The organism is Rhizobium sp. KNZ2-6A (assembly GCF_056755475.1).
Genome location: NZ_JBNDIC010000033.1, coordinates 1 through 57,671, shown reverse-complemented (window position 1 = coordinate 57,671; position 57,671 = coordinate 1). Strand labels below are relative to the sequence as shown.

Sequence of the window (57,671 nt, the reverse complement as noted above, 5' to 3'; positions counted from 1 at the left end):
ATCCTGACGGCAAGATCGGACGGCTTCTCGTTTCGCGTGGCGGCAAAGACGCCTGCCGGCATGCCGATGGCGAGCGCGATCACCATGGAGAGCAATGCAAGCTCGAGCGTCAGCGGAAAGCGCTCGAGGATGATATCGAGCACCGGCTTGCCGTAGGTGACCGAGATACCGAGATTGCCCTGGAATACGCCGAGCAGCCAATGCCAATACTGGATGGGCCAGGGCTGGTCGATACCGAAATAGGCGGCAAGCGCCTGCCGCTGCTCCGGCGTCAAAAGGCCGGCATTGGTCCCGAGCATCGCCGTGATCGCATCGCCCGGCACCAGCCGGATGGCGACGAAGACGAAGATGGACACGCCCAGCATGATCAGCGGGAATGTCATCAGCCGGCGCGTCAGATATGCCATTGCAATTCCTCTAGAACAGTTCCGGGAGATGCGACCAGCGCATCTGCGTCGCGAACTGCATGAAAGCACAGAGATGGAGCATTTCCGTCACTCCGTATGAAACAGAAATGCTCCAAAACTCGACCGTCATTACTTGATCGAGACCTTACTGAGGCCGAACAGCGAGCCGGTCGGCGTCGGCACGAAGCCCTCGACATTCTTCTGCTCTGCCGTGTAGCCGTAGGCCGTGTAGAGCCAGATCCACGGCGAGACCTCGGCGATATGCTTTTCGAATTCGGCGAAGATTTCCTTCCGCTTGGCCGGATCGGTCTCGACGCGGCCTTTCTGCATCAGGCCGTCGAGCGTGTCGTCGATATAGTTTGCGACCTTCTGCAGGTTGCCCGATTTCGTCCAGTAGCGGTTATACATCGAATAGGGGTCGGCACTGCCGCCGTTGAGCGCCACCGCCATGTCGAAATTGCCCTTCAGCCAGGTGTCGACATAGACGTTGAGCTCCATCACCTTGATATCGAGCTTGATGCCGATTTCAGCAAGCTGCGACTGGATGACCTGCGCTTCGGCCGTAGCCGTCGGCGGCTCGCCCGTTGCGGCGATCACGGTTGCCGAGAAGCCGTTGGCAAAGCCGGCGTCAGTCATCAGCTTCTTCGCCTTGGCGACATCGCGCGTATAGCAGAAGAGCTTGCCGGGATCGGTCGCATAAAGCGGCATGGTCAACGGCCCGGTCACCTTGCCTTCGCCGAGAGCGGCCGTGTCCATCACGTCCTTGCGGTCAATGGCGCAGGAGATCGCCTGACGCACGGCCAGCTGATCCATGGGTTTACGCGACGGATTGAGCTGCAGGACGTTATAGGAGAGCACCGGCGTGCGGGTGAGCTGCAGCTTCGGCTCCTTGGGCACCAGCGTTGCGACAAGCGGATCGTTCAAAAGCGCGAAATCGATCTGGCCGGTCCGCAGCGAGGCAAGGATTGCCGTTTCGTCCGGTAGCACGCTGATATTGATGCCGTCGACGCCGGTGGCGCCGCCTGCCCAATCCTTATTCGCGCTCAAGACTTCCTTGGAGTTCGGGACCCAGCTGTCGAGCTTGAAGGGGCCGGAACCGATCGCTTTGGTACCGATGGTGCCGGCGGTGATTTCGCTGGCTGGAACGACCGCCGCATTGAGGCTGGTCATGGCAGTCAGAAGGGGAACGTCGGGCTGCGACAGGTTGACGACGACGGTGTTGGCGTCGGGCGTGTCGATACTTGCGATCGACAGGAAATTGGCGCGGGCGACGGCGGCGGTCGCCTGATCGAGAATGCGCTGGAAGGATGCCTTGACGTCGGCAGAGGTTACCGGCGCGCCATTCTGGAACTTGGCCCTGGCGTTGAGCTTGAAGGTCAACTGCTTGCCATCGGGCGAGAACTGCCAGCTCTCGGCAACGCCGGGCACGATCTGCAGATTGCCGTCGAGGCGAACCAGCGGCTCGTAAATCAGCTCCAGCAGGCGGATGGAGGAGAAGGCTGTCTGCTTGTGCGGATCGAGACCGGTCGCGTCCTGCGACCATGCCATGCGCAGTGTTGCCGCCTCCACAGGCATCGCGACTGTCGCCAACCCAAGCCCGACGGCCAGCGCTGCTCCCGAAATCAGCGCCCTTCCAAAATTCGCTTTCATTCTCTGTCCTCCAAATTTTTTTAAATGTCCCCGGCCGATTTTGGCCCATTGATTGCCATCGCGGCGCGCCGCGATGGTTGTCTCAAGCAGTCCTGGCGTTGATGGCCTTGCGCAGGAATCCATCAGCGTTTTGCAATGCCGTGCGGGCTTCTTCAATGCCCATCCCGGTAATTTCCATGAGAATGGCAAGCTTGACGTCGTTACCGGTCAGATCGAGCGCGCGCCGCGCTTCCTGCTGGGTGCAGCCGGTCGCCTGCATGACGATGCGCGAAGCGCGCGCCACCAGCTTCTTGTTGCTGGCGCTAACGTCGACCATCAGGTTCTGATAGCTCTTGCCGATGCGGATCATGCTTGCCGTCGTCAGCATGTTGAGAATGAGCTTCTGCGCGGTACCGGACTTCAGCCGGGTCGAGCCGGTCAGGATTTCCGGACCGACCACCGGCGAGATCGCCAGATCGGCAATGCCGGCGATGATGGAGTTCGGGTTACAGGAGAGCGCAACCGTAAAGGCGCCGATGCTCTTGGCGTAGTTCAAGCCGCCGATCACATAGGGCGTGCGGCCGCTGACGGCGATGCCGACGACGACATCGTCCTTGGTCAGATTGATCTCTTCCAGCGCCTGGCGCCCCTGTACCGGATCGTCCTCGGCACCCTCAATCGAGCGCCGCAATGCGTCCGGTCCGCCGGCGATCAGGCCGATGACCATATCCGGCGGCACGCTGAAGGTCGGCGGGCATTCGGAGGCATCGAGAACGCCGAGCCGGCCGCTGGTGCCGGCACCCATATAGATCAGCCGCCCACCCTTCTGGAAGGCAACAACGATCTGATTGACGGCGGCGGCGATCGTCGGGATCACCTTTTCGACGGCGACCGGCACCGTCTGATCCTCATAGTTGATTTCACGCAGGATATCGAAGGTCGGCAGGAGATCGATATGCATCGTATTCGGGTTGCGCCCTTCGGAAACCAATTGCTCCAGTTCGGACATCAATTTCTGCTCTGTCATGGCCTGCTCGCGAAATAACGCTTCGATATCAATAAGTCAGCGTGGCAAGCCCGATCGCATGGATATCGGGCACGCCGCAGCAAGGATCGGTTTTCAGCAAGACGGACGACCAAAGTCAGCCGGGACTGAGGATGGCCTTTCCGGCTTCGTTCCCCGTCCATTCCCTGTTTACCTTGGTTAACACTATGTCCGTTTATTCCTTTCGTCAATCCATTAAGGAATAAAATATTCCATACCGGTCGAGCAAAAATCCAACACTCCGCAGATCCTTTATCAGCCTCGGATCGCAAATCGTCTGGCGAGAATGATCGCGCCGGATACCGCATCGCCATCGATGGGCTTCAAGCGGCGGCGCACATCGGGCGCAAGCCAGGGCTCGAGTGGGCTTGCGAGACCACCGAGCAGACAGACACGCGGCGCCCCCTTTTCGAATAGGGTGCGAACCAGCGTATCGATATGACCGGCCGCACTCTGCACGATCCGCCGTGCAACGGCATCGCCCTGATCCGCGTGGCGCAGGACCATCGGCGCAAACGTCGCATAATCGGTGGCAGATGCCCGATCCATCCAGGCAACCGCGTCCATCGGCTCGTTCTGGAAGCGCTGCATAATCTCGGCGAGCAGTGCCGTCTTCTGTTCGCGACCATCATGGGCACGCAACGCTAGCTGCACCGCCTTCAGTCCGAGATAGGCGCCGCTGCCCTCGTCGGAAATCGGGAACCCATAGCCACCGACCCGCAATTGCCGCCCTTCGACCAGACCGAGGCCGATTGAGCCTGTCCCGGCAATCACGATGGCGCCATCGCGACCGGAATGCGCGCCAAGGCAGGCCCCCTCGCCGTCGCTGACGAAATCGATGCTGGCAAAAGGGTGCTCTATCGCCTTGAGCGCGGCAAGCGCGCCCTTGCGGCCGATCCCCGCCAACCCGACGCCGGCATGGATACGCCCGATGTCGTAAGCGCTCAGTCCCGCCTCCTCAATGGCGGCGTCAAAGGCGCGGGAAATCGATGCCCATGCTTCGGCGATGCCAAGGCGGGTCGTCGCCGGCCCGGACAATCCCTGCCCTAGAACGGTACCGTCGGCATCCTCGATGCGCGCCCGGCAGCCGGTGCCACCGCCATCGATGCCGAGGAAATAAGGGGCGCCTTTCGATTCGGCAGTCATGACGTCAGCCGTTCGATATCGGCGCCGCAGAGGCGCAGTTTGCGATCCAGCTGCTCATAGCCGCGGTCGAGATGGTAAACGCGGTTGACGATGGTTTCGCCTTCCGACACGAGAGCGGCGAGAACCAGCGACACGGAGGCGCGCAGATCTGTCGCCATCACTTGCGCGCCCTTGAGCGGCGCCCCGCCGCGCACCAGTGCCGTCGTGCCCCGCAGAGTGACATTGGCGCCGAGGCGCATCAGCTCCGGCACATGCATGAAGCGATTTTCGAACACCGTCTCTCGGATCAGCGAGGCGCCTTCGGCACAGCAGGCCAGAGCCATGAATTGCGCCTGCAAGTCGGTCGGAAAGCCGGGATAGGGTTCGGTGGTGATATCGGCGCCCTTGAGCGGGCCGTCCCGGGAGACGACGAGACCGCGATCGCTCGGCCAGACGCTGACACCCATGGCTTCAAGCGCCTGCACGACCGAGGCGAGATTTTCCAACCGCGCGTGAATGAGCTCGAGCTGGCCGCCGGTGATCGCCGCCGCCACCGCATAGGTACCGGCCTCGATGCGATCGGGAATGCCGTGATGCTTGGCAGGCCGCCAGTCGGTGTCACCATCGATGAGGATGCGATGCGTGCCCGCGCCTTCGATCCGCGCGCCCATCGCGCTGAGGCAGGCCGCCAGATCGGCCACCTCCGGCTCGCGGGCGGCATTCAGGATTTCGGTTTCGCCCTTGGCCGCGCAGGCAGCCATCATGGCCGTTTCCGTCGCGCCGACGGATGGTGAACTCAGGACGATCCGCGCGCCCTTCAGCCCCTTTGGAGCCGAAGCGACGATCAGGCCGTTTTCGATCGCGATATCGGCACCCAGCGTCGCTAGAGCCTTGATGTGCATATCGACGGGCCGCGCCCCGATGGCGCAGCCGCCGGGAAGGGAAACACGCGCATTGCCGAAGCGGGCAAGCAGCGGTGCCAGCACCAGCACGGTCGCCCGCATGCGCCTGACGGTATCGTAGGATGTCTCCTTCGAGACGATGTTGCTCGCATCGATCGTCGTGCCATGCGGTCCACGCTCAACCCTGGCACCGTGCAGGGCAATGACATCGAGCATGTTTTCGACATCGCTGACAGAAGGCAGGTTCGTCAGTTCCAGCGGATGCGGGCTCAAAAGTGCCGCGGCGATCTGCGGCAGCGCGGCGTTCTTGGCGCCGGCGATGGTCACCGCGCCCTGCAGCCGTCTGCCGCCGGAGATGCGAAGTCTGTCCATGGTGAATATCCGTCGAGGAAATAGACAAGGGCACAAAGGTCCCTCGCTTGTTCCTCTCAAAGATTATTCGACCATTCCATACTGTCAACGGGAATTGGAATTTTTTATTCCAATTCGCTGTGATAATATCGGATTGCAGAAAGCAAGGTTGCCGACCTTAAGCCGGATGTTATTTTCGGCGTGCTCGTGTCGACGGGTGGAACTGCCTCGATGGCTCGAAGGGACAAATGTCGATCTTAAAGAAAATCAGCGCGCAGCTGGAAACCATGGCCCCCGCCGATCGCCAGATCGGGCAATTCATCATCGAAAATCCCGACCAGATGCTGCGCCTCTCCTCCGCCGCGCTTGCGGCAGAAACCGGCCGCAGTCAGTCGAGCGTCGTCAAGTTCAGCCAAAAGCTCGGCTTTGCCGGCTACCAGGAAATGAAGCTTGCCGTCAGCGAGGCCAAGGCACAGGAATGGCAGGCGCCCGCCGGCATGATCCACGGCACGATCGAAGTGGGCGATGGCTATCTCACGATCCTGCAAAAACTGCTCGGCAGCAAGATGCAGGCCATGCAGCAGACGATCTCGGTCAACAACGAAGCCGACATCGAAAAGGCGCTCGAGGCGCTTCACGATGCAAGGCGTATCCATCTCGCCGGTGTCGGCGCCTCGTCGCTGGTCGCGCGCGACTTTTCCTACAAGCTGATGAAGCTCGGACGCAACGTGCTACACGACAGCGACAGCCATGTGCAAATGGCCAACGCGTCGACATTGGGTCCGGACGACCTGCTTTTTGCGCTTTCCTATTCCGGCGCCAGCATCGAGACGCTGCGGATCGCCGAACTGGCAAGCCAGCGGCAGGCAACCGTCGTTGCCGTCACCGGGCTGCAGGACAATCCGCTCGCTCGCGTTGCCGATATATGCCTGCACACCGTCGGCGACGAGGATCGCGTCCGCTCTTCGGCGATCACCGCCCGCGACGCGCAGCTGATGTTGACCGACCTGCTGTTCATTCTGCTGGTGCAGCGTCAGCCTGATGCCAACGATTATGTCCATAATAGCGAGACGGCCGTTTCCGTGCTGAAGGCCAAGCGTCTTTCATAAACTCGCGCTCCGGTAACCAAGCTGTGACGACCACGACCCTGTACGGCGGTGATTTCGGGACGTAGCTTGGCGATCCCAAGCAAATCATACCGGAGACATTCCATGGACCTTGGCCTCAAGGATAAAGCCGTTCTGATTACGGGCGGCTCGAAGGGCATCGGCTATGCCTGTGCCGAACTCTTCCTGCAGGAGGGAGCAAGGGTGGCGATCTGCTCGCGCTCGCAATCCAATATCGATGCCGCCCTTTCCAGGCTTCCCGGCGCGTATGGCTATGCCGCCGATCTGATCTCCGATGAGCAGGCGCTTGCCGTGGTAGATAAGGTGGAGGCCGACATCGGCCCGATCGATATCCTCGTCAACAGTGCGGGTGCCGCGGCCCGCACGCCGGCGGATGAGTTGAACCCTGCTATCTGGCGGGCTGCGATGGACGCGAAATACTTTTCCTACATCAATGTGATCGATCCCGTCATCAAGCGGATGGGCACGCGCGGATCGGGCGCCGTCATCAATATCATCGGCAATGGCGGCAAGATCGCCTCGCCGGTCCATCTGGCCGGCGGATCGGCCAATGCGGCGCTGATGCTCGCAAGCGTCGGCCTTGCCAATGCCTATGCCGGCAAGGGCGTGCGCGTCGTCGGCCTCAACCCCGGCCTCACCGAGACGGATCGCGTTGCCGAGGGCCTAAAGGCAGCCGCGAAGGCTTCCGGCTCGACCGAGAAGGAAGCGCTTGCCGATGCGCTGAAGCGTATCCCAATCGGCCGCATGGCCGATCCTGCCGACATCGCCAATGTCGTCGCTTTTCTGAGTTCGGCCAAAGCCGGCTACGTCACTGGCGTCGTGATCAGCATGGATGGCGCACAAGTGCCGGTGGTCGTTTGACCCGGGATCGGCGGCTCTAAGCCGCCGCCCTCCAGTCCAGCCCGATATCCAGCGTCGGTGCGCTGTGCGTCAGCCAGCCGACGGAGATGAGATCGACGCCGGATGCGGCGATCGCGGCAGCCGTTGCTGGCGTGATGCGGCCCGATGCTTCGGTGACGGCCCGGCCGCCGACGATATCGACCGCTTCGCGAAGTTGATCCGGCGTCATATTGTCGAGCAGCACGGCGTCGACCCCCTCCTGCATGGCTTCGCGAAGCTGCGCCAGCGTATCCACCTCGACTTCGATCTTGACCATGTGGCCAACGCCTGCCTTGGCGCGGCGGATGGATTCGGTGATCCCTCCGGCAATCGCGACGTGATTGTCCTTGATCAGCACGGCGTCATAGAGCGCGAAGCGATGATTCATGCCGCCGCCGGCGCGCACTGCGTATTTTTCCAGAGCCCTAAGACCCGGCGTCGTCTTGCGCGTGCAGACGATCGACGCCTTGGTGCCGGCGATCGCCTCGACGATGCCGCCGGTCACGGAGGCAATGCCTGAGAGATGGCCGAGGAAATTGAGCGCCGTGCGCTCCGCCGTCAACAAAGCGCGCGACGGTCCCTCGATCGTCGCGATGACGTCGCCCGCCTTGACCTTCGTACCATCGGGCATGTGACGCGTCATAACGATGGTGGGATCCACCAGCTGGAAGGCCAGCTCGGAGGCATCGAGACCCGCGACCACGCCCGGCTGGCGGGTCACCATATCAACGCGGGAGCGATGTTCCGCCGGGATGACGGCCGCGGATGTCACGTCGCCGGCAAGGCCGAGATCTTCGACAAGCGCATTGCGCACCAGCGGCTCCACGATCAGGCGCGGGAGGGGAGCAAGCGGCATATCAGGCACTCCTTGCCATGGAATAGGGGACGACGGATCTGGCGATATCGAGAGCATCGGAGACATGCATCATGCGGCGCTGCGCATGCTGCAGTTTCAGCGGAAAATCCGTGCGGGCATGCGCGCCGCGCGACTCCGCTCTGAGGCTTGCGAAGACGGCGATCAGCAAGGCCACCAGGGCGGAATCGGTTGCAGGTCCTTCACTCTCGCAAAGCGGCAGGAGTGCCGCGATCGCGCCATGGATAGCGCCTGCATTGCGCAGCACGCCGAGATGACGCGACACGATCGGCCGGACGAGCGTCAGGTCTGGGGCAAAAGTCTCGGGAAGGTGTTTCGGCAGCCTTGCGGGGCTTGCATCCGTGCCGGCGATATCGCGCGCCGCCCGCATGCCCATGACAGCAGCCTCCAGCAGGGAGTTGCTGGCAAGGCGGTTGGCGCCATGCAGGCCGGTGGAGGCCGCCTCGCCCACGACCCATAGGCCGGGAACCGAACTACGGCCATTCTCCTCGGTCGCCACGCCGCCCATGTGGTAGTGAACGGCCGGACGCACCGGGATGAGATCGCTCGCCGGATCGACCCCTGCCTCGTGGCAAAGGGCCTCGATGACCGGAAAACGCTTAGCGAAACGATAGCCGAGCACGCCTCGCGCATCGAGGAAGACCCGGCCGCCGCGGGCGATTTCCGCGCTGATGGCACGCGCGACCACATCGCGCGGCGCAAGCTCGGCACCCTCGATGCCCGCCATGAAGCGCTCGCCGCTTTCGTTGACGAGGAGCGCGCCCTCGCCGCGAACCGCCTCGCTGACAAGCGCCAGGGGTCGTCTGCGGCTATCGAGCGCCGTCGGATGGAATTGCACGAATTCCATATCGGCAAGCCGTGCCCCTGCCCTTGCCGCAAGCGCAATGCCTTGCCCAAAATTGCCGACAGGGTTGGTCGTGGCATCGAACAGGCCGCCGATACCGCCCGTGGCAAGGACGACACGGGAGGACGGCAAAACGACGCTGCCCTTGTCGGTCAGGCACAGAAGGCCGGCGACGCGATCCCCATCCAGCAACAGCCGCTGCGCCTGATAGCCCTCAAGCACCGTGATCGATGGCGTGTGGGCGACCGCCTCGGCAAGCGCGCGCACGATGGCCGCCCCCGAACCGTCGCCCCTCGAATGCACGATACGCCGAAGTGAATGCGCGGCTTCGAGCCCGAGGGACAGCTCGCCAGTATCATCGCGATCGAATTCCACACCCGCCCGCTCCAAAGCGGCGATCGCGGCCGGCGCTTCCGTAACGATCCTGGCCGCCACCTTGGCGTCGCAGAGCCCGTCGCCGGCGGCAAGCGTATCGGCGAGATGCAGGGCGGCGCTATCGCCCTTGCCGATGCTGGCCGCGATGCCGCCCTGCGCCCAGGCGCTCGAGGTCTCCGCGCCGATCAGGGCGCGGGTGACGATCACAACAGGTTCGGGCGCCAGCGTCAGCGCCGTCATCAATCCGGCAAGGCCGCTGCCGACGATGACGATGCGGCCGTTCAGGTCTTCGAGGATCTCGGTCATATCGCCAGCATCCTTTCCACCGCCCGACGGGCGTCGGCGGCAATCGCCGGGTCGACCGTCACCTCATGCCGCCCTTCTTCCAGGGCCTTGCGGATATTGCCGAGGGTAATGCGCTTCATGTGCGGGCAGAGATTGCAGGGCCGGATGAACTCGACGTCGGGATGATGCACGGCGACATTGTCGCTCATCGAACATTCGGTCAGGAGAACGACGCGCGACGGACGCTTGTTGCCGACATAATCGGACATGACCGCGGTCGAGCCGGCAAAGTCCGCCGCCGCAACGACGTCGGGCGGGCATTCCGGATGCGCCAGCACAGTCACGCCTGGATAATTCTCGCGAAGCTGACGGATATCGTCTGCCGTGAAGAGCTCGTGAACCTCACAGTGCCCATGCCAGGCGATGAGCTCGACATTGGTCTCGCGCGCGACGTTGCGCGCCAGATATTCGTCCGGAAGCATCAGCACCTTCGGCACCCCAAGCGATTCCACCACCTGCCGGGCATTGCCCGAGGTGCAGCAGATATCGGACGCTGCCTTCACGGCCGCCGAAGTGTTGACATAGGTGACGACCGGAACGCCGGGATGAGCCTGGCGCAAAAGGGCGATGTCCTCGGGCGTGATCGATTCCGCTAGGGAGCAGCCGGCCTCCATGTCGGGGATCAAAACCGTCTTTTCAGGGTTCAGCAACTTGGCGGTCTCGGCCATGAAATGCACGCCGGCAAGGACGATGATGTCGGCATCGACTTCGACCGCTTTGCGGGCAAGCGCCAGACTGTCGCCGACGATATCGGCAACGCCATGGAAGATTTCCGGGGTCTGGTAATTATGCGCGAGAATGACAGCGTTGCGGCGTCGCTTCAGTTCGAGGATCGCCTCGACATCATCCTGGAACGTCAGCCATTCGGCTTTCGGGATGACGCGGCTGACACGATCGTAAAGGGCGGATGCGGATACGGGAAGATTCATGACCGGCTCCTTATTATACTCACTTTGAGTATATCATGAGCAAATAGATATTCTCAGGCTGAGCATATGTCAATTGCGGGAGAGCGGTAATTTCGTTCCGGCGAATTCGCGCTCTTCAAGCACGGTGCGGCGGAAGCGGAAGAGCTTGGCGGGACGGCCGCCGGTCTCGCTTTCGGTGCCGCCGGTCTCCTCCACCAACTCCTGCTGCTCGATCAGCCGGCGGAAATTCTGCTTGTGCAGCGTCAGGCCCGCGAGCGCCTCCACGGTTTTCTGCAATTGCAGCAACGTAAAATTTTCGGGCATGAGTTCGAAGACGACGGGACGATACTTGATCTTGGCCCGCAGCCGCGCCATGCCGGTCGCAAGGATGCGGCGGTGATCGGCAAACATCGATCTGCCGAAATTATGCTTGAGGTCGCAGCCCGCCTCGGCAACGAGCCCTGCTTCGTAGAGCAGTTCATAGCGCTGCAGAACGAGATCCTCGTTCCATGCAGCCCCATTCAGTCCGAAGGTGAAATCGGCACGCCGGCGACGCTGGTCGCGCCGCATCTGATCCTCATCGATCCATGGCGCGAGGCGGGCGGCGACATCATCGAGGATCGGCGGTCGCCCGTTTCGATGGTCCTCCCACGGGAGATACTCGTACCAGCCATGCCAGCCCGGCATGCCGCCGCCGGGTGCCGCCTGCTCGCGCACGAGCCCCAGATAGCTGATGGAAATCGTCCGGCCGCCGAGAATTTCGTTGTTTCGATCGCGATCGGCAAACGTATAGAGCTGCTCCAAATAGCCGACGGGGTGGGCCGTCTGTTCCTGAACCCATTCGCGCAATCCGCTCTGCAGTGTGCGATGTCCAAGCTCGAACGGACCGGATGGCAAGGCACCGCCCGACCGCACCGTCATCACCCTTGGATCGCCGCCCGTGACGGCCGTCAGAACCGCGATCAGCTCGGCATGCGCAAGCCCGATGGTCAAGCGAACTCCATGATTTGTTAGCCTATGAACCTTGTCGCATGAAGTAAGGCGCAAGCCAATGCGGGCGCTTGCGCGCTCCACATCTACCGGCAATCCGAAAAGCCAGACCGTACTTACCGGCTCACATAATCCGGATATTGTTCACAGATCAGATCGATGATCGACAAGGTGCCGGAGAGATGCTTGCGCAGGGCGGCGACGGCGGCTTCCGCATCGGCGGAGCGAACGGCGTCGACGACTGCCTGATGGTCGACGACGATCTGCTCCAGCTTGCCAGGCATCGGCAGGTTCAGCATGCGCAGCCGGTCGATATGCACACCCTGGCGCCGGACGGTGGACCACAGGCCGAGGATGTCGGCCCTCTCGTAAAGCACCCGATGAAAATCCTTGTCGAGGGAATCGAAGAGATCATAGGTCTCGGGAGACATGACATGCTTCTGGCGAACCAGAACAGTCTCCAGAGCCGCGGCCGTTTCACTGGGTGAATCCAGCGTCAACCGTCGAACGGCTTCGAGCTCGATCGACAATCGCAGGAAATGCGCCTCGATGGCGTTGCGGACATCGATCCGCGAAACGACGGTCGCATATTGCGGATAGACCTCGACCAGCCCCTCCTCCTCGAGCCGGATCAGAGCATCGCGCACGGGCGTCTGGCTGACATTGAACTCGCTTTGCAGCGAGATGCGCGACAGGACCGTGGTCGGCGGCAGGCTCATGGAAAGAATGCGCGATCTCAGGATTTCCAGGATTTGCGGCGCCACCTGACGGGATCGATCAAGAGCGAATTCCTTCGGATTGAGCTTCACTGGCGGCCTTTCTGATCACGAGGGTCTGCTCATTAAACACAAAACAGGGCTTGATGCACTGATACATTAGTGCTTTAGTTAAATGAAGCCAACTTCGATTTCTCAAGAGTTGGAACAATGGGAGGAGCTAATGAGAGGATTTCTTCGCTGTCTGACTGCGGTCGGCATGGTGATCGCCGGCGGCCTTTCAGCCAATGCAGCCGAAAAGACTGACATTTCGATCACGCGCCAGCCCGGTATTCTCTATCTGGCGAGCCACGTCATGGAGACGCGGAAGCTGATCGAGAAGCACGCGGCCGCCGATGGCCTGGAGGGCGTCAAGGTCGAATGGCGCACCTTCAGCGGCGGCGGCGCGCAGACCGATGCCCTGCTTTCCGGCAATGTCGACATCGTCAATACCGGCACAGGCAACCTGCTGCTGCTTTGGGACCGCACGAAAGGCAAGGTCAAGGGCATCGTTACCAATTCGGCCCAGCCCGTCATCATGGTCTCGCGCGATCCGCGCATCCAGTCGCTGAAGGATATTCAACCGGGCGACAAGATCGCCGTGCCGACGGTCGGCGTCTCGACGCAGGCGATCCTTCTGCAGATGGCCGCCGCGCAAATGTATGGCGACGACCAGGTGCACAAATTCGACGCCAATACGGTGCAGCTTGGCCACCCCGACGCGATGGCGGCGCTCGCCAACCAGACCCATGAGGTCAAGAACCACTTCTCCGCGCCGCCCTTCCAGTATCTCGAGTTGAAGCAGCCGGGCGTTCATAAGGTCATCGATTCCCGCGACATCATCGGCGGTGAGTTGACCCAAGGCACCTTCTTCACCACGACGCAGTTCGCAACCGCCAACCCGACCATCGTCAAGGCGGTGCGCGAGGCGACGGCGGAAGCCATCGATCTCATCAAGAAGGACCCGAAATCGGCCGTGGAAGCCTACAAGACCGTCAGTGGCGACAAGACCAGTCTCGACGACCTCATGGCGATCCTCAACGAGCCGCATATGATGGAGTTCCGCATGGATCCGCAGGGAACGATGAAGTTCGCGGCCCATCTCCATAAGATCGGCACGCTCAAGACCATGCCGAAGGCCTGGACCGACTACTACCTGCCGGAAGCCGCCGATCTCAACGGCAATTGACGTGCCCCGGCGGCGCGAATGCCGCCTTCAAGCCGTACCTTGGAGGAGCCCTCATGCTTCAGGCAAATATTGCCGCCGACACATCGATGACGGAAAAGATGACTGCAAAACCGCTTCTGAATGTCGATAAGGTGACGCTGCGCTACAAGACGCCGAACCTGCTGATCACCGCGACGGAAAACGTCAGCTTCTCGGTTGCCCAGTCGGACCGTTTCGTCCTCCTCGGCCCCTCGGGCTGCGGAAAATCGACGCTGCTGAAGGCCATCGGCGGCTATATGACGCCGACGGCAGGCCGGATCGAAATCAAGGGGCAGCCGGTCAAAAAACCCGGCGCCGACCGCATGATGGTCTTCCAGGAATTCGACCAGCTGCTGCCCTGGAAGACGGTGCTGGAAAACGTCATGTTCCCGCTGACGGCAGCCCGCCGTCTGCCACGCAGCGAAGCCGAGGCCATCGCCCGCGACTATATCGACAAGGTGAAGCTCACCCGCGCGATCGACACCTATCCGCATATGCTGTCAGGTGGCATGAAGCAGCGTGTCGCGATTGCCCGCGGCATGGCGATGCAGCCCGATATTCTGTTGATGGACGAGCCCTTTGCCGCGCTCGACGCGCTGACGCGCCGGCAGATGCAGGACGAGCTCCTGCAGCTTTGGGAGGATACCCGCTTCACCGTCATCTTCGTCACCCATTCGATCGCCGAGGCGATCAAGATCTCCAATCGCATCCTGCTGCTGTCGCCGCATCCCGGCCGCGTCAAGGCCGAGGTGCGTGATGTGGAAACCGTCCGCGACGACCCCGCGGCCGCCGCCAAGCTGGAGCAGGAAATTCATCACATGCTGTTTGCCGAACAGGGGCACAGGGAGTAGGCCATGAGCGCACCGCAGATCATCCTAGCCCCCGCACCGAGCGAACCGGCGGGCCATATTGCCGCCGTAGAACAGAAGCTCGGCACGATCGAGCTCCTCTGGCAATCGAGCCTCTTTCGCAAGTCGTTGCTGATCATTATCCTTGCCGTCATCTGGGAGGCCTACGCACGGCATCTCGACAATCCGCTGCTGTTTCCGACGCTCAGCGACACGCTGGCCGCGCTTTACGACCGTTTCGCCGACGGTGTGCTGCCGGCGCGCATCTGGACCACGCTGAAGATATTGGTGACGGGCTACGTCTCGGGAACGGTGCTTGCAGCCGTATTGACGGTCGTTGCGATCAATACCCGCATCGGCACCGACTTCCTCGAGACCATGACGGCGATGTTCAATCCGCTGCCGGCGATCTCGCTGCTGCCGCTTGCCCTCATCTGGTTCGGGCTCGGCCCGGCAAGCCTTATTTTCGTGCTCATACATTCAGTGCTATGGGCGGTTGCGCTCAATACACATGCCGGCTTTCTCGGCGTCTCGCGCACCTTGCGCATGGTCGGCGCCAATTATGGGCTGACGGGACTTTCCTATGTCTTCCGCATCCTGATCCCCGCCGCATTCCCCTCGATCCTCACGGGGTTGAAGATCGGCTGGGCGTTTTCCTGGCGCACCTTGATCGCCGCCGAGCTCGTCTTCGGCGTCTCCTCTGGCCAGGGCGGGCTTGGATGGTTCATCTTCGAAAACCGCAATCTTCTCGACATCCCCGCCGTCTTTGCAGGCCTGCTGACAGTCATCGTCATCGGCCTTATTGTCGAAAACCTCGTCTTCCAAACGATCGAGCGCCGCACGCTGCTGAAATGGGGCATGAAGGAATGAGGCGGCGCGCGGATTTATCCCTTCGACCAACTTCGAATACAAGGCGCAAATACGATGAACAGCAGGAAGAAGCCCCAGGATTTACGCAGCGCCAGATGGTTCGCGCCTGATGACCTCAGAAGTTCGGGACATCGCTCACGGACCATGCAGATGGGCTATGCGCCCGAAGAATGGGCCGATAAGCCCGTCATCGCCATTCTCAACACCTGGTCCGACGCCAATCCCTGTCACGCGCATTTCAAGCATCGCGTCGAGGACGTGAAGCGCGGCATTTTGCAGGCCGGCGGCTTTCCGCTGGAGCTGCCGGCGCTGTCGCTGTCGGAAAGCTACGTCAAGCCGACGACCATGCTCTATCGCAACATGCTGGCGATGGAGGCCGAAGAGCTTTTGCGTTCGCACCCAGTCGATGGCGCCGTGTTGATGGGCGGCTGCGACAAGACCACACCTGGCCTCGTTATGGGCGCGCTCTCCATGGGGCTGCCGATGATCTACCTGCCGGCCGGTCCGATGCTGCGCGGCAATTATCGCGGCGAATATCTGGGCTCCGGCTCCGACGCCTGGAAGTTCTGGGACGAGCGCCGCGCCGGCACCATTTCGGAGAAGGAATGGGTCGATGTCGAGGCCGGCATCGCCCGTTCCTACGGTCACTGCATGACCATGGGCACGGCGAGCACGATGACGGCAATCGCCGAGGCGCTCGGCCTCACCCTGCCCGGCGCCAGCTCGATCCCCGCGCCGGACGCCAACCACATCCGCATGTCCTCGGCCGTCGGCCGGCGGATCGTCGAAATGGTTTGGGAGGACTTGCGGCCGGAGAAGATCGTCACGGCTGCCGCCGTCAACAATGCTGTCGCCGTCGCCATGGCGACGGGCTGTTCCACCAATGCTGTCGTCCATCTAATCGCCATGGCACGACGCGCCGGCGTCAACCTCTCGCTCGATGATCTCGATAAAGCAGGGCGCACAACGCCAGTGCTTGCCAATATCAGGCCGACCGGCAAGACCTATCTGATGGAGGATTTCTACTATGCCGGCGGCCTGCGCGCGCTGATGGCGAAGCTTTCTTCCAAGCTCGATCTTTCGGCGCTCACCGTCTCCGGCGTCACCCTCGGCGAAACGCTGGAGGGAGCGAAATGCTACAATGACGACGTCATCCGCTCGCTCGACAATCCAGTCTATCACGAAGGCTCGCTGGCGGTGCTGAAGGGCAACCTTGCGCCGACGGGAGCCGTCATCAAGCCCGCCGCCTGCGATCCGCGCTTTCACAAGCATCAGGGACCGGCGCTCGTCTTCGACAGCTATCCGGAGATGAAAGCGGCGGTCGACAATGAAGACCTCGACATCACGCCCGATCACGTCATGGTGCTGCGCGGTGCCGGCCCCCAGGGCGGCCCCGGCATGCCCGAATGGGGCATGCTGCCGATCCCGAAGGCGCTTCTCAAGAAGGGGCACAGGGACATGCTTCGCCTTTCAGACGCCCGCATGAGCGGCACGAGTTACGGCGCCTGCATCCTGCACGTCTCGCCGGAATCCCATGTCGGCGGACCACTGGCGCTGCTGCGCAACGGCGATATCATCCGCCTCGATCTCGAGGCACGGCGCATCGATATGCTTGTCGACGAGGACGAGCTGCAGCGTCGGCGCGACGCCTGGGTCAAGCCGGCGGAAAAATTCGGCCGCGGCTTTGGCTGGATGTTCTCGCGCCATGTCGCCCAAGCCGATACCGGCTGCGATTTCGATTTTCTGGAAACCAGCTTCGGCCCCACACCGGGCGAGCCCGACATCTATTGACCATAGAGGATATATCGCATGAGCAATTACGTTCTGAGCAGCGAGACGCGCGACAAGCTGACGGGCGTCGCAACGCCAACGATCGCCACGGCGCTTTTCAAGCGCGGCCTGCGCAACCAGTTCATTCAGGATGTGCGGCCGCTCTCGCCGAAAAAGGCGAACATGGTCGGCCAGGCCTTCACGCTTCGCTATATTCCGGCGCGCGAGGACCTGAACACGCTCGACGTCTTCCGCAATCCGGAACACCCGCAACGCGCCGCCGTCGAGCAATGCCCGTCCGGTTTCGTGCTGGTCATGGATAGCCGCAAGGATGCGCGCGCCGCTTCGGCCGGCTCGATCCTCGTCTCGCGCTTGCAGGTCCGAGGTGTGGCCGGCGTCGTCACCGATGGCGGCTTCCGCGACAGCCCAGAGATTGCCGCGCTCGATATCCCCTCCTATCATCATCGCCCGTCCGCCCCGACCAATCTGACACTGCATCAGGCGATCGAAATCAACGGCCCGATCGGCTGCGGCGATGTCGCGGTTTTCCCCGGCGATGTGCTTGTCGGCGACAATGAAGGCGTCATCGTCATCCCAGCGCATCTTGCCGATGAAATCGCCAATGAAACCGTGGAGATGACGGCCTATGAGGATTTCGTCACCGAAGAGGTCATGAACGGCGCCACCATCATCGGCCTCTATCCGGCGACCAGCGACGCGCCAAAACTCAAATTTGCCGAATGGCGGAAACAGAAGGGGCGTTAAAGCCTCCTCTATCACTTGCAGCCGGGGGAACGACCCGGCTGCGTCCTCGCAGCTATTCCCCGCGCACCAGCTTCAAAACAAGCTGCTGGAGATTGCCGCCGTCGCTGAATTCGACCTTGTCGAAGTCGCTGTTTTTCTGCCGCTCTTTGCTGGAAATCTCGCCGAGCCGCTTTGTGAGTTCGACGCGGATCTTGCTGCATTTCGGGTCATCGGGCACGGAAAAGCCGACGCTCATCGCTTCGATCTCCTTGACCATGTCCTTGATGAAGCCACCATGCACCCGCTCATGCGCCTCGACGCCAGCGATGAATTTCTGCCAGCTTTTGCGGGTCGATGCGGGCAGTTGCGCCGAGGGTTTCGGCAAGGTGTAGGTGATGATCAGCTTCGGTATGTTGACGGTGATCATGCAGGCGCCATCAGGCTGCGGCTCGTATTTCCGCGTCCAGGTCAGCTTGAAATCGGTATGGGCAATCGCCCTGACCTTGGGCCCGAGCAACGGGCCCCGCTCGCCGATCGAATCGTAAAGTTCCGCGCCGGATGTTCCCGCGATCGCGTAGGTCTTGACGATCTCGACCGGCTGCCAATCCGCCCGTGCTGCAAAAGGATAAAAAGCAATACCCACCGCCATCATACGCAATGCAATATCTGATTTCACGAACGTCCCCATGCCCGGCCACACGCAAGCGCGCAAACTAGCCGGCGCGATCAACCATGACAACGCGGACCATGTCAAATCGCAGAGGTCGAGTGCAACAGGTCTTCGGCGTCCCCACGCTCCATATCGAAAACCCTCTTGCCAATCGCGAAGCTGAAACCGTTGCGAGCGAAAGCGGATAGTTCCTTCGCCTTGCGCTTCTCGTCGAGATCGCCGCGCCGGAAGGGTCCGAAGCCACGCTTCCGGGCAAAGATGACGGCGGAATGGAGATCATCGACCTCCTCCACCGCCGCAACCACCGTTTCACTGCCTATGCCCTTGGATGCGAGCTTGAAGGCGATGGCTTTCTTCGACTTGCCGGAGCGAACTGCCGAACGCGTGCTGATCTCGGCATAGGCGACATCATCGAGCACCTTCAGCTCATAGGCGAATTTGACGGCGAAATCGGCAAGCGCCTTGACCTGTGTATCGCTGATATCCTCGAATTTCTGCCTCGCCTTCTTAGCGATCGCATCGAACAGCTGCTTTTCGGTCATCATCCGGCGTTCGAGGCGATAGATGGTGGAGTTGCGTGCCCAGGAGAGCATGCGGCTTGTCGGCGCTTCATCCATGAAGGGAGACATTCGAGAAGAGAGGAATCATCACGGAGAATTTTACGCGAGCAGGGCCAGCCAGGCAACGAATACGCTTGGTAATCATGGGATGATTGGCTATGGTGTCTCTGCGGCCACGGCATTGAAATGCCGAGCGTCGAACCCCCATCGACGGTGGAGGCCGTCTCAAGCATCACATTGCTATGGATCACGGAGCCTGCGGCTCTCCCGACCGCTTTGCCGATCGGGTACCAGCGCTCCGTTCAGAGGAGGCAGAAATGGATTATCGCAAGCTCGGCCCAAGCGGGGCCGTCGTCACGGCCTATTGCCTTGGCACCATGACGTTCGGCGCGGAAGCAGACGAGGCCGCGTCGCATAAACTTCTCGATGATTATTTCGCATGGGGCGGTAATTTCATCGACACCGCCGATGTTTACAGCGCCGGTAAATCGGAAGAGATCATCGGCCGTTGGCTGAAGGCGCGTCCGGCCGAAGCCCGCCAGGCCATCATCGCCACCAAGGGCCGTTTCCCGATGGGCAACGGACCGAACGACCTCGGTCTGTCGCGCCGTCATCTCGGCCAGGCGCTGGACGATTCCCTGCGCCGTCTCGGTATCGAGCATATCGATCTCTATCAGATGCATGCCTGGGATGCCCTGACGCCGATCGAGGAGACGCTGCGGTTTCTCGACGATGCCGTGCGCGCCGGCAAGATCGGCTATTACGGCTTCTCCAATTATGTCGGCTGGCATATCGCCAAGGCCGTCGAGATCGCCAAGGCGCGGGGCTATACGCGTCCGATCACGCTGCAGCCGCAATATAATCTGCTCGCGCGCGACATCGAGCTTGAGATTGTCGACGCCTGCCTGGATGCTGGCATGGGCCTGCTTCCCTGGTCGCCGCTCGGCGGCGGCTGGCTGACGGGCAAGTACAAGCGCGACGAGACGCCGACCGGCGCCACAAGGCTTGGCGAGAACCCCAATCGCGGCAGCGAATCCTTTGCCCCACGCAACGCGCAGGAGCGGACCTGGGCAATCATCGCTACCGTGGAGGAGATCGCCAAGGCGCGTGGTGTCAGCATGGCACAAGTGGCGCTTGCCTGGACGGCGGCCCGACCGGCCGTCACCTCCGTCATCCTCGGCGCCCGCACGCGTGAGCAGCTTGCCGACAATCTGGGCGCAGCCGAGCTGAAGCTGACGGATGCGGAAATGGACAGGCTGAACGAGATCAGCGCGCCTCAACCCGCTGCCTATCCTTACGGTGAAGGCGGGCGGAACCAGCGCCATCGCAAGATCGAGGGCGGCCGATAAAATGCATGTAGCGGCGGAGCATGAGCTTGCTCCGCCGCCATCGCCTCAAACAGGCAAGAATGCTGCCTGCCGCGTCAGACCAGCGGCGGATTGAGTCTCGCAAAGCCTTCCTGGCGCCGATACGGAAAATAGGGATAGGGAGCCGTCAGCGCGCTGACCTTGTCCAGCCTCTCGATCTGCTCTTTGGAAAGCGTCCAGCCGACCGCGCCAAGGTTCTGCCGCAACTGCTCTTCATTGCGCGCGCCGATGATGACGCTGGCAATCGTCGGCCGGGTCAGCAGCCAATTGATCGCGATCTGCGGCACGCTCTTTCCAGTCTCGCCAGCGATCTCATCCAGCACATCGACGATATCGAACAACTTTTCGTCATCGACGGGCGGACCGAAGGTCGCGGTCTCGTGCAGCCTGCTCTTTTCCGGCAATGGCTGTCCGCGGCGAATCTTGCCGGTCAACCTGCCCCATGCCAGCGGACTCCAGACCAAGGCGCCAACATTCTGATCCGCACCCAGCGGCATCAGCTCCCATTCGTAATCGCGGCCGGCGAGCGAATAATAGACCTGATGAGCGACATGGCGCACATAGGCGTGCCTGTCTGAGATGGCGAGCGACTTCATCAGCTCCCAGCCCGAGAAGTTGGACGCACCGATGTAGCGGAGCTTTCCCGCCTTTACGAGTTGATCAAGGGTGGAGAGCGTTTCCTCGATCGGCGTCGAGGCATCGAAGGCGTGCAGTTGCAAGAGGTCGATGTAATCGGTACCGAGGCGGCGCAAGGCAGCATCGACCGATCTGATCAATCGCGAACGCGAACTTCCCCAATCGGCCGGTCCCTCGCCCATCGGCAAAGCTGTCTTCGTCGAGATCAGCACAGCATCGCGCCTGCCCCGGATCGCCTGGCCAAGCACCTCCTCCGACGCGCCGGCCGAATAGACATCGGCCGTATCGAAAAGGTTGACGCCGGCCTCCAGGCAAATGTCGACCAGACGGCGCGCTTCCGTCGCATCCGTCGAGCCCCAGGCGCTGAAGAGGGGGCCGCTGCCGGCAAACGTGCCGGCGCCGAAACTGAGCACGGGAACGCGCAAGCCGGAAGCACCGAGATTTCTGTAGTCCATCGTCCGTCTCCTGTTGGTTCTTCAGATAGATAGACCGCCAAAGGAAGATGATATAGATTGCCGGTTAGAAACTCATTTGTGATTTGAATTCATCATGAGCCGCCAAGACATCAACCGTTCCGGCGAAATGGAAGTCTTCGTTCGGGCCGTGGAACTCGGCGGCTTCACCGCCGCCGCCACGGCCTGCCGCATGACGCCCTCGGCGGTGAGCAAACTTGTCACAAGGCTGGAAAAACGTCTAGGCGCCCGTCTCATCAACCGCTCGACACGGCGGCTGCAGCTGACCCCGGAAGGCTGCGCCTTCTTTGAGCGAAGCGTTGCCATCCTTGCCGATATTGCCGAGGCCGAACGTCATGCCTCGGCGGGAGAGCAGGTTGCCGGCCATATCCGCATCAATACCAGCGGCTCGTTCGGAAACCATGCGCTGGCGCCGCTTATGCCCGCTTTCATGGCGCTGCATCCGAATGTCTCGCTGGAAATCTTTCACACGGACCGGATCGTCGATCTGATGGAAGAGCGCGCCGATGTCGCAATCCGCGCCGGACCGTTGAAAAGCTCCAGCCTGACGGCCCGCAAGCTTGGAGCGACACGCAAGGTCATCGTCGCCTCGCCGGATTACCTGAAGCGGCACGGCACGCCCCGCTCAGCCACTGAGCTGGAGAAACATTGCTGCATCGGCTTTGCCTATTCCCGGGCAATCGAAGGCTGGCCGTTGCTGGTTGATGGCGAGATTGCGACGGTACCGACCCCTCGCAGTCTGCAGGTGGGCGATGGAGAGGCCATGCGCCATCTCGCGCTCGGTGGCGCCGGCCTGGCGCGGCTTGCCGCCTTCACCGTCAGATCGGATATCGCGGCGGGTCGTCTGCTGCCGGTCCTTGACGATCTAAATCCCGGCGATGTCGAGGAATTCCATGCCGTCTATATCGGCCAGGGCGGCCCGCTGCCGGCGCGCGTGCGGACGCTTCTGGAGTTTCTGCGTGAAAACGTCAGCCTTTGAAAAAAGCGATGCGACCTTTGGAGCCGCATCGCTTATTCAGCAAATTGCAACCGCTTGTCCCGATCAGGCGGACGGCTGGCGGGTCTTGCGCAGATAGGGCAATACCGTGTCGAACGAGCCGAAGCGGGTAATCGCATCTTCATTGGAGACGGCTGCCGTGATGATGACGTCTTCACCCTGCTGCCAGTTTGCCGGCGTCGCGACCTGATGCTTTGATGTCAGCTGGATCGAGTCGATCGCGCGCAGGATTTCGCCGAAGTTGCGGCCCGTCGTCATCGGATAGGTGAGGATCAGCTTGATCTTCTTGTCGGGGCCGATAACGAAGACGGAGCGCACGGTGGCATTGTCGGCCGGCGTGCGGCCTTCCGAGCTTTCGCCGGCACCGGCCGGCAGCATGTCATAGAGCTTGGCGACCTTGAGGTCCTTGTCGCCGATCAGCGGATAGTCGACATCGAAGCCAGTCGCCGTCTTGATGTCGTTCTTCCAGCGCCCATGGCTTTCGACGGGATCGACGGAAATGCCGATGATCTTGACGCCACGCTTGCGGAACTCTCCTTCAAGACCGGCCATCGCGCCGAGCTCCGTCGTGCAGACGGGTGTGAAGTTCTTCGGATGGGAGAACAGCACCGCCCAGCCATTGCCGATCCAGTCGTGGAACTGGATTTCGCCTTGCGTCGTGTCCGCCGTAAAATCCGGAGCAATATCGTTGATGCGCAAACTCATTGTCTTACCTCCAAAGTTCTGCCCCGTTGCACGCCTGAAATGCGCCGATGTGGAGCAGGATCAGAAAATCCGCCGCACAATGGCGCCGAACGTTCGATATGAAAAGCCTTCTTTTAAATGGGGACTGCGACAGCCGTCGAAAACCCTTGCGGCCGGCGATGTCTGTTGCGCGTCTTCAGTATTTCAAGGAAGCCATAACCGCTTGGCCAGCGCCCGAAGCCGCTGGCAATATTGATGTGCCCCGCAAGGCCGATATTGCGGACATCGGATTTCCAGAGCCGCCCGAACATGGTCAGCCGGTCGAGCCCCATATAGATATCGTTCAGGCTTCCGATCGTGATGCTGGGAAAAGGCAGGGCTTCCGTCGGCATCGTGCCGAAGGAAAGATGTCCGGCATGCAGGGCTTCGGTCACCGGAATATCGCAGGGTGCGACGAGCAGCGCTCCCTTGACCCTTCGCGCGGCGGGGCGGCCCGCCAATTTCGCCGTCAATACGCAGCCGAGGCTATGGGCGACGACATAGGCGTCGCCTGCCTCTTCCAGCGCTTCCTCCAGCTTCTCCATCCAGCTGCCGAGATGGGGCAAGTCCCAATCGTCCTGCGCGACCAGCCGGGCATCTTGATGATCCCGCAGCCAGTAACGCTGCCAATGCCCCTCACCCGAGCCGAAAAGACCCGGTACGATCAGCACTCTGGTCATGGAAGCCTCGCGACGAATAATGATGGGAAGCTTAACTGGCGACACGACATCGAAGGGGCATCCTTTCAATACCAGGGCGCCGGCGTGGAGCACCAATAATAGATCTCGTAGTCTCGGGCGGAGAGCTCTCGTTCCCGCTCGCTCGACTCGACCCAGTCAACGGACCGCGTGCGAACATCCACCTTGTGCAGCGTCGGACCGGCGAAAATCGTCTTCAGGCGGCTGATGACATTCCATCTCATGTAAGCCTCCATTCCGTTGACAAATCCGAGACGTCCGGGCGTGGCCGCCCGTCATTCCGCAGCGGCAAGCCTCGCCACCGGATGCGGGAAAAAGGCCGCAAGCTCGCCGACGACCTCGTCGATCCGGTTGGCCAGCGGCTCGGACGAGACCTTGTAATCGGTGAAATCGCGATCCGACGCATAGACCGCCGTCGGCAAGGTATGCGCCATGAAGAAGCCGAAGAGCGGCCGCAGCTGGTGTTCGACCATCAGCGCATGCCGGTCACCGCCGCCGGTCGCCGTGATGATGATCGGTTTGCCCCGCAGCTCATGCGGATCGATGAGGTCGATCAGATGCTTGAACAGGCCGGGATAGGATCCCTTGAAGGTCGGCGAACCGATGATGAGAGCATCGGCCGACACGATCTCGTCGATGACGCTTCTCGCCTGGTCGTCGAGTCCCTTGCGCCATTGCGCCAAGCCGAGGGAGGCGCCGACATCGTGCAGATCGTAGACCCTGCTGGTGAAGCCATATTGCTCGCTTGCCAGATCGGCAACCGTCTGGACCAGCGCGTGGGTCTTTGACGGCCTGTTGAAGCTGCCGGCGAAGCCGACGAGTTTGGGCACACTCATTCTCATCCCTTTCGCTCATCCCTTTCGGAAATCACATGCGTTTTCGATAATGCGAATATTGTCCACAAAAATAGTAGATTTAAAGAAACAGCCATCTCTTGGGCCGCCGGAAACGGAAAATCTCTTTCCCGCTCCGTGCCCTCCGGCGTTCCTGCTTAGTTTTGCCTGTCGACCCGGCTCGCGGGGCCTCAGCACTTACTCATCGGGCAGCGGCGGGCGCCGTCTTTGCCAAGCGAAGTGCATATGATGAAGCACGTGCCACAGATCGTGACACGTGCTCCTAGTCCTGACGCTGTCATCAATTGATCGGCTTTTTGGCAAAGGCTATCGAACTAGCAAGCGGGACTGAAAACGTCGTTTCAGCGCCCGCTGGCGGCAGCAATGGCAAAGATTGCGCTACCACCGATGCTGCAATGCTCAATGCTTGAGCACGACTTTGCCCTGCGCTCCCCTGGCGACTGCATCTTGGGCCAAGCCCAATTCCTCCAGGGCAAAAACCTGCGAAATCGGTATCACCAGCAATCCTCGCGCTGCCGCGTCGAGAACCGCATCAAGCGTTGAAGCATCGGTTCGATGATAGAGCTCGCGGATGGTCAGGCGGTTGCCTTGGTTGGCGTCCTCGGGCACTGGAACAACGCTTGCGACCTGGCCGCCATCAACCACATTTCCGATGAGATTTTGAGCCACCGGCGCAGCGGCGCTGATGGCATATTGAAAACTGGGACTCTTTGCCGGCACGGTAATGTCCACGCTTTCCCCGGCCAGTTCGCGCGCCTCGTCCATCCGCTCGGGCCGAACGCCTGCGACCGGCTGGGCACCTACTTGCTTGAGATATTGGATGGCGGCACGGCCGACGGAGCCGAGCGCGCCCGAGATCAATACCCGGGCACCTGCCTTGACACCCAAGGCATCCACAGTCTGTCTCCCGGTCAGGCCAGCCTTTACCAACGCCGCTCCCTGCTCGAAACTCAACGCAGCGGGCAGCTTGGCAACGGAGGTGGCTGGAACGAGCCCGAATTCGGCATGCGCCCCTTTGCCATTCGCGGAGAAATCGGCCACGACGCGATCGCCGACCGCCAACCCTTCGACACCTTCGCCAATGTCTGCAATCGTACCGGCGGCGTCCCCGCCCAGAACCGCCGGGAGCGGAAGCGGAATGTATTGGGACATGAAACCCTGACGCAAAATGAGATCGAACGGATTGACGGCCGATGCCTCGATCTTGATCAAAACCTCGCCGGCACCCGGCTTTGGCGCTGGAATGTCGCCGATCTCGAATTGATTGATGTCGCCATAGGATTTCAGAAGCACAGCCTTCATTGCTTGTCTCCATGGGTTCGTTATGGCCTTTACGGATTTCGGCTCCTGTGCGGAGCGTCGAGAAGGCCAAGGAATGGGCTATCGGATCGGCAAGAAACGCCGGCCGCTATTCAGATCGCGTGGATGACACGCTCCCGTCGAATGACGGGAGCGCATTGGCTTTATGCTCGTTCCGTGAGCGATACCTGCTTCGAAGAGCCGCGCAGGGAGTTGTCCAATGCCCAGCTGCCGGCGCCGGCAAAGGCGATATAGAGAAAGATGAAGCAGAACATGATGGCGACCTCACCCATGTTGAGTGCCGGCCAGAAGCCCTGGGGTGCATGCGCCATCCAATAGGCGGCCGCCATTTCGCCCGATGCGACAAAGGCGGCGATGCGCGTATAGAGACCGACGGTCATCAGCAGGCCGGTGACGATTTCAATGGCGCCGGCGGCGAGCATGATGGCCGGCAACGGATAGCTTACGCCGGGAATTGCCGCTGGGAACTGGAAGAATTTCATGGTCGCATGTTCAAGGAACAGCAGCGCGGTGACGATCCGCAAAATCCCGAGAACATGGGGCGTCCATTTGGTGGTGTTTAACATAGTGCTTCTCCTGAATGGCCGTTGAGTGCATCAAGCGGCGGTGGATTTGAGTTTGAGATTTTCCGTCCGGAGGGCCCGTCAGCAGCGTGAGTACGCTTCGACAGCTCGCTCATTTGGCTGATCCGTCGGCTGCCACCAATGCCGGTACATCGCCGAAGCGGAAGCTGGATGCCGTAAGCCCGCCTGCAAAATCGGTCTGGTGATAGGTGACGGCGCCGGGTTCATTCCTTGCCGCGCCGACAGCCACCATCAGCGGAATGAGATGATCCTCGCGTGGATGTGCCGCGCGGGCAGATGGTGCCTGTTCCCATTCGAGCAGCAGCTTTGCGCGCTCATAGGCGGACGAACGGACCAGGGTCTGCTGGAGCCAGGCGTCGAACTGCCGGGATGGTTCGTAGCCCTCCTTCCCGCGCATTGCGGGAAGATTATGGTAACTGAGGCCGCTTCCGATGATCAGAATGCCCTCGTCGCGCAGCGGGGCCAGTGCGCGCCCGACTTCAAGGTGCAGGGCGGGATCGTAGCCGGCATCGAGCGAAAGCTGAACGACCGGAACATCTTCTTCGGGATAGAGCGGCTTGAGAATGCTGAAGGTGCCATGGTCGAAGCCTCGGGTCGGATTGAGCCCTGCCTCGATGCCGCGCTCCTGCAGCAATGCTTGCACTCTCCTGGCAAGTTCCGGCAAGCCGGGTGCGCCATATTTGATGCTGTAAAGATATTCCGGAAAGCCGTGATAGTCGTAGACCATCCCCGGATGGGCACCTGACGATATGGCGAAACCCTGCTCTTCCCAGTGACCGGAAACGACCAGCACTGCTTGGACCGTATTGCCGAGCTCAAGACGCATATCGATCAAGGATTGCTCGAGCTTGTCGAAATTACTGCGGAAATCACCGGCCATATAGGGCCAGGGACCGCCGCCATGGCTGATGAAATAGGTTGGAAGGCGAAACTTATTCACGGTGTTGCATCCTTTTCGAGGCGACTGCCACCAGCCTGAAAACCAGAGAGGTGATGAGTTATGCAGCGTAGCGCAATGCAAACTAATCTTTCACTGTCATTGATCAATGCGACTTACATTGAAGGAACATTTCCTCTATGTTGATGATCCATGGATACGTTGATGAGCCTGCGGGTCTTTTGCACGGTGGCTGAGCTGAAGAGCTTTACCGCCGCGGCCGATCGCCTTGGTCTCTCGCCTGCAATGGCGAGCAAACATGTCATGCATTTGGAAAATCGGCTGGGCACTCGTTTGCTGAACCGAACCAGCCGCCATGTCAGCATGACGGAGAGCGGTACGCTCTACTTCAACCAGAGCCGACAAATGCTTGACGGCCTTGACGAAGTAGAAGCGGCCGTCAGCAACGTCACCGTCATGCCGCGCGGAACCTTGAGATTGAGCGCTCCGGTGTGGGTAGCAAATGCGCTTGTCGCTCGCGCGCTCGCCGAATATCACCAGCGCTATCCGGACGTGCGCTTCGACATGGATCTCAGCGGCCGGATCGTCAATCTGGTCGACGAAGGCTTCGATCTTGCCTTACGTGCGACAGCACCAGGACGGCTCGATCCCAGCCTTGTCGCACGTCCCTTGTTGCAGGTCCCTTTTCACCTCGTGGGATCACCCGCTTATATCGAGCGCACCGGGCGTCCGTCCGAGGTGAGCAATCTCAATGGTCATTCACTGCTGGCCTATAGCGGCATGAATGCGAGCGGCAGTTTCGCACTCGATGGGAGGAAAGGCCCTGAAACAGTGAGCTTCCGCACGGTCATGCAAAGCGAAAACGAAATCATGCTGCATCTGGCAGCATTGGAAGGCATGGGCCTGGTCTTTTTACCGGTATGGATGACACAGGCCGACATCGCCGATGGCCGCTTGGAAATGGTTCTGCCTGAGGATGTGACATTCAAGGCCACCCTGCATGCGGTCTATCCCACCAGAAAATATCTTTCCGCCAAAGTTCGCACCTTCATCGATTTCCTCGCCTCCCGAAAAAGCCTTTGCCCGATGTCGGCCGAAACTCAATTGGTGACATAGGCCTGCCTGATCTGCAAGTCACGTCAGGGCGGCACCGCAAGAAAGCGGAGCGGACGCAGGCGTTTCCCTTCATCGGCCCATAGCACTCCCATCCTTGGCAACGGCGAAAAAACTTGCCGCAGGGGCTGGGCAGAAAAACAATGCACGCTATCTGATGCATATGAGTGGGGAGAAATATTAGATCGGTTGAGGAGCTGGTCCGGCACCAAGGAAGAGGTTTCTCATGCCTAATTCAGTTTTGAATGCTCTTGGACAACCGCTTTACTATAGCGGTACGTCGACAGGTTTCTTTTCCGCCACCGGCTCGGGACCGACGCTCTACGGTACCGCCGGCAATGATTCCATATGGGGCGACAACACCGTCAACGTGACGCTGATGGGCGGCACAGGCGACGACATCTATTATATCTACTCGAGCAACAATCGGGTCTCTGAAGGCCCCAATGCCGGCGTCGATACCATCAAAACCTGGATGGATTACACGCTGCCCGCCAATGTCGAAAACCTCACCGTCACCGGCGACAACCGCCACGCCTATGGCAACGACGCCGACAATATCATCACCGGCGGCAGCGGCAGCCAGACCATCGACGGGCGCGGCGGCAACGATGTCCTTATTGGCGGCGGCGGGGCCGATACCTTCGTCATCTCCAAGGGCAACGGCAGCGATCTCATCACCGACTTCAGCGATGACGACAAGGTGCGGCTCAACCAGTATGGTCTGACGTCCTTCGATCAGGTCGTCAGCCATTCCACCCAGGAAGGAGCCAATGTTCGGCTAGACCTCGGCAATGGCGAAAGTCTGGTCTTCGCCAACAAGACCGTGTCCGACCTTCACCAAGACCAGTTCCAGCTGGGCCTCGACAGAGCGTCGCTGACGCAGACCTTTTCGGACAATTTCAATACGCTTTCGCTGCACGAGGGAACGCAGGGCACCTGGGATGCTAAATACCATTGGGCGCCGGACAAGGGCAGCAGCCTGAACGATGAGCTGCAATGGTATATCAATCCGTCCTACGCGCCGACGGCATCCGCAAACCCGTTTTCCGTCTCGGACGGCGTTCTGACGATCACGGCGAAACAAACGCCGGACGCATTGAAATCGATCGTCGAGAACCATGATTACACATCCGGCCTTCTGACCACCCATTCCACCTTCTCGCAGACCTATGGCTATTTCGAAATGCGAGCGGAGATGCCGCATAATCAAGGCGTCTGGCCCGCCTTCTGGCTGTTGCCGGAGGACGGCTCCTGGCCGCCTGAACTCGATGTGGTGGAGATGCGCGGACAGAACCCCACCACGGTGAATGTCACGGTTCATTCGAATGCCACCGGCGAGCATACGAAGACGTCCATTCCAGTGGAAGTGCCAAGCACCAACGGCTTTCACAACTACGGCGTGCTTTGGGACAAGGATCAGATCGTCTGGTACTTCGACGACGTTGCCGTCGCCCATGCCGATACGCCCGCCGATATGCATGGCCCGATGTATATGCTGGTCGATCTCGCAGTCGGCGGCGTAGCGGGTACTCCGACGGATGGGCTTCCGAACGGATCCGAGATGAAGATCGACTATATCAAGGCCTATTCCCTGGACGATCATGCTGCCTCGGCCCAATCCGCCCATACGACGGATTGGCATATCTGACCGGCCTCAGAACTCGAAGCATTCCAGAGCGGCCGTTCGACATAAATCGGACGGCCGCTTAGTGACTGCATGATTTCAAACAATTGCCGCGCCCTTAGCTCGTCTTGAAAGGCGGCGCTGTAATATCAGCACGCGTGTTCGGGAAAGAGACCGCGGCACGAGACCACTTTAATCTTCTCTAAACGCCCGCCTGATCTGATCGGTCATCGGCTTCGTCAGATAGGCCAGAACGCTTCTCTGCCCTGTCTGCAGGAAGGCTTCCACCGGCATGCCGGGCAGCGGCGTAAGTGCACCGAGCCTCTCCCATTCCGGCTTTGCCACCTTGGCCCTTACGACATAATAGCTTTGGCCCGAACGCTGATCCGTCACCAGATCCGCCGAGATGGTGCCGACCTGGCCGTTCAGCTCGGGCGTTATCCGCTGATTGAAGGCGGGAAAGCGCAAGGATACCGCCTGCCCGACGCTGATCTGGTCAATATCCTGCGGCGCGAGTTTCAGCTCCGCCACGAGCGCATCCTTGTCCGGAACGATCTGCAGGATCGCCTCGGCCGGGGAAATGACCGCTCCTTCGGCATGGATGCTCAGCTGGTCGACGATGCCGGCCTGCGGCGCCTTGAGGTCAATCCGTTTCAGATCATCCTCGGCGGCGATCAGCCGCTCGGAAAACTGGCCGCTGTCGCTCTCCGCCTGACGCAATTGCTCGGATACTTCCGAACTGTGATCGGCATCGATCTGCAGGATCTGCAGCTCGGTTTCCGCGATCTTGCCCCTGGTCTGGGCGATGGACGAGACGAGGTTGCCGAGATCGCCGTTCAGCGAAGCGCTTTCGCGCTGCAGGGAATAGACTTTCGTCGCCGAAATGATGCCCTGATCGAGCAGGCCTTCAAGGCTACCGAGCTCCTTGGCGATGAGTGCGATCTCGCGCCGCTTGCCCTCTTCCTGCGCCACAAGCCCTTCGATCTCCTGCTTCAACTGTTGAATGCGCTCGTGCAGCTGCGATTTTTGGCCCTCACGCGATGCGTGGCGATCGAAAAAGAGCCGGCGTTCGCCGGCCATGATAGCCGCTACGCCTGCGTCGTCGGCGGCCGAGAGCAGTTCGGCGGGAAAGGCGATATCCTGCCGGCCGTCGCGCTCCGCCGTAAGACGCGCGGTGCGGGCGGAAAGTTCGTTCAGCCGTTTGCGGATGATGGCAAGGTTGGCCTTGGTCTGCGTGTCGTCTAGCCGGACGAGCACCTGGCCGGCTGCGACATGATCGCCATTCTTCACGAGGATCGCGCGGGCAATCCCGCCCTTCAGGTGCTTCACCGGCTTCACATAGCTGTCTACGACCAGCGTGCCCGAGGCAATCACCGCCCCGGAAATCCTGGTCGCCGCCGCAAGGCCGCCCATGACGCCAAACAGCAGCAATATAGCCGCCACTACCAGCAGGGACAGGCGGCGGATCGTCCGTTCGGTCGACGGCGAAGTCTTTTCGGTCATCCGTGCGTCTCCCCACCGGCAACGGCGAAATGCGTCGTTCCGACCTGCTTGGGCGATGGCCCGAGGATGTCTTTCTTCGGACCGAATGCCTGGACCTGGCCGCCGGCAACGATCATGACGGTGTCGGCGGCGGCCAGAGCGCTTGGCCTGTGGGCAACGACGATCGCGATAGCGCCGCGCTCCCGCACGCCTGCGAGAGCCGCCGTCAGCGCCGCCTCCCCCTCCGCATCCAGATTGGAGTTCGGCTCATCGAGAACGACCAGGAACGGATCATCGTAAAGCGCTCTCGCCAGGGCGACGCGCTGTCTCTGCCCGGCCGAAAGGCGCGATCCGCTCTCGCCGATCCTGGTATCGAAGCCATCTGGGAGCTTGACGATTATGTCGTAAACACCCGCAGCCTTGGCCGCGGCGATGATCGGCTCCGTGCGCATGTCCTCAGCGAAACGGGAAATATTCTCGGCGATCGAACCGTCGAACAGGTCCACATCCTGCGGCAGATAGCCGATATGCCGACCGAGCTCGTCGGTGTCCCATTGTGACAGAGCGGCACGATCGAGCCGCACGGCGCCGATGGGAACCGGCCACAGACCGGCAATCGCCCGCGCAAGGGAGGACTTGCCCGACGCACTCGGGCCGATGACCCCGAGCACCGTCCCCGCCGATATCTTGAACGACACATTGCGCAGGATAAGGTCGCGGCTGCCTGGAGAGGTGACGCTGATATTCTCGACGCTGAGCTCGCGTGACGGCGGCGGCAAAGCGAAGGTCTGCAGCTTGGGCGGCACGATGTCCAGGAGCGCGGCAAGCCGGCTCCAGCCCTGGCGCGCGGCGACAAGGCCTTTCCACTGGCCGATCGCAAGCTCGACAGGCGCCAGCGCCCGCGTCAGCAGGATCGAACTGGCGATGATGATGCCACCCGTCGCTTCCTGGCGAATGACGAGGATCGCCCCGACAGCAAGAACGCCGGACTGAAGCATCATGCGAGCCATCTTGGCGGCAATGGTCAGCGCTCCGACGACCGTGCTCGCCGTTAGCTGATGCCTGAGATAGTCGTCGTTCATGGCCGCCCACTTCTCGCTCAGGCGGCCAACAAACCCCATGGCGATGGCCGCCTCCCAGTTGCGCCGTGCCGCCTGGGCGAAACCGAGGCGCTTGGCCGAAGACCTGGCCGCCTCCTCAGCCGGTCGACGTGACAGCAGTTCGGCAAGCACTGTGATGCCGACCAGCAACAGAGCGCCGCACAGAGCCGTGAAGCCGATCCAGAAATGGAACAGAAAGCAAAGGGTCAGATAGAACGGTACCCACGGCAGATCGAAAAGCGCCGTCGCGCCGCTACCGGAGAGGAAGGAGCGGATCTGCTCGAGATCGCGGACCGATTGCAGGCCGTCGTCCGAGGTCTGCTTCCTGGTCGGCAGGAACAGGAGCGAGCGGAAGACCTTTCTGTTCAATCGTTCGTCAAGCGACATGCCGATGCGAACAAGCAGCATGGAACGCAGGAACTCGATTGCCCCTTGAAACAGGAACAGGGCCACGACGATGATGGCGAGGCCGGACAATGTCGGCAGGCTGCGGCTCGGAATGACCCGGTCATAGACCTGCAGCATGAAAAAGGAGCCGGTCAAGGCCAGCACATTGATGGCGCCACTCGCCAGGGCGACGCCAATGAAGGCCTTGCGCAGCGCAGACAGCATCAAGGCGACAAATGTCTGCGGAGGGTCTTTCGGGACGGCAAGCACCTTGGCTTTATCCTCAATATTGGCCGTCGCGCACGGCTGGGATCGACATGACGTCCAAGGCACCGCCTCCCGCTCGGCGCCATGAACCCGCAAAGCGATCGTGAATGGTCTCCACCACCACTCCCGCTTCACACTGAGAGCGGCTCAGCTTTTCACGGAGTCTCTGAACCGCTCTATCTCTTTGTCGCAATTCCGGACGGAAAACCGCTGCGCACTTTTCCTGGAATTGCTTTAACCTTCGGCGATCCCATGCAATTCAGGAAGTCGAAATCTATCCAGAATGCAGTTTCGGTGAACCCAAGCTTATCATGGAACGCCTTATCCCTTTCCGGGACAATTGCGCCATGAAATGGGGCAGCAGCCGGTTCCGGCAAGATGCCTGACCCATGAACATTGAGATGAGCAGACGGCGTCTTGCCGCCTGCGTCCCCAAGTTCAATCGAAAAATTCAATCGAATTTTTCCGTCGTATCCGCCTTGCCCTTCACCCAATAGCCGGATGCCTTTATCCAGCTCAGCGGATAGCCGCGCTCGTCCACGAGATAGGAACGCAGAGCGCGCGTGACGGAAGCCTCGGCCGCTATCCAGACGAAGGTGCCGGGCAACAACTCGACGGACCGAAGGATTTCCATCAGTGCGGAGGGATCGGTCGCCTCCGAAAGGGGACGATGCGCCCAACGGATATCCAGCCGTGCCTCGGTTCGAAAGATCTGGTGTTCGGCAGCGCCGACAACCGCCGCAATGGCCGTTATGCGTGCAGCGGCCGCAGCCTCTTCGATCCGGCGACCCATGGCCGGCAATGCCGTTTCGTCGCCGATCAGCAGCCAGTTGGCGATATCACCCGACACGACGGCCGAGCCGCGGGGACCACCGATCTCAAGCCTATCGCCAGGCCGCGCGTCGAGCGCCCATTGGGTCACCGGCCCCGCCTCGTGAATGGCGAAATCGATGATGAGCGTCCGTGCATCGGTATCGTAACGACGAGGCGTATAGTCACGCCGCTCCATCTCTTCACCGGAGCCCGGCACGAAAATCTTGATGTGATCGTCGGGCGCAAGACTGACGAAATCGGCCAGATCATCGCTCGACAATCGCATGCGCAACATGCCAGGCGTGATCCTGTCGATGGCCGCAACCGTCAGGGAGCGTCGCTTCAGCTCATGACGCACGCGCTCGATCCTCGGCGCCGAGACAGTCGGATTGGAAGTTTGGGGATTGTCCATCATGTGTCCTTGCGAGGCGCTTCGATCTCGATCCGCAGGACACAGTCGCGCAGACCGAAGCCGCAGAGCCGTTCGATCATACGCGTTGAGTGACGTTAACGCTTACGTGGCCGAGTGATATCTGGCCAATCTCACGTTTCTATAGAAGAAGAGCCCTCGCTTCGCAACAAAAAGATGATAATTTCAGACAAGTTTTTTGACGCGCCAGGGCTATAACGCGATCGCAATCCTTTACGAATGGATCGGCACGGCCGTTTCGAGCCGTGCCGATCCATTGGATTACTGCAGCGCCTTCTCCATCAGCCGTGCCAGACGTTCGGCAAAGGCGCGCGGATCGGCCGGCTTGTCGCCATCGAGCACACGGGCCTGATCGAGCAGGAGAAAGGCGGCATCGTCGCGCAGGGACGGTGAATCGGCCTTGGCGGCAATGGCCTTGACGACCGGATGATCCATGTTGATTTCGAGGATCGGCTTGGCGCCGGACTCAAGGCGACCAGCGCCTTGCAGGATCTTCTCGAGCTGCCGGTCGTAGCCCTGCTCGGAAGCAACGAGGCAGACGGCGCTTTCGATCAGGCGATCGGAAGCGCGCACGTCGGAGACTTCGCCGGCGAGCTTCTCCTTGGCATAATCGAGGAAAGCCTGCACTTCGGCGGGGGCGCTTTCGCTTTCCGGCTTGTCGTCGTCCTGCTTCTTGAACTGGGCAAGATCAGCGGACCCTTGCGTGATCGACTTGAAGCTCTTGCCCTCGAATTCCGGAGCATTGGTGACCCAGAAGCTGTCGACGGAATCGGTCAGCAACAGAACTTCGATGCCGCGGGCACGGAAACCTTCGAGCTGCGGCGAGGCCTTCAGTTGCTCCAGGCTGCCGCCGACGAGATAGTAGATCGACTGCTGTCCTTCCTTGGCATCCCTGGCGTAATCCGCAAGCGAGCGATAGCCGTCTCCCGACGCGGTCGTGCGGAAGCGCGAGAGCGCCAGAAGCTGCGACCGGCGTTCGAAATCCTCGTAGAGGCCTTCCTTGATCAGGCTGCCGAAATTCTCCCAGATCTTCAGGAAGGCGTCATGATCACTCTCCGCCTGCTTCTCGATCGCCGTGATGATGCGGTTGGTGAGGCCCTTACGGATCGCCGTCAGGATCGGGCTTTCCTGGATCATCTCGCGCGAGACGTTGAGCGGTAGGTCCGACGTGTCGACGAGACCGCGCACGAAGCGGAGATAGCGCGGCAGCAATTCCGCCTCGTCGGTGATGAAGACGCGCTTCACATAGAGCTTCATACGGCCCTTGCGGTCCGGATCGAAGAGGTCGAAGGGCTGCGAGCCGGGCACGAAGGCGAGCGCCGAATATTCATGGCGGCCCTCGGCGCGGAAATGCACCGTCAGCGCCGGCTCGTCATACTGGCCGGACACGCCGCGATAGAAATCCGTGTATTCCTCGGCCGTGATATCGTTCTTCGACTTCGTCCAGAGCGCGGTGCCGTCGGTGAGCTGCGTTGCCTCCTCGCCGGGCTTTTCGGCGATCTTGATCGGCACCGGCACATGGCCGGATTGCTCCTTGACGATGCGCTCGACGCTCCAGCGCGACGCGTAGCTCTTGGCATCCTCCATCAGATGCAGCGTGATGCGGGTGCCGCGCGCCGGCGCCTCGCCAACATCGGTGGGAGCGACGCTATAGCCACCCTTGCCGTCGGAAGACCAGAGCCACGCATCTTCAGCGCCGGCGCGCCGCGAGACGACATCGACGCGATCGGCGACCATGAAACAGGAATAGAAGCCGACGCCGAATTGGCCGATGAGCTGTGCGCCTTCACCCTGCTTGTTGGCCTCGATGCGCTCCATGAAGGCGCGCGTGCCGGACCGGGCGATCGTGCCGAGCGCTTCGATCATCTCGTCGCGGCTCATGCCGATGCCGTTATCTTCGACGATGAGCTTATTGCCATCGGCATCGAGCGTCAGCAGGATACGGCTGTCGGGATCGTTTGCCAGCAGGCTGGGGTGGGCAATCGCCTCATAGCGCAGTTTCTCGCAGGCATCGGCCGCGTTCGAGATCAGCTCGCGCAGGAAGACATCCTTGTCCGAATAAACCGAGTGAACCATCATATGCAGAAGGCGGGCAACGTCGGCCTCGAAAACGTGGCTCTCGGCGGTATTTTCTGCGGTGGTGGTCGTCATAAGCGTCTAGTCTCCTGGGAATAACAAAAGTCGCGCCGCACAGGTGGCGGAAGATGAGGGAAATTTCAAGCGGGCGTTGTCGATGCTGGCTCTGGAACGGAGCGAGAAACCGCTTTTCAGCATGTACAATCGCCAATTCGACGCCTTGTTCCAGGCTTCGGCCGAAAGAACCGACGGACGGCATCTCGCATCTCAGCTGCGTGATTGCCATTGCCGCAGCGCTGCTATAATAACTTGAGTTTAATTTGAAGGATTATTGCGGAAAGCGACGCCGGATACTGCAAATGACGTTTCAGCCACGAATGCAAAACAAGATCGGAGGCTTCTCCGTGGTTGGCGGCATGCATCGCCGCCAATGGAACGGCATGGTTGCCGACATCTGGAACGTCAATTGCGCGGCACAGGCCGGCGGATATTATCTAGCGAGGGATCCGCGGCTGTTCATCCTGCTGGAGCAGCGCGGCGCGGGCACGACCAATGTCCGCCCGTCGCCACGCGCACAAGGCCGGCTGCAGGATTATGATAGCGGACGCATCTCCTATATCCCCGCCGGCATGGAGCTCTGGGTCGACATGGCAGGCGTCGAGTTCGTGCGCCACCTCGATATCCATTTCAATGCCGAGATCATTAGCCAGCGCCTGATGGAAAATATCGACCCGGCGCAGCTCGACCGTCCGAAGCTGCATTTCAACGACCAGCGTGTGATGGCGCTCGCCGAGCTGATCGCGGCCGAATGCGAAAACCCCGAGCCGCTGCACGATCTCTATGGTGACGGCCTGACACTTTCGCTGCTGATCGATGTACTGCGCTTGCGCGGAACGCAGCCGCGCAAGCGCAGCGGTCTCGCCAGCTGGCAACTGCGCCGCGCGGTCGACTATATCGAAGAACACTGCACGCGGGCCATCCGGCTGGAGGAGCTGGCTGAATTGACCGGCCTGTCGCAATCCCATTTCAGCCATGCTTTCAAGGCCTCGACCGGCTTGCCGCCGCACCAATGGCAGACGCAAGCCAGGCTCGAAAGAGCCAAGCATCTGCTCCTGAACAGCGAGATGCCGCTGACGACCGTTGCCGTCGAAACCGGCTTTGCCGACCAGGCGCATTTTACGCGCGTCTTCCGCAAGAATGTCGGCGCCGCGCCGGCGAGCTGGAAACGCAGCAAGCTTGCCTGAAAACCACAGGCCGCGAGCAATTGTATCTCCCGCGGAGAATTGCCCAAAAACATTCAATTTTCCCAGTGACAGACAAGCCGCGCCGGTAAATATGAGTTAACTCCTCATCTTATTGAGGGATCGGCCGGCTCCGGCCGAACAGGCGTAAAATCGGGACAAACGACGGAAATGCAGGGATTGAAGGAAGACGTATTGCGGATGCGGCTGATGGCGACGGGCGTAGCCATTGCCACCTTGCTGCCGGGCTCACAGCTCATGGCTCAAGAGGCCGCCACTGAACTACAGCCGCTGGTCATCCAAGGCTCGCAGCAGAAGGGCGACACCAGCGGCACGGCGCCGATCAAGGGCTACGTCGCCGCGAAAACGACCTCCGGCTCGAAATCCGATACGCCGATCACCGAGGTGCCGCAGTCGGTCTCCGTCATCGGCCGACAGGAAATGCAGGATCGCGGCATCACCAACAAGGTCGACGAGGCGCTGCGCTACACGCCCGGCGTCACCACCCAACCCTTCGGCAATGACGGCGATACCGACTGGTTCTACATTCGCGGCTTCGATGCGACGCAAAGCGGCGTCTTCATGAATGGCCTGACGCTCTACAGCTACGGCTTCGGCGGCTTCCAGATCGATCCGTTCATGCTCGAGCGTGTCGAAGTGCTGAAAGGTCCTTCCTCCGTGCTTTACGGCGGCTCCAATCCGGGCGGCCTCGTCAACATGGTCCGCAAAGAGCCGACCGACGATCCCTATTATTATACGGAGATCGGCATCAACAATCTCGGCAACGCCTTCGTCGGCTTCGACTTTTCCGACAAGCTTTCCGCCGACGGCGTCTATCGCTACCGCCTGACCGGCAAGATCGCCGGCGGCGACACCTATAGCGACGGCACCCATGATCTGCGCGGCTTCATCATGCCGCAGGTGACGATCTCACCGGACGATTCCACCAAGCTCACTGTTTTCGGCATGCTGAGCGGTCTCGACGAGATCCACAGCGGCAACGGCTTCTTCCCCTATGTCGGCACCGTCGTCGATGCGCCGTTCGGCAAAATCAAGCGCGATGCCTTTTATGGCGAACGCGGTATCGACAACCTGAAATATGCCCAGCAGATGCTTGGCTACGAATTCTCCCATGATTTCGACGGCGGCTGGACCGTGTCGCAAAACGCGCGCTATGGCCATCTCTACAAGCGCGAGGACGGCCCGTATCTGAACGGCTACGTGGGCGGCAATCCGCTCAGCCCAACCTATGACGACCCGGATTACATGCTGAACCGCATCGGCTTCTTCGAGCGCTCAAAGGTCGATACATTCTCGGTCGACACCCGCGCGGAAAACAAGTTCGACACCGGTCCGATCAGCCACGATTTCCTGATCGGCACCGACTATTCGATCTACCGTCTCGACCAGATTCAGGCCTGCTGCGGCTCGAACCCGATCAGCGCCACCAATCCGGTCCACGGCACGGCGCAGGGAACCAACTTCGTCTACCTCAACCAGGTGCTGACGCAGCAGCAGCTCGGCATCTATGCGCAGGACCAGATCCGCTTCGGCGGCGGCTGGCTGGTGACGCTCAACGGCCGCTACGACTTCGTCGATGCCAACTCCGATGCAAAGGTCGGCACGACCTACAGCTCGAACGACAGCGCACCGAGCGGCCGCGCAGGCATCGCCTACGAATTCGCCAATGGCATCACGCCCTATGTCAGCGCCGGCACCTTCTTCCGGCCGCTGGTCGGCACCAGCGTCACCGGCGGCGGGCTGCTTCCGGAAAAAGGCGAGCAATACGAGGCCGGCGTCAAGTACGAGCCGGACTTCATCGACGGCCTGTTCACGGCGTCGATCTTCCAAATCGACCGCAAGAACATGGCGCTGACCGATCCCGTCACCTTCCTGCAGCGCCAAGTCGGCGAGGTCCGTTCGCGCGGCGTCGAATTCGAAGGCAAGGTCAATCTGGACGAAAACTGGAAGGTACTCGGCTCCTACTCCTACACCGACCTCGAAGTCACCAAGGACCTCGACTCCTCCATCGTCGGCAACTCGCCCTATCTGGTGCCGAACTCCACCGCATCCCTGTGGCTCGACTACGCCTTCACCAGCGACGCGCTTGATGGCCTGAGCATCGGCGCCGGCGTGCGCTACCAGGGCAAATCCTGGGCAGACCAGGCCAATACCCTGCGCGTGCCTTCGGCAACGCTCTTCGATGCGGGCATCCGCTATGAGAAGAAGGGCTGGGGTGCCGCGCTCAACGTCTCCAATCTGTTCGACAAGGAATATGTCTCGGGCTGCGCCGGAGAGAATGTCTGCGGCTATGGCGAAGCCAGAACCATCACCTTCAAGCTGAGCAAGAAGTGGTAAGTTGAGAATAAAAGTATACTTTATTTCTCAATCATGGCAAAGAGCCGGCGATCGCCGCAGGGCGATCCCCGGGCCGATTTGAAATCAGAGGCGACGTCAGCATGACGGCTAGAAGCGCTCACGGGCTGTCGCGTCGGCAGCTGCTGGCCATGGCGAGCACTGCCGCGCTCGCCGGTTTGACGCCGGCGCGTGCGGCAACGAGCCCGCGCGTGGCGACGCTCGATTGGGCCATTCTGGAAACCCTGCTGGCGCTCGGCGCCAATGTGGTTGCCGGCACCGAACTATTGCAATTTCGAGACGTTGCCGTCACACCGGTCATTCCCGCAGGTGTTGCCGATCTCGGGCTACGCGGTACGCCGAATTTCGAGGTCCTCTATGCCGCCAAGCCGGAGCTGATCTTCAACTCCAATTTCTATGCCTGGGCCGACGATCGCCTGCGCCTGATCGCACCGGTCGAAAGCCATGCCGTCTATCAGCCAGGAGCCAGCCCCTATCGGCTTTCCGAAGAGATGACGCTTGCGATTGGCGAGCGGCTCGGCCTTCCCGCCGGCCGTGCGCTCGTCGACGCCATGCGGGAAAAGCTGGAGGCGTATCGCATCAGCTTCGGCAGGGGCGATCATCGCCCGATCCTGCCGATCAATCTGGGCGACGCCAGGCACTTTCGCGTCTTCGGCTCCGACAGCATGTTCGGGGATGTCCTGACCCGCACCGGCCTTGCCAATGCCTGGCCGGATCTGACGAGCTATTCGGCGACCGCGCCCGTTGGCATCGAGCGGCTCGCCGCCATGCCGGACGCATGGATCGTCCTGATCCCGCCGCATCCGGCCGAAGCCTTGGCCGAACTCCGGCAAAGCGCATTCTGGAATGCGCTCCCGCCGGTGCAGCAGGGCCGGGTCCTCCTGCTCGGCTCGATCAACCCTTACGGCGCGCTACCCGCAGCGGAGCGCTTTGCCGATCTCCTGGCGGGAGGGCTCACCCGTGCATGGAATGGTTGATCGCCGCATGGCTGCTCGAGATACGATCGCCAGGGATGGGCCACTGGCACGCAATGCGGTCCTGCTTGGCGTCGTCTGCATCCTTGCTTTCATGGCGCTCATCTTCCTGCGTCCTAAGCTTGCCGCGGACACGGGCAATGCAGCCGCCCTCAACCACATCCTGCTCATCGACAGCCTGCTGCCGCGCTCGGCGATCGCGCTCATCGCCGGGGCAGCGCTCGGCCTTTCCGGCGCCCTGTTGCAAAGGGTGTTGCGCAATCCGATCGCCGATGCCTCGACGCTTGGGATCGCCGCCGGCGCGCAGCTAGCAATGACGATCGCCGTCGGCCTCTTTCCGCTGCTCATCGGCCTGCCGCGTGAGATTTCGGCCTTTGCCGGCGGGCTTGCGGCTGTCCTGATCGTTCTAGCCCTGAGCTGGCGTCGCGGCCTCGATCCGGTGACGGTGACGCTCTGCGGCATGATGGTGACCCTGGTCGCGACCGCACTCAGCGTCACCATTATTCTGGCGCGCGGCGAATATGCCATGTCCGTCTTCATCTGGGGCGCGGGCGCGCTCAATCAGCAAAGCTGGGATGGCGTCGTCACGCTTGTCCCTCGCCTTGCCATCGGCTTTGCGGTTGCCCTCATGCTCGTTCGCCCGTTGACTGTCATGAACCTGGACGACAACAGCGCGAAGAGCCTCGGCCTGGCCCTGCATGGCGTGCGCTTCGCCGTTCTGGCGCTCGCCGTCTGGCTCGCAGCTTCGGTGACGGCGCAGGTTGGCATCATCGGCTTTCTCGGCCTTGCCGCGCCGCATCTGGCAAGATTTTGCGGCGCGCGCCGCACCAGGCAATTGCTGATCGCCGCACCGCTTGCCGGCGCCGGGCTGCTGTTCCTCACGGATTGCCTCGTGCAACTGCTGTCGCCGGGGTTTACCGATCTCGCACCGACAGGTGCTGCGACCGCACTTCTCGGCGGGCCGCTCCTGCTTCTGCTTCTACCGCGCCTGCATTCGCGCAATGCGCCGCGCGCCGATGGCGCACCACGAGCGCGGTTAGATCTCACTGCCCCCAGGCGGGCGCTTGCTCTGCTCGCCATCGGTTTCGTTCTCCTGATCATCTTTGCCCTATCGGTTGGACGCAGCATTGACGGCTGGCAGGTGGCTGTCGGCAGCCGGTTCTCAGAGCTTTTGCCCTTCCGCCTGCCACGCACCGTCGTTGCAGCGACCGCCGGCGCCATGCTGGCCGCGGCCGGCTTCATCATGCAGCGCCTGACCGCCAATCCGCTCGCAAGCCCCGAGGTCCTGGGCGTCAGTGCCGGCGGTGGTGCGGGACTGACCGCGGCCCTCTTCCTGTTCGCCTTCCCGTCGCCCGCCATCACGATCACGGCGATGACGATCGGCGCGCTGATCGCGTTCCTCGCGATAATGGCGGTCAGCGCACGCGGTGGTTTCCGAGCCGAGCGTCTGCTGCTTTCCGGCATTGCGATCGGTGCGCTATCCATGGCGATCGTCACCGTCGTTCTTTCCCGCGGCGACCTGCGCGGCTATCTCTTGCTGACCTGGCTGTCGGGTTCCACCAACCGCGCCGGCGCCTTCGAGGCCTGGACCGGCATCATTTCGGCCGCCCTCCTCATGCCGGTGTTACCGCTCCTGCGGCGGTGGTTCGATATCCTGCCGCTTGGCGGAAATGTCTCGCGCTCCGTCGGCCTCTCGGTCGCGGCAAGCCGGCTGACTTTGGCGGTTCTCGCAGCCCTCCTGACCGCGATTCCCTCTTTTCTCGTCGGTCCCCTCAGCCTGACGGGGCTGATCGCGCCGCATCTTGCCCGCCTCATCGGCTTCCGCGAGACGATCAAGCAATTGATGGCCAGCCTGCTGCTCGGCGCCATGCTGCTGGTGCTGGCCGATTGGCTGTCGCGAATGGTGATCTTTCCCTACGAGGTTCCCGTCGGCCTGTTCGCAGCCCTGATCGGCGGCCCCTATCTCATCTGGTTCCTGACCCGCAAGGAGACTAAGCAATGATGCATGCAAGGGATTTCACCGCTTCCGGCGTTGCTACCCACAAGGATGCCGGCGAGCTGCTGGATCAGTTCTGCGCGCGCTTTGCCGAGCATGTCACCATCACGCGAAGCGAGGCCGGAGCCCGCCTCGAGACCGTCATCGGCAGCGCCGATATCGCCGTCAGCAACGATCGCCTCGACATCAAGCTGCGTTGCCCGACCGCGGCCATGCTCTTCACCATCCGCAGCATGGTCGCTGAAAACCTGTTCGAACTCTCCACCAACACGCTCGCCCTCAATTGGGCCGACGGGCCGCAACCGTCAGCCATACCGAATTTCCACGAAATCAGCGTCGTCGATACCTACGATATTACCCCTCATATGCGCCGCGTCGTGGTCGCGACCGATGATGCCAGGCATTTCGTCGAGGGCGGCATGCATGTCCGCCTGCTTATACCGCCTAAGGGTCGCGAGCCGGTCTGGCCGCATACGGAGCGGGATGGCCGCATCCATTGGCCGAAGGGCGACGATGCGCTGACCATCCGTGCCTATACGATCCGCAGCATCGATCTTGACCGCGGAGAAATGAATATCGATTTCGTCGTGCATGAAGGCGACGACGTCCCTGGGGCGACCTGGGCGATGACTGCCCGCCCCGGCGATCGCGTCGGCCTTATCGGTCCGGGCGGCGGCGGCGTGCCGACGGCGCGCAGGCTCATTCTCGCCGGCGACGAAACCGCGCTGCCCGCCATCGCCCGCATCGCGGCCTCCGTGTCCGCAGATGCCGAGCTGCGCATCTTTATCGAGGTCGCCGATAGGCAGGAAGAGCAGCCGCTGAGCTCAAGCGCATCGATGGATCTCACCTGGCTGCATCGCAATGGCGCGGCGGCTGGAACGACCGATACGCTTGAACGCATTCTGCGCGACATCGTGCCTGCAGCCGATCCGGACACCTATGTCTGGGCCGCCTGCGAACAGAAACAGGCTCGCGCCATCCGCGCTTTCGTCAAGAGCGAGATCGCGAGGGACCCCGGCACCTTCAGCATCGCCGCCTATTGGCAGCGTTGTTGAGGAAATAGTCAGAAAACAGGCGGTAATAGCCTAGCTTTTGAGCAAAACTTTAAATCGCCCAATATTTCGGCGAATAGGCTTGTCCGCTTTGCTGCGTTGCGTCATAACGATGCGATGAGCCGTCTCGATCTGACTATTCTTGTGATCGATGAAAACACCATCCGCGCCTCGATCATCGAGGAAGGTCTGCGGGAGGCTGGCCACGCGCGCGTAACGGTCATCCATGAAGTGCAGGGCGTGGCGCGCACGATCGAAACCCTTCATCCAGACGTCATCATCATCGATCTCGAAAATCCGAACCGCGACATGATGGAACATCTGTTTCAGCTGACGCGGACCGTGGGCCGGCCGATTGCCATGTTCGTCGACCGTGCCGATACGGCCTCGATCGAGGCGGCCGTCGAGGCCGGCGTTTCGGCCTATATCGTCGATGGCCTGAAAAAGGAGCGGGTGAAACCGATCCTCGATATGGCGGTCAGCCGCTTCAACGCCTTCAGCCGATTGCAGCGCGAATTGGCGGAAGCCAAGTCCGCGCTGGAAGAGCGCAAGATCATCGAGCGGGCCAAGGGTATCCTGATGAAGATGCGCGGACTTTCGGAAGAAGAGGCCTTCGCGCTGCTGCGGCAGACGGCCATGAACGAGAAGAAGAAGATGTCCGAAATCGCGCAAAGCGTCGTGACGGCAGCCGGATTGCTGATGTGAGCGCATTAAAGCCAATCCCGTCCGTCAACCACGCAGGGGAGACATCGGAGTGAATATGAGAATGCAGGCAACTCCTTTCGCCAGTGCTCGCAAGGCAGGCAGCAGCAACCCTCCCGCGCCGGCGCGCATTGCCAGCGAAGGCCAGCGCACACTGCGTGCGGGCTTTATTCCGCTGGTCGATGCTTCGGTCCTGATCGCGGCCGCGGAATTCGGCTTCGTGCACAAAGAAGGGATCACGCTCGATCTCATCAAGGACGTCTCCTGGGCCAATATCCGCGACCGGCTTGCCTTTCGCCAGTTCGACATCGCCCATATGCTCTCACCGATGCCGGTGGCGGCGATGCTGGGCCTCGGCTCCAACCCCTCGCCGACGATCACGCCGTTCTCGCTCGGCCGCGGCGGCAATGCCATCACCCTGTCGACACGTCTGTTCGAGCGCATGGGCAGCGAAGCCCGTCTTTCCGACCACGCCAGCGCATTGGAAAATTCTCAGGCGCTGGCAAAAGTGGTCAGCACGATGAAGGCGCGCGGGGAGCAGCCGCCAACGCTCGGCATGACCTATCCTTTCTCGTCGCATAATTACGAATTCCGTTATTGGCTGGCCGCAGGGGGCATCGATCCCGACCGGGACGTGAAACTCGTCGTCGTGCCACCGCCATTGACTTCCGATGCCCTTGCAGCCGGGGCCATCGATGGCTTCTGCGTCGGCGCGCCCTGGAATATGGTCGCCTCCGAACGCGGCGTCGGCCGCATCGTCGCGGCCAAGCAGGATATATGGCCCTCTGCGCCTGAAAAGGTGATCGGCATGCGCCCGGAATGGGCAGAAAGCCATCCCGAAACCGTTTCGCGCCTCATAGTGGCGCTCGACGCTGCAGCGCGCTGGTGCGACCGATCTGAAAATCATGATGCCCTTGCCGAAGCGCTTGCCGATCAGCGCTATATCGCAGCGCCCGTCGACATTATCCGCCACGTACTCTCAGGCGAGTTCAATCTCGACGCCAAGGGCAATCGTCGGGTGATCGACCGATATTTCAGCTTTCATGCCGGCTTCGCCAATTACCCGCGTCCGAGCCAGGCCCTGTGGATCTTCAGCCAGATGGTGCGCTGGGGGCAAAGCGCGCTTTCCGAGCAAAACATGACGATAGCGGCTTCGGCCTATCGACCGGACCTCTATCGGCTGGCGCTTGGAAACGGGGCCTCGCCCGATGACGCCGATATCCGCATAGAAGGCGATATGCAGAGCGATCGCTTCATGGATGGCCACGTCTTCGATCCCGCGGACATGGCGAGCTACATCGACAGCTTCGCGGTGAAAGCGGTGAATGCCGTACAATTCTCCGCCGACGATATTTAGTCTGCGCCTACGCTGCACTGCACAGAATAAGCGCAGGATTCCGAGCCGGACAGCCAGCATTCGCCCAAAACTTTAGCAGCCGCAGCATTCGCACACAAAACAGACAAGTGTAGTGCTATCTGAAATAAGTCAATAATTTCATTGCATTAGACACAATATCAAAAACTGGCACACGGATTGCTTGGTTGAATACGCCTCGGTCAACGGCGATCGAGGCACGCAATGCGCGGAAAACGCGCTCGCAAAGACACCGACGTCGCAAGGTTCTTGTCCCGAGGGCTCACCTCTCTGTCCCGGGCACATCGACCGAGCGGCGTTTTTTTTATGGCCGAAATCCACGCGTCACGAGAAAAAAAAGGGGAAACTGCAAGTGAAGAAGATCCTGTCCGGTAGTGTTACGCGCCGAAGCCTTTTGAAGACATCCGCCACGGCAGCTCTGATCGGAGCCGTCAGGACGGCTTTCCCCTCCGGCGCCTTTGCAGCCACCGCCGGACCTGAAGTGTCGGATGTAAAGCTCGGGTACATCGCGCTGACGGATGCCGCGCCGCTGGTCATCGCCAAGGAAAAAGGCCTGTTCGAAAAGCACGGCCTTGCCAACGTCGATGTGGCCAAACAGGCATCCTGGGGCGCGACCCGCGACAATCTCGTGCTCGGCGGGGCGGCAAACGGCATCGACGGCGCCCATATTCTCTCCCCGCTCCCCTATCTCATGCATACCGGCAAGGTGACACAGAACAACCAGCCCGTTCCGATGGCGATCCTCGCCCGCCTCAATTACGACAGCCAGGGTATCTCGGTCGCAAAGGAATATGCGGAAACCGGCGTCCAGCTCGATGCATCCAAGCTGAAGGCCGCCTTCGACGCGAAAAGAGCAGCGGGCAAGGAAATCAAGGCGGCCATGACCTTCCCCGGCGGCACGCATGATCTGTGGATCCGCTATTGGCTGGCCGCCGGCGGCATCCATCCCGACAAGGACGTCTCGACCATCGTCGTGCCGCCGCCGCAGATGGTGGCGAACATGAAGGTCGGCAACATGGACGTCTTCTGTGTCGGCGAGCCCTGGAACGAACAGCTCGTCAATCAGGGCATCGGCTTCACGGCCTGCACGACCGGCGAAATCTGGAAGGGCCACCCCGAAAAAGCCCTCGGCATGCGCGCCGACTGGATCGAGAAGAATCCGAATGCCGCAAAGGCATTGCTGATGGCGGTCATGGAAGCCCAGCAATGGTGCGACAGCATGGACAACAAGGAGGAAATGGCCACCATCCTCGGCAAGCGGCAATGGTTCAACGTGCCGCCCAAGGACGTGCTCGGCCGTCTCAAGGGCGACATCAATTACGGCAACGGCCGGGTCGCCAAGGGCACCGATCTTTACATGAAGTTCTGGAAGGACGGGGTTTCCTATCCCTATCAGAGCCATGACGCCTGGTTCATCGCCGAGAACATCCGCTGGGGCAAGTTCGCGCCCAATACGGATATCAAGGCACTGGTCGGCCAGGTAAACCGCCAGGATATCTGGCGCGATGCCGCCAAGGATCTCGGCGTTGCCGCATCGGATATTCCCGCGTCGACCTCACGCGGCAAGGAAACCTTCTTCGACGGCAAGGTCTTCGATCCCGAAAACCCCACTGCCTACCTCGAAAGCCTCTCGATCAAGGTAGCGTCGTGATGCCAGGCACTCTCTCCCAAGAAGGATTCGTTCAATGTCCGTAACCGCCCGCAAACAGCAAGCCGCCGTTGCGCAAGCGCCTGCTCCCGCAAAGAGCCATGTCGTGACATTGGCGGCCCGCCCCACCCGCCGCATCGAGCCAGGCCGCATTGCCGCCTCTGTCCTGCGCAGCGTCCTGCCACCTCTCGTGGTCCTCGTGCTTCTGCTCGGCATCTGGCAATTGCTTTGCGACCAGCCAGGCGCCAGCCTGCCGCCGCCTTCGCAGGTCTGGCAGGAAAGCTACGACCTCATCGTCTATCCCTTCTTCTACAATGGGCCGCAGGATATCGGGCTTGCCTGGCGGGTGCTTATCTCGCTGCAGCGCGTCGCTTATGGTTTCGGCCTTGCCGCCATCGCCGGCGTGCTGATCGGTGCGGTGATCGGCCAATCGGTCTGGGCAATGCGCGGCCTCGACCCGATCTTCCAGGTGCTGCGCACCGTGCCGCCTCTCGCATGGCTGCCGCTGTCGCTCGCCGCCTTCCAGAATTCCAACCCTTCGGCGATCTTCGTGATCTTCATCACCTCGATCTGGCCCGTCATCATCAATACAGCGGTCGGCGTTCGCAACATTCCGCAGGATTACCGCAACGTCGCCAAGGTGTTGCGGCTGAACCAGATCGAATTCTTCTTCCGCATCATGGTGCCGGCGGCAGCTCCCTACATCTTCACCGGACTGCGCATCGGGGCCGGGCTTTCCTGGCTTGCGATCGTTGCCGCCGAAATGCTGACCGGCGGCGTCGGCATCGGCTTCTTCATCTGGGACGCGTGGAATTCCTCGCGCCTGCCCGACATCATCGTGGCGCTGGCCTATATCGGCGTCACCGGCTTTGTGCTCGACCGTCTGGTCGCCGGCCTCGGCGCCGTCGTGACCCGTGGCATGACCAACAATTGAGGAGACCATGATGAGCGCCTATCTGAAGCTCGATCATATCGACAAGTATTTCGATCGCGGCGGCCAGCGTGCCGAAGTCCTGAAGGGCATCGAACTCGTCATCGACAAGGGCGAATTCGTGTCGATCATCGGCCATTCCGGCTGCGGCAAGTCGACCCTGCTCAACCTCATTGCCGGCCTCACCCCCGTCTCCGCCGGCGCGGTGCTGCTTGAGAACCGCGAGGTCAATGCGCCCGGTCCCGATCGGGCCGTGGTTTTCCAGAACCATAGCCTGCTGCCCTGGCTCAGCGTCTACGAGAACGTCAATCTCGCCGTCTCGAAGGTGTTTCGCGGCACCATGAGCAAGGCCGAGCGCCATGAGTGGGTCATGCGCAATCTCGATCTCGTGCAGATGGCGCATGCCAAGGACAAGCGCCCCTCGGAAATATCGGGCGGCATGAAGCAGCGCGTCGGCATTGCGCGCGCACTCGCCATGCAGCCGAAGATCCTGTTGCTCGACGAACCCTTCGGGGCGCTGGACGCGCTCACCCGCGCCCATCTGCAGGATGCTGTCATGGAAATTCATGCCCGTCTCGGCAGCACCATGGTGATGATCACCCATGATGTCGACGAGGCCGTGCTGCTGTCCGACCGCATCGTCATGATGACCAACGGCCCGGCCGCCCATATCGGCGACATCCTTGAAGTGCCGATCCCGCGGCCGCGCAACCGCATCGAGCTTGCTTCCGACCGAACCTACCTCAAATGCCGCGAGGCCGTGCTGAAGTTCCTCTACGAACGTCACCGCTTCGTGGAAGCCGCGGAGTGATATCATGACCCAGAAACTCGTCATCATCGGCAACGGCATGGCGCCAGGGCGCATGCTGGAGCATCTGCTCGAAAAGGCGCCCGGTCTTTATCAGGTCACGATCTTCAACGCCGAGCCGCGCGTCAACTACGATCGCATCATGCTGTCGCCGGTGCTATCAGGCGAAAAGGACTATGAGCAGATCATCATCCACGGCGACGGCTGGTACATCAAGCACGGCATCACCCTCTACAAGGGACACAAGATCGTCACCATCGACCGGGCGGCAAAGACGGTCACTTCCGATCATGGTGTGACCGAAAGCTACGACAAGCTTGTCATTGCAACCGGCTCCGTCCCCTTCATCATTCCGGTTCCGGGCAAGGAATTGCGCGGGGTCATCACCTATCGCGACCTCGATGACGTGCAGGCGATGCTGCTTGCCGCCCAATCGCGCGAAAAGGCTATTGTCATCGGCGGCGGTTTGCTTGGTCTGGAAGCGGCCGCCGGCCTCAGTCTGCGTGGAATGGATGTCACCGTTCTCCATGTGCAACCGACACTGATGGAACGCCAGCTCGACCCGGCAGCCGGCTACCTCCTGCAAAAAGCCGTCGAGGAGCGCGGCATCAAGGTCATCACCAAGGCCAACACCAAGGCGATCATCGGTGACGGCAAGGTCGAGGGGATCGAACTGGACGATGGCCGCGTAATCCCCGCCACGCTCGTCGTCATGGCCGTCGGCATCCGTCCCAATGTCGGCCTTGCCAAGGAGGCAGGCATCGCCGTCAACCGCGGCATCGTCGTCGACGACGGCATGCAGACCTCGGACGGTTCGATCATGGCGCTTGGCGAATGCGCCGAAGTCGGCGGCATGGTCTATGGCCTGGTTGCGCCGCTCTACGAGATGGCGCGTGTCGCCGCCTCGCATCTTGCCGGCGACACGAGCGCCGCCTTTGTCCACTCGGACACCCCGACGAAGCTGAAGGTCACGGGCATCGACCTGTTTTCGCTCGGCGACTTCGCCGATGGCGACGACCGGGAGGAGATCGTCCTGCGCGACGCGGCAGCCGGCGTCTACAAGCGGCTGGTGCTGAAGGACAACAGGATCATCGGCACCGTGCTTTACGGCGAGACGGCCGACGGCGCCTGGTTCAATGATTTGAAGAAGAAGGCGACCGACATCTCCGAGATGCGCGAAACCTTGATCTTCGGCCAGGCCTATCAGGGAGGGTCGCCGCTGGACCCTATGGCGGCCGTTGCAGCCTTGCCGGATGATGCGGAAATCTGCGGCTGCAACGGCGTCTGCAAGGGCAAGATCACCTCGACCATCACAGCCAAGGGCCTGACCTCGCTCGACGACGTGCGCGCCCACACGAAGGCTTCGGCCTCCTGCGGCTCCTGCACCGGCTTGGTCGAACAGCTGATGTCGATCACGCTTGGCGACAGTTACAACCCCGCCGCCATCCAGCCGATGTGCACCTGCACCGAGCTTGGCCATGACGACGTGCGCCGTCTCATCAAGGCCAAGGGGTTGAAGACCATTCCTGCCGTCATGCAGGAACTTGAATGGAAAACCTCCTGCGGCTGCGCGAAATGCCGCCCGGCTCTGAACTATTACCTCGTCTGCGACTGGCCGGATGAATATGCCGACGACTACCAGTCGCGCTTCATCAATGAGCGCGTGCATGCCAACATCCAGAAGGATGGCACCTATTCCGTGGTGCCGCGCATGTGGGGCGGCGTCACCAATTCGGGCGAGCTGCGCGCCATCGCCGATGTCGTCGACAAGTTCGAAATCCCGATGGTGAAGGTGACCGGCGGCCAGCGCATCGATCTGCTCGGCATCCAAAAGGAGGATCTGCCCGCAGTATGGGCCGACCTCGGCAAGGCCGGTTTCATCTCAGGACAGGCCTATGCCAAGGGTCTGCGTACGGTGAAGACCTGCGTCGGCTCTGATTGGTGCCGTTTCGGTACGCAGGATTCGACCGGCCTCGGCATCCGCATCGAGAAATTCATGTGGGGTTCGTGGACACCGGCAAAGCTCAAGATGGCAGTCTCTGGCTGTCCACGAAATTGTGCGGAAGCGACATGCAAGGACATCGGCGTCATCTGTGTCGACAGCGGCTTCGAAATCCATTTCGCAGGCGCGGCTGGCCTCGACATCAAGGGCACCGAAGTGCTCGGCCTCGTCAAGACGGAGGATGAGGCGCTCGAACACATCGTGGCGCTGACGCAGATGTACCGCGAACAGGCCCGCTATCTCGAACGCATCTACAAATGGGCCAAGCGCATCGGCCTCGACGAAATCCGCCGCCAGATCATGGGCGATGCCGAAAAGCGCAAGGCCTATTACGAGCGCTTCGTCTTCAGCCAGAAATTCGCGCAGGTCGATCCCTGGTCGGAACGCGTTTCCGGCAAGGATAAGCACGAGTTCAAGCCGATGGCGACGGTCGGCTTCCCGCAGGCCGCCGAGTGAGGAGATGGATATGACGACTTGGCCAAAGGAAACCTGGCATGCGATCGGCGATATCTCGGACATTCCTCTGCGCGGCGCGCGGTGCGTGAAAACCCCGCAGGGCAAGATTGCCGTATTCCGCACGGCCGAAAACGAGGTCTTCGCCATCGAGGATCACTGCCCGCACAAAGGCGGCCCGCTCTCCCAGGGCATCGTTCATGGCAAAGCCGTGACCTGCCCGCTGCACAACTGGGTGATCTCGCTCGAAACCGGCAAGGCGCTTGGAGCCGACCAGGGCGAGGTGCGGACCATTCCCGTCCGCAACGAAGACGGCGCCCTCTTCATCGCGCTCGAAAGCCTGATGATGGCGGCGGAGTGAGGATGCCTGGGAGACATCACCCCCCTCTGTCAGCTTCGCTGACATCTCCCCCACAAGGGGGGAGATTGGTCGGAGCAAGGGGCCATCTTCATCAAGCCAAGACGAGGAAATCGGCGATAGTGGCACCATGTGATCTCCCCCCTTGTGGGGGAGATGTCCCGCAGGGACAGAGGGGGGTACTCTCCCGCGCTCCAAGCTTCACGGATATGCTCCATGTCCACTGAAACCAAAACCACCTGCCCCTATTGCGGTGTCGGATGCGGTGTCATTGCTCGCGTCGATGACGAGGGAAAAGTCTCCGTCAAGGGCGATCCCGACCACCCTTCCAACTTCGGGCGCCTGTGCTCGAAGGGCTCTGCCCTTGACGAAACCATCGACCTCGACGGCCGCCTGCTCCATCCGGAAATTGCCGGCCGAAGGGCAGGCTGGGACGAGGCGCTTGATCTGGTCGCGCAACGCTTCAGCGAGACGATTGCCGAGCATGGGCCCGATTCCGTTGCCTTCTACGTTTCCGGGCAGTTGCTGACCGAGGATTATTATGTCGCCAACAAGCTGATGAAGGGCTTCATCGGCTCAGGCAATATCGATACGAACTCGCGGCTTTGCATGTCATCCTCCGTTGCCGGTCATCGCCGCGCCTTCGGCTCGGATACGGTGCCTGGCACCTACGAAGATATCGAGCTTGCCGATCTTGTGATCCTCACCGGCTCCAATCTCGCCTGGTGCCATCCGGTCATCTATCAGCGGCTGGCGGCAGCAAAGGCGGCGCGGCCGACGATGAAGATCGTCGTCATCGATCCGCGCCGAACCATGACCTGCGATATCGCCGACCTGCATCTGGCGATCCGGCCGGATGGCGACGTCGCCCTTTTCCTCGGCCTCTTCGAACATCTGATCGCAAGCAACACCATCAACCAGAATTACATCGCCGAGCATACAAGCGACTTTCCCGAGGCTTTCGCCGCCGCCAGTTCGCTGTCGTTCAACCGCGTGCTCGACCTGACCGGCCTGCCCGCCATGCAGCTTCGCGAATTCTACCGGCTGTTTGCCGCGACCGAGAAGGTCGTCACCTGCTACAGCCAGGGCGTCAACCAATCCTCATCCGGCACCGACAAGGTCAACGCCATCATCAATTGCCATCTCGCCACTGGCCGTATCGGCCGGCCCGGCATGGGGCCATTCTCGCTGACCGGCCAGCCGAACGCCATGGGCGGCCGCGAGGTCGGCGGGCTTGCCAACATGCTTGCCGCTCACATGGCGATCGAGAATGCCGAGGATCGCGACCGGGTGCAACGCTTTTGGCAATCACCCCGAATTGCCGCCAAGCCGGGATTGAAGGCGGTCGACATGTTTCGCGCCGTTGCCGACGGCCGCATCAAGGCGCTTTGGATCATGGCGACGAACCCGGTCGTCTCCATGCCGGACGCCGATGCCGTCGAGGCGGCCATCAAGGCCTGTCCCTTCGTCGTCGTCTCCGACGTCCTGCGCGAGACGGATACGACGCGGCATGCCCAAGTGCTGCTGCCTTCGCTTGGCTGGGGCGAAAAGGACGGCACCGTTACCAATTCCGAACGCCGGATCTCCAGGCAGCGCCAGTTTCTGGCAGCGCCGGGCGAGGCCAGACCAGACTGGTGGCAAATGGCCGAAGTTGGCCGCCGCATGGGATTTTCCCAAGCCTTTGCCTTTCGGACGAGTGCGGAGATTTTCGCTGAGCATGCGGGCCTTTCCGGCTTTGAAAACCAGGGCAGCCGCGATTTCGACATCGGCGCTTATGAAGAGATCACAACGGAAGACTTTGACACGCTTCCGCCCTTCCAGTGGCCGCAGCCTGCCGGATCGGCCCCAAGGCTGACACGCTTCTTTGCAGACGGCTGGTTTTATCATCCCGATCGCAAGGCGCGCTTCGTTGCCATAGAGCCGCCGGCGAGCGATCGGACCGACAGCTGCTTCCCCTTGACGCTCAACACCGGACGCGTTCGTGATCACTGGCACACGATGACCCGCACCGGCAAGAGCGCTCGTCTGTCGGCCCATATTGCCGAGCCTTTTGCCGAGATCCATCCACGTGATGCGATCGAGATCGGCGTCGCGGAAGCCGGCTTGGTCGAGATCGAAAGCCCGCAAGGCAAGGTGATCGTCCGTGCCTTGGTGACGGAGCGACAGGCACGCGGCAGCCTGTTCGTGCCGATGCACTGGAACGACAGCTTTGCCGCCAAAGCGCGCATCGACGCCGTGGTTGCCCCCATCACGGATCCGGTTTCCGGCCAGCCGGCTTCGAAGAATGTCGCCGTTCGCGCTCGCCGCTTCCAGGCGTCGCATTATTGCTTCGCAGTCTCCGCGGCAAAGCCGCGCGACCTCGATAGCGCCTATTGGGCGCTTGCCAAGGCCGACGGCGGATGGCGGACAGAACTTGCGTTCGATCTGGCACCCGACGAATGGATCGGCTGGTGCCGCGCGACATTCGATATCCCTGCCGATCTCGAACCGCTCGGCTATGCCGATGAGGCCTCCGGCGACCTGCGTCTTGCCTTCTTCGATGGCGAGCGGCTGCTTGCGGCTCTCTTCGTCGCCCGGCAGCCGGTTGCCGTGGCCCGAAACTGGGCGATCGCCCAGCTTTCAACATCGCATGGCAATCTCGGCAAGCGGTTTGCGCTGATCGCCGGTAGACCGGGAGCCGATGTCATCGACGCCGGCGCGACGGTCTGCTCCTGCTTCAGCGTCGGCGTCAATCAGATCGTCGCCGCCATTCGCGGCGGTTGCCATAGTGTGGAAGCCGTCGGCAAGGAGCTCAATGCCGGAACCAATTGCGGCTCCTGCCGCGCCGAGATCCGCACCATCATAGACGGCTGCCTTGCCGCGGCAGCCGAGTAGTTGCCAGGCTCCGAGATCCCTCGAACACGATCAATCGTCGTAGTCACCAGTTCCGCCACAAGCCGCGCGGTGCTAGAATTACAAAATTAGACGCATGATTTCGCTTTCTTTTTATACTCGGAGGAGGATGGGAGCGGATGGACGCAGCAGACCAGAAGGTTCAACTCAGCTACGGGGTCGAGCCCGGCATACGTTTTGCGGTTCTTCTCGACGGCAATGGCGGCTGTCGCGAAATCGGCGCCGCCGACCTGCAGAACTGGAAGCCGGCGGACGGCATCCTTTGGGTCCATCTCGAGCGTAATCACGATGCCGCGGCAGCATGGATAATCAGCAGTGGCGGTTTCGATCCGCTCGTCGCCGACGCGCTGCTGGAAGACGAATCCCGCCCGCGCGTGGAGCCGGTTGACGACGGCCTGCTCATCATCCTTCGCGGCGTATGCGCCGCTCCCCCTCAGGATGTCGAGGAAGTGGCCGAGGAACTGGATCTCGTGCCCATTCATGCCTGGGTGGACGAGAACCGTGTCGTGACGCTCCGCGACAGCGGACACTACATCACCGCCCTTCGCGATATTCGCCAGGCGCTGGGAAAGAACAAGGGGCCGAAGCGCACCGGCGAGCTGCTGGCGCTCGTCAGCGACAAGCTCGTGAGGGATCTGGAGCCAGTTCTTGATCAGATGGACGAGGAAGTCGACGAACTGGATGAACTGATCTTCCATGGCGAAGCCGCGGAGGTCCGCGAGCGCCTGAAGCTGCTTCGCAGGCGCGCCGTGCAGCTGCGACGCTATCTCTCGCCGCAGCGCGACGCCCTCACCCGCATCGAACACGACGACGCTCCCTGGCTTGCCGAGCGCGACAAACTCCGAATGCGCGAGGTCATCGACAAGCTGATGCGCTGCATCGAATATCTCGACGCGATCCGCGACCGGACAAGCATTCTGCACGACGACCTTTCCACCGTTATCAGCGAGCGCATCGCCCGCAATTCAAACCGGCTTGCAGCACTTGCCGCCCTCCTCCTGCCCCCAAGCGTCGTCGCCGGCCTTTTCGGCATGAATGTCGGCGGCATTCCGGGCGTCAACGACACCTGGGCGTTCGTCATCATCGTCGCCTTGGTCGCCATCACCTCCGTCATTACTCTTTACGTGCTGAAGCGCATCAATTGGCTGTGACCGTGGCGGAACCGTCGATGTCCTTGCGGCGTTCTCCGTCAATTCCCGTGGAAAGGTTATCACCATGCGCCGCCTGGCATGCCTTCTCGCAATGCTCGCAGGGCTCTATGCCGCAACACCCGCGGCCGCGGACGATAGCGGATTTCTGAAGCCGCTGAACGGCAGCTGGGTGGGGACCGGCAAGGTGCTTCGAAAGATCGGCAGCCCGCCTATCAATGTCTCCTGCGGATTCGACATCGGCACACCGGGCACTTCGATTTCGATGAACGGGAACTGCCGCGGCCTTCTCATCATCAGCCGCGCGATCTCGGCCCAGCTCACCGCTCGGGGAACCCGATATTCCGGCACCTATACCGGTCCGTCCGGCACGACGTCGCAGCTGTCGGGCAGTAGACAGGGCGATGTCATCAGTCTGGCAGTGCACTGGGCACGCCTCGTCAATGGCGATCGGGATGCCAATATGACCATCCGCAGGCAGAGCAGCGGCCAGCTGAAGCTGACGACCATCGACAAGGATCTGACCTCGGGCGAATCGGTCGTTACCAGCGAAATCAACCTGCGACGTCAATAAAAGCGCGCATGCTCCAATCCTCTGATCGGCATAGACGATGCCAATCGGCCCGAATGCCCGGCTTGCTTGAC

The 57,671-nt window shown here is 61.3% G+C and carries 51 protein-coding genes (1 of these 51 running past the window's edge); 26 read left to right on the top strand and 25 right to left on the bottom strand.

Annotation, left to right across the window (positions count from 1 at the left end):
- The 5 genes from ACPYOP_RS21575 to murA form a co-directional block, all read right to left on the bottom strand.
- On the bottom strand, positions 1–407 hold the start of the coding sequence (locus ACPYOP_RS21575; RefSeq protein ID WP_481412351.1) for an ABC transporter permease. It extends 553 nt beyond the left edge of the window; only the first 407 of its 960 coding nucleotides appear in the window; its start codon is at positions 405–407; its stop codon lies beyond the left edge, outside the window.
- Positions 408–536: 129 nt separating this feature from the next.
- On the bottom strand, positions 537–2,057 hold the full coding sequence (locus ACPYOP_RS21570; protein WP_481412350.1) for an ABC transporter substrate-binding protein: 1,521 nt from the start codon (positions 2,055–2,057) through the stop codon (positions 537–539).
- 82 nt (positions 2,058–2,139) lie between these two features.
- The gene (gene murQ / locus ACPYOP_RS21565; protein ID WP_481412349.1) at positions 2,140–3,063 is read right to left on the bottom strand and encodes an N-acetylmuramic acid 6-phosphate etherase; all 924 of its coding nucleotides are present in this window, start codon (positions 3,061–3,063) and stop codon (positions 2,140–2,142) included.
- 273 nt (positions 3,064–3,336) lie between these two features.
- Positions 3,337–4,227: a glucosamine kinase nucleotide-binding domain-containing protein gene (locus tag ACPYOP_RS21560; protein WP_481412348.1), complete on the bottom strand. Its 891-nt coding sequence runs from the start codon at positions 4,225–4,227 to the stop codon at positions 3,337–3,339.
- Positions 4,224–5,480, bottom strand: coding sequence for a UDP-N-acetylglucosamine 1-carboxyvinyltransferase (gene murA / locus ACPYOP_RS21555; RefSeq protein WP_481412347.1), 1,257 nt, complete (start codon positions 5,478–5,480; stop codon positions 4,224–4,226). Before murA ends, ACPYOP_RS21560 begins: the two co-directional genes overlap by 4 nt.
- A gap of 227 nt (positions 5,481–5,707) precedes the next feature.
- Here murA and ACPYOP_RS21550 point away from each other — a divergent pair, with 227 nt between their 5' ends.
- Together ACPYOP_RS21550 and ACPYOP_RS21545 are read left to right on the top strand one after the other, a co-directional pair.
- Positions 5,708–6,568 (top strand): MurR/RpiR family transcriptional regulator, encoded by an 861-nt coding sequence (locus ACPYOP_RS21550; RefSeq protein WP_481412346.1) that lies wholly within the window; start codon positions 5,708–5,710, stop codon positions 6,566–6,568.
- Positions 6,569–6,670: 102 nt separating this feature from the next.
- Positions 6,671–7,447, top strand: coding sequence for an SDR family oxidoreductase (locus ACPYOP_RS21545; protein ID WP_481412345.1), 777 nt, complete (start codon positions 6,671–6,673; stop codon positions 7,445–7,447).
- 16 nt (positions 7,448–7,463) lie between these two features.
- Here the strand turns inward: ACPYOP_RS21545 and nadC are convergent, their stop codons facing one another.
- The 5 genes from nadC to ACPYOP_RS21520 form a co-directional block, all read right to left on the bottom strand.
- A complete protein-coding gene (nadC, locus tag ACPYOP_RS21540; RefSeq protein WP_481412344.1) occupies positions 7,464–8,321 on the bottom strand; it encodes a carboxylating nicotinate-nucleotide diphosphorylase in 858 nt (285 codons plus the stop codon).
- Position 8,322: 1 nt separating this feature from the next.
- Complete coding sequence (locus ACPYOP_RS21535; RefSeq protein ID WP_481412343.1) at positions 8,323–9,864, bottom strand: L-aspartate oxidase; 1,542 nt, start codon at positions 9,862–9,864, stop codon at positions 8,323–8,325.
- The gene (gene nadA / locus ACPYOP_RS21530) at positions 9,861–10,832 is read right to left on the bottom strand and encodes a quinolinate synthase NadA (protein ID WP_481412342.1); all 972 of its coding nucleotides are present in this window, start codon (positions 10,830–10,832) and stop codon (positions 9,861–9,863) included. Before nadA ends, ACPYOP_RS21535 begins: the two co-directional genes overlap by 4 nt.
- A gap of 69 nt (positions 10,833–10,901) precedes the next feature.
- Positions 10,902–11,804, bottom strand: a complete 903-nt coding sequence (locus ACPYOP_RS21525; RefSeq protein ID WP_481412341.1) for an NUDIX hydrolase — start codon at positions 11,802–11,804, stop codon at positions 10,902–10,904.
- A gap of 113 nt (positions 11,805–11,917) precedes the next feature.
- A complete protein-coding gene (locus tag ACPYOP_RS21520) occupies positions 11,918–12,610 on the bottom strand; it encodes a GntR family transcriptional regulator (protein WP_481412340.1) in 693 nt (230 codons plus the stop codon).
- 130 nt (positions 12,611–12,740) lie between these two features.
- Here ACPYOP_RS21520 and ACPYOP_RS21515 point away from each other — a divergent pair, with 130 nt between their 5' ends.
- Genes ACPYOP_RS21515 through ACPYOP_RS21495 form a run of 5 tightly spaced genes read left to right on the top strand, consistent with a single transcriptional unit; the run spans position 12,741 to position 18,016 of the window.
- Positions 12,741–13,745 carry an ABC transporter substrate-binding protein gene (locus ACPYOP_RS21515; protein WP_481412339.1) on the top strand — a complete coding sequence of 335 codons (1,005 nt, stop codon included), beginning with the start codon at positions 12,741–12,743 and terminating at the stop codon, positions 13,743–13,745.
- 53 nt (positions 13,746–13,798) lie between these two features.
- A complete protein-coding gene (locus tag ACPYOP_RS21510) occupies positions 13,799–14,614 on the top strand; it encodes an ABC transporter ATP-binding protein (protein WP_481412338.1) in 816 nt (271 codons plus the stop codon).
- Between the two features lie 3 nt (positions 14,615–14,617).
- Positions 14,618–15,481, top strand: a complete 864-nt coding sequence (locus tag ACPYOP_RS21505) for an ABC transporter permease (RefSeq protein ID WP_481412337.1) — start codon at positions 14,618–14,620, stop codon at positions 15,479–15,481.
- A gap of 54 nt (positions 15,482–15,535) precedes the next feature.
- Positions 15,536–17,272 carry an L-arabinonate dehydratase gene (araD, locus tag ACPYOP_RS21500; RefSeq protein WP_481412336.1) on the top strand — a complete coding sequence of 579 codons (1,737 nt, stop codon included), beginning with the start codon at positions 15,536–15,538 and terminating at the stop codon, positions 17,270–17,272.
- Positions 17,273–17,290: 18 nt separating this feature from the next.
- Entirely contained in the window at positions 17,291–18,016 is a 726-nt protein-coding gene (locus tag ACPYOP_RS21495) for a ribonuclease activity regulator RraA (protein ID WP_481412335.1), read from the top strand.
- Between the two features lie 52 nt (positions 18,017–18,068).
- Here ACPYOP_RS21495 and ACPYOP_RS21490 read toward each other — a convergent pair whose 3' ends face one another.
- Together ACPYOP_RS21490 and recX are read right to left on the bottom strand one after the other, a co-directional pair.
- A complete protein-coding gene (locus tag ACPYOP_RS21490; RefSeq protein WP_481412365.1) occupies positions 18,069–18,647 on the bottom strand; it encodes a DUF922 domain-containing Zn-dependent protease in 579 nt (192 codons plus the stop codon).
- A gap of 98 nt (positions 18,648–18,745) precedes the next feature.
- A complete protein-coding gene (recX, locus tag ACPYOP_RS21485) occupies positions 18,746–19,282 on the bottom strand; it encodes a recombination regulator RecX (RefSeq protein ID WP_481412334.1) in 537 nt (178 codons plus the stop codon).
- A gap of 260 nt (positions 19,283–19,542) precedes the next feature.
- On the opposite strand from recX, the gene ACPYOP_RS21480 reads away from it, so the two are divergent.
- Entirely contained in the window at positions 19,543–20,574 is a 1,032-nt protein-coding gene (locus ACPYOP_RS21480; protein ID WP_481412333.1) for an aldo/keto reductase, read from the top strand.
- A 74-nt stretch (positions 20,575–20,648) separates the two neighbouring features.
- On the opposite strand, the gene ACPYOP_RS21475 is transcribed toward ACPYOP_RS21480, so the two are convergent.
- Positions 20,649–21,683: an aldo/keto reductase gene (locus ACPYOP_RS21475; RefSeq protein WP_481412332.1), complete on the bottom strand. Its 1,035-nt coding sequence runs from the start codon at positions 21,681–21,683 to the stop codon at positions 20,649–20,651.
- Positions 21,684–21,777: 94 nt separating this feature from the next.
- Here ACPYOP_RS21475 and ACPYOP_RS21470 point away from each other — a divergent pair, with 94 nt between their 5' ends.
- Positions 21,778–22,680, top strand: a complete 903-nt coding sequence (locus tag ACPYOP_RS21470) for a LysR substrate-binding domain-containing protein (protein ID WP_481412331.1) — start codon at positions 21,778–21,780, stop codon at positions 22,678–22,680.
- A 63-nt stretch (positions 22,681–22,743) separates the two neighbouring features.
- Here ACPYOP_RS21470 and ACPYOP_RS21465 read toward each other — a convergent pair whose 3' ends face one another.
- From ACPYOP_RS21465 to ACPYOP_RS21435, 7 genes are all read right to left on the bottom strand, one after another.
- Positions 22,744–23,403, bottom strand: a complete 660-nt coding sequence (locus tag ACPYOP_RS21465; protein WP_149633346.1) for a peroxiredoxin — start codon at positions 23,401–23,403, stop codon at positions 22,744–22,746.
- 113 nt (positions 23,404–23,516) lie between these two features.
- Positions 23,517–24,101, bottom strand: a complete 585-nt coding sequence (locus ACPYOP_RS21460; RefSeq protein ID WP_481412330.1) for an RBBP9/YdeN family alpha/beta hydrolase — start codon at positions 24,099–24,101, stop codon at positions 23,517–23,519.
- A 65-nt stretch (positions 24,102–24,166) separates the two neighbouring features.
- Positions 24,167–24,343 carry a hypothetical protein gene (locus ACPYOP_RS21455; protein WP_481412329.1) on the bottom strand — a complete coding sequence of 59 codons (177 nt, stop codon included), beginning with the start codon at positions 24,341–24,343 and terminating at the stop codon, positions 24,167–24,169.
- A 51-nt stretch (positions 24,344–24,394) separates the two neighbouring features.
- On the bottom strand, positions 24,395–24,955 hold the full coding sequence (gene msuE / locus ACPYOP_RS21450; protein ID WP_481412328.1) for an FMN reductase: 561 nt from the start codon (positions 24,953–24,955) through the stop codon (positions 24,395–24,397).
- Between the two features lie 417 nt (positions 24,956–25,372).
- Positions 25,373–26,275, bottom strand: a complete 903-nt coding sequence (locus ACPYOP_RS21445) for an NADP-dependent oxidoreductase (RefSeq protein WP_481412327.1) — start codon at positions 26,273–26,275, stop codon at positions 25,373–25,375.
- A 161-nt stretch (positions 26,276–26,436) separates the two neighbouring features.
- Entirely contained in the window at positions 26,437–26,859 is a 423-nt protein-coding gene (locus ACPYOP_RS21440; RefSeq protein WP_481412326.1) for a DoxX family protein, read from the bottom strand.
- 109 nt (positions 26,860–26,968) lie between these two features.
- Entirely contained in the window at positions 26,969–27,817 is an 849-nt protein-coding gene (locus ACPYOP_RS21435) for a DODA-type extradiol aromatic ring-opening family dioxygenase (RefSeq protein WP_481412325.1), read from the bottom strand.
- A gap of 150 nt (positions 27,818–27,967) precedes the next feature.
- On the opposite strand from ACPYOP_RS21435, the gene ACPYOP_RS21430 reads away from it, so the two are divergent.
- Both ACPYOP_RS21430 and eglC read left to right on the top strand, forming a co-directional pair.
- Positions 27,968–28,891 carry a LysR family transcriptional regulator gene (locus tag ACPYOP_RS21430; protein WP_481412324.1) on the top strand — a complete coding sequence of 308 codons (924 nt, stop codon included), beginning with the start codon at positions 27,968–27,970 and terminating at the stop codon, positions 28,889–28,891.
- A 223-nt stretch (positions 28,892–29,114) separates the two neighbouring features.
- A complete protein-coding gene (gene eglC / locus ACPYOP_RS21425; RefSeq protein WP_481412323.1) occupies positions 29,115–30,539 on the top strand; it encodes an endo-1,3-1,4-beta-glycanase EglC in 1,425 nt (474 codons plus the stop codon).
- A 168-nt stretch (positions 30,540–30,707) separates the two neighbouring features.
- Here the strand turns inward: eglC and ACPYOP_RS21420 are convergent, their stop codons facing one another.
- The 5 genes from ACPYOP_RS21420 to htpG form a co-directional block, all read right to left on the bottom strand.
- The gene (locus ACPYOP_RS21420) at positions 30,708–32,018 is read right to left on the bottom strand and encodes an HlyD family type I secretion periplasmic adaptor subunit (RefSeq protein ID WP_481412322.1); all 1,311 of its coding nucleotides are present in this window, start codon (positions 32,016–32,018) and stop codon (positions 30,708–30,710) included.
- Positions 32,015–33,754, bottom strand: a complete 1,740-nt coding sequence (locus ACPYOP_RS21415) for a type I secretion system permease/ATPase (protein WP_481412321.1) — start codon at positions 33,752–33,754, stop codon at positions 32,015–32,017. The genes ACPYOP_RS21420 and ACPYOP_RS21415 overlap by 4 nt, the downstream gene beginning before the upstream one ends.
- A gap of 173 nt (positions 33,755–33,927) precedes the next feature.
- Positions 33,928–34,206, bottom strand: coding sequence for a hypothetical protein (locus tag ACPYOP_RS21410; RefSeq protein WP_481412320.1), 279 nt, complete (start codon positions 34,204–34,206; stop codon positions 33,928–33,930).
- On the bottom strand, positions 34,203–34,976 hold the full coding sequence (locus ACPYOP_RS21405) for a siderophore-interacting protein (protein WP_481412319.1): 774 nt from the start codon (positions 34,974–34,976) through the stop codon (positions 34,203–34,205). The genes ACPYOP_RS21410 and ACPYOP_RS21405 overlap by 4 nt, the downstream gene beginning before the upstream one ends.
- A gap of 279 nt (positions 34,977–35,255) precedes the next feature.
- Complete coding sequence (gene htpG / locus ACPYOP_RS21400; RefSeq protein ID WP_481412318.1) at positions 35,256–37,145, bottom strand: molecular chaperone HtpG; 1,890 nt, start codon at positions 37,143–37,145, stop codon at positions 35,256–35,258.
- A gap of 284 nt (positions 37,146–37,429) precedes the next feature.
- Here htpG and ACPYOP_RS21395 point away from each other — a divergent pair, with 284 nt between their 5' ends.
- The 15 genes from ACPYOP_RS21395 (at position 37,430) to ACPYOP_RS21325 (ending at position 57,600) form a co-directional block, all read left to right on the top strand.
- On the top strand, positions 37,430–38,314 hold the full coding sequence (locus tag ACPYOP_RS21395) for an AraC family transcriptional regulator (protein WP_481412317.1): 885 nt from the start codon (positions 37,430–37,432) through the stop codon (positions 38,312–38,314).
- A 168-nt stretch (positions 38,315–38,482) separates the two neighbouring features.
- Positions 38,483–40,669 carry a TonB-dependent siderophore receptor gene (locus ACPYOP_RS21390; protein ID WP_481412316.1) on the top strand — a complete coding sequence of 729 codons (2,187 nt, stop codon included), beginning with the start codon at positions 38,483–38,485 and terminating at the stop codon, positions 40,667–40,669.
- A 101-nt stretch (positions 40,670–40,770) separates the two neighbouring features.
- Positions 40,771–41,664 (top strand): ABC transporter substrate-binding protein, encoded by an 894-nt coding sequence (locus ACPYOP_RS21385; RefSeq protein WP_481412315.1) that lies wholly within the window; start codon positions 40,771–40,773, stop codon positions 41,662–41,664.
- A 7-nt stretch (positions 41,665–41,671) separates the two neighbouring features.
- Entirely contained in the window at positions 41,672–43,663 is a 1,992-nt protein-coding gene (fhuB, locus tag ACPYOP_RS21380) for a Fe(3+)-hydroxamate ABC transporter permease FhuB (protein WP_481412314.1), read from the top strand.
- On the top strand, positions 43,660–44,712 hold the full coding sequence (locus ACPYOP_RS21375; RefSeq protein ID WP_481412313.1) for a siderophore-interacting protein: 1,053 nt from the start codon (positions 43,660–43,662) through the stop codon (positions 44,710–44,712). Before fhuB ends, ACPYOP_RS21375 begins: the two co-directional genes overlap by 4 nt.
- 114 nt (positions 44,713–44,826) lie before the next feature.
- Positions 44,827–45,414, top strand: a complete 588-nt coding sequence (locus ACPYOP_RS21370; RefSeq protein WP_481412312.1) for an ANTAR domain-containing response regulator — start codon at positions 44,827–44,829, stop codon at positions 45,412–45,414.
- A 55-nt stretch (positions 45,415–45,469) separates the two neighbouring features.
- Positions 45,470–46,768: a CmpA/NrtA family ABC transporter substrate-binding protein gene (locus ACPYOP_RS21365; protein WP_481412364.1), complete on the top strand. Its 1,299-nt coding sequence runs from the start codon at positions 45,470–45,472 to the stop codon at positions 46,766–46,768.
- A 370-nt stretch (positions 46,769–47,138) separates the two neighbouring features.
- On the top strand, positions 47,139–48,437 hold the full coding sequence (locus ACPYOP_RS21360) for a CmpA/NrtA family ABC transporter substrate-binding protein (protein ID WP_481412311.1): 1,299 nt from the start codon (positions 47,139–47,141) through the stop codon (positions 48,435–48,437).
- 34 nt (positions 48,438–48,471) lie between these two features.
- Positions 48,472–49,368: a nitrate ABC transporter permease gene (gene ntrB, locus ACPYOP_RS21355; RefSeq protein ID WP_481412310.1), complete on the top strand. Its 897-nt coding sequence runs from the start codon at positions 48,472–48,474 to the stop codon at positions 49,366–49,368.
- Between the two features lie 10 nt (positions 49,369–49,378).
- A complete protein-coding gene (locus tag ACPYOP_RS21350) occupies positions 49,379–50,176 on the top strand; it encodes an ABC transporter ATP-binding protein (RefSeq protein WP_481412309.1) in 798 nt (265 codons plus the stop codon).
- A gap of 4 nt (positions 50,177–50,180) precedes the next feature.
- Positions 50,181–52,631 (top strand): nitrite reductase large subunit NirB, encoded by a 2,451-nt coding sequence (nirB, locus tag ACPYOP_RS21345; protein ID WP_481412308.1) that lies wholly within the window; start codon positions 50,181–50,183, stop codon positions 52,629–52,631.
- Between the two features lie 10 nt (positions 52,632–52,641).
- A complete protein-coding gene (gene nirD / locus ACPYOP_RS21340) occupies positions 52,642–52,989 on the top strand; it encodes a nitrite reductase small subunit NirD (protein WP_481412307.1) in 348 nt (115 codons plus the stop codon).
- Positions 52,990–53,202: 213 nt separating this feature from the next.
- Positions 53,203–55,860: a nitrate reductase gene (locus tag ACPYOP_RS21335; protein ID WP_481412306.1), complete on the top strand. Its 2,658-nt coding sequence runs from the start codon at positions 53,203–53,205 to the stop codon at positions 55,858–55,860.
- A 137-nt stretch (positions 55,861–55,997) separates the two neighbouring features.
- The gene (locus ACPYOP_RS21330) at positions 55,998–57,029 is read left to right on the top strand and encodes a CorA family divalent cation transporter (protein ID WP_481412305.1); all 1,032 of its coding nucleotides are present in this window, start codon (positions 55,998–56,000) and stop codon (positions 57,027–57,029) included.
- A 64-nt stretch (positions 57,030–57,093) separates the two neighbouring features.
- Entirely contained in the window at positions 57,094–57,600 is a 507-nt protein-coding gene (locus tag ACPYOP_RS21325; protein WP_481412304.1) for a hypothetical protein, read from the top strand.
- Positions 57,601–57,671 lie beyond the last annotated feature (71 nt).

Coding starts and splice junctions, on each gene's coding strand:
- ACPYOP_RS21570 (WP_481412350.1), bottom strand. CDS start 2,057: ATGAAAGCGAATTTTGGAAGGGCGCTGATTTCGGGAGCAGCGCTGGCC.
- murQ (WP_481412349.1), bottom strand. CDS start 3,063: ATGACAGAGCAGAAATTGATGTCCGAACTGGAGCAATTGGTTTCCGAA.
- ACPYOP_RS21560 (WP_481412348.1), bottom strand. CDS start 4,227: ATGACTGCCGAATCGAAAGGCGCCCCTTATTTCCTCGGCATCGATGGC.
- murA (WP_481412347.1), bottom strand. CDS start 5,480: ATGGACAGACTTCGCATCTCCGGCGGCAGACGGCTGCAGGGCGCGGTG.
- ACPYOP_RS21550 (WP_481412346.1), top strand. CDS start 5,708: ATGTCGATCTTAAAGAAAATCAGCGCGCAGCTGGAAACCATGGCCCCC.
- ACPYOP_RS21545 (WP_481412345.1), top strand. CDS start 6,671: ATGGACCTTGGCCTCAAGGATAAAGCCGTTCTGATTACGGGCGGCTCG.
- nadC (WP_481412344.1), bottom strand. CDS start 8,321: ATGCCGCTTGCTCCCCTCCCGCGCCTGATCGTGGAGCCGCTGGTGCGC.
- ACPYOP_RS21535 (WP_481412343.1), bottom strand. CDS start 9,864: ATGACCGAGATCCTCGAAGACCTGAACGGCCGCATCGTCATCGTCGGC.
- nadA (WP_481412342.1), bottom strand. CDS start 10,832: ATGAATCTTCCCGTATCCGCATCCGCCCTTTACGATCGTGTCAGCCGC.
- ACPYOP_RS21515 (WP_481412339.1), top strand. CDS start 12,741: ATGAGAGGATTTCTTCGCTGTCTGACTGCGGTCGGCATGGTGATCGCC.
- ACPYOP_RS21510 (WP_481412338.1), top strand. CDS start 13,799: ATGCTTCAGGCAAATATTGCCGCCGACACATCGATGACGGAAAAGATG.
- ACPYOP_RS21505 (WP_481412337.1), top strand. CDS start 14,618: ATGAGCGCACCGCAGATCATCCTAGCCCCCGCACCGAGCGAACCGGCG.
- araD (WP_481412336.1), top strand. CDS start 15,536: ATGAACAGCAGGAAGAAGCCCCAGGATTTACGCAGCGCCAGATGGTTC.
- ACPYOP_RS21495 (WP_481412335.1), top strand. CDS start 17,291: ATGAGCAATTACGTTCTGAGCAGCGAGACGCGCGACAAGCTGACGGGC.
- ACPYOP_RS21490 (WP_481412365.1), bottom strand. CDS start 18,647: ATGATGGCGGTGGGTATTGCTTTTTATCCTTTTGCAGCACGGGCGGAT.
- recX (WP_481412334.1), bottom strand. CDS start 19,282: ATGGATGAAGCGCCGACAAGCCGCATGCTCTCCTGGGCACGCAACTCC.
- ACPYOP_RS21480 (WP_481412333.1), top strand. CDS start 19,543: ATGGATTATCGCAAGCTCGGCCCAAGCGGGGCCGTCGTCACGGCCTAT.
- ACPYOP_RS21475 (WP_481412332.1), bottom strand. CDS start 21,683: ATGGACTACAGAAATCTCGGTGCTTCCGGCTTGCGCGTTCCCGTGCTC.
- ACPYOP_RS21470 (WP_481412331.1), top strand. CDS start 21,778: ATGAGCCGCCAAGACATCAACCGTTCCGGCGAAATGGAAGTCTTCGTT.
- ACPYOP_RS21465 (WP_149633346.1), bottom strand. CDS start 23,403: ATGAGTTTGCGCATCAACGATATTGCTCCGGATTTTACGGCGGACACG.
- ACPYOP_RS21460 (WP_481412330.1), bottom strand. CDS start 24,101: ATGACCAGAGTGCTGATCGTACCGGGTCTTTTCGGCTCGGGTGAGGGG.
- ACPYOP_RS21455 (WP_481412329.1), bottom strand. CDS start 24,343: ATGAGATGGAATGTCATCAGCCGCCTGAAGACGATTTTCGCCGGTCCG.
- msuE (WP_481412328.1), bottom strand. CDS start 24,955: ATGAGTGTGCCCAAACTCGTCGGCTTCGCCGGCAGCTTCAACAGGCCG.
- ACPYOP_RS21445 (WP_481412327.1), bottom strand. CDS start 26,275: ATGAAGGCTGTGCTTCTGAAATCCTATGGCGACATCAATCAATTCGAG.
- ACPYOP_RS21440 (WP_481412326.1), bottom strand. CDS start 26,859: ATGTTAAACACCACCAAATGGACGCCCCATGTTCTCGGGATTTTGCGG.
- ACPYOP_RS21430 (WP_481412324.1), top strand. CDS start 27,968: ATGGATACGTTGATGAGCCTGCGGGTCTTTTGCACGGTGGCTGAGCTG.
- eglC (WP_481412323.1), top strand. CDS start 29,115: ATGCCTAATTCAGTTTTGAATGCTCTTGGACAACCGCTTTACTATAGC.
- ACPYOP_RS21420 (WP_481412322.1), bottom strand. CDS start 32,018: ATGACCGAAAAGACTTCGCCGTCGACCGAACGGACGATCCGCCGCCTG.
- ACPYOP_RS21405 (WP_481412319.1), bottom strand. CDS start 34,976: ATGGACAATCCCCAAACTTCCAATCCGACTGTCTCGGCGCCGAGGATC.
- htpG (WP_481412318.1), bottom strand. CDS start 37,145: ATGACGACCACCACCGCAGAAAATACCGCCGAGAGCCACGTTTTCGAG.
- ACPYOP_RS21395 (WP_481412317.1), top strand. CDS start 37,430: ATGACGTTTCAGCCACGAATGCAAAACAAGATCGGAGGCTTCTCCGTG.
- ACPYOP_RS21390 (WP_481412316.1), top strand. CDS start 38,483: ATGCAGGGATTGAAGGAAGACGTATTGCGGATGCGGCTGATGGCGACG.
- ACPYOP_RS21385 (WP_481412315.1), top strand. CDS start 40,771: ATGACGGCTAGAAGCGCTCACGGGCTGTCGCGTCGGCAGCTGCTGGCC.
- fhuB (WP_481412314.1), top strand. CDS start 41,672: ATGGCTGCTCGAGATACGATCGCCAGGGATGGGCCACTGGCACGCAAT.
- ACPYOP_RS21375 (WP_481412313.1), top strand. CDS start 43,660: ATGATGCATGCAAGGGATTTCACCGCTTCCGGCGTTGCTACCCACAAG.
- ACPYOP_RS21370 (WP_481412312.1), top strand. CDS start 44,827: ATGAGCCGTCTCGATCTGACTATTCTTGTGATCGATGAAAACACCATC.
- ACPYOP_RS21365 (WP_481412364.1), top strand. CDS start 45,470: ATGAGAATGCAGGCAACTCCTTTCGCCAGTGCTCGCAAGGCAGGCAGC.
- ntrB (WP_481412310.1), top strand. CDS start 48,472: ATGTCCGTAACCGCCCGCAAACAGCAAGCCGCCGTTGCGCAAGCGCCT.
- ACPYOP_RS21350 (WP_481412309.1), top strand. CDS start 49,379: ATGAGCGCCTATCTGAAGCTCGATCATATCGACAAGTATTTCGATCGC.
- nirB (WP_481412308.1), top strand. CDS start 50,181: ATGACCCAGAAACTCGTCATCATCGGCAACGGCATGGCGCCAGGGCGC.
- nirD (WP_481412307.1), top strand. CDS start 52,642: ATGACGACTTGGCCAAAGGAAACCTGGCATGCGATCGGCGATATCTCG.
- ACPYOP_RS21335 (WP_481412306.1), top strand. CDS start 53,203: ATGTCCACTGAAACCAAAACCACCTGCCCCTATTGCGGTGTCGGATGC.
- ACPYOP_RS21330 (WP_481412305.1), top strand. CDS start 55,998: ATGGACGCAGCAGACCAGAAGGTTCAACTCAGCTACGGGGTCGAGCCC.
- ACPYOP_RS21325 (WP_481412304.1), top strand. CDS start 57,094: ATGCGCCGCCTGGCATGCCTTCTCGCAATGCTCGCAGGGCTCTATGCC.